The sequence below is a fragment of the Pseudoalteromonas sp. NEC-BIFX-2020_015 genome (assembly GCF_012952265.1).
Lineage (GTDB): Bacteria > Pseudomonadota > Gammaproteobacteria > Enterobacterales > Alteromonadaceae > Pseudoalteromonas > Pseudoalteromonas neustonica.
Genome location: NZ_JABCJL010000011.1, coordinates 1 through 57,671, shown reverse-complemented (window position 1 = coordinate 57,671; position 57,671 = coordinate 1). Strand labels below are relative to the sequence as shown.

50 protein-coding genes (1 of these 50 running past the window's edge) are annotated in these 57,671 nt (G+C 39.3%); 33 read left to right on the top strand and 17 right to left on the bottom strand.

Annotated features, from left to right (window positions below):
- Positions 1-676: the beginning of a signal peptide peptidase SppA gene (gene sppA / locus HH219_RS10205; protein WP_169327391.1), read on the bottom strand. Its footprint begins 1,190 nt before the window's first position; the window shows 676 of its 1,866 coding nt (coding positions 1-676); its start codon is at positions 674-676; its stop codon lies beyond the left edge, outside the window.
- A gap of 218 nt (positions 677-894) precedes the next feature.
- On the opposite strand from sppA, the gene HH219_RS10200 reads away from it, so the two are divergent.
- The 3 genes from HH219_RS10200 to nhaD all read left to right on the top strand — a co-directional run bounded on the left by HH219_RS10200 (position 895) and on the right by nhaD (position 5,922).
- Entirely contained in the window at positions 895-2,856 is a 1,962-nt protein-coding gene (locus HH219_RS10200) for an NADPH-dependent 2,4-dienoyl-CoA reductase (RefSeq protein WP_169327390.1), read from the top strand.
- Between the two features lie 291 nt (positions 2,857-3,147).
- A complete protein-coding gene (locus HH219_RS10195) occupies positions 3,148-3,828 on the top strand; it encodes a DoxX family protein (protein WP_169327389.1) in 681 nt (226 codons plus the stop codon).
- Positions 3,829-4,515: 687 nt separating this feature from the next.
- Positions 4,516-5,922, top strand: a complete 1,407-nt coding sequence (nhaD, locus tag HH219_RS10190) for a sodium:proton antiporter NhaD (protein ID WP_249118495.1) — start codon at positions 4,516-4,518, stop codon at positions 5,920-5,922.
- A 71-nt stretch (positions 5,923-5,993) separates the two neighbouring features.
- Here the strand turns inward: nhaD and HH219_RS10185 are convergent, their stop codons facing one another.
- Complete coding sequence (locus HH219_RS10185) at positions 5,994-7,043, bottom strand: CNNM domain-containing protein (RefSeq protein WP_169327387.1); 1,050 nt, start codon at positions 7,041-7,043, stop codon at positions 5,994-5,996.
- Positions 7,044-8,121: 1,078 nt separating this feature from the next.
- Between HH219_RS10185 and HH219_RS10180 the strand changes: the two genes are divergently transcribed.
- The 4 genes from HH219_RS10180 (at position 8,122) to HH219_RS10165 (ending at position 11,716) form a co-directional block, all read left to right on the top strand.
- Positions 8,122-8,544 carry an MAPEG family protein gene (locus tag HH219_RS10180; protein ID WP_169327386.1) on the top strand — a complete coding sequence of 141 codons (423 nt, stop codon included), beginning with the start codon at positions 8,122-8,124 and terminating at the stop codon, positions 8,542-8,544.
- A gap of 312 nt (positions 8,545-8,856) precedes the next feature.
- A complete protein-coding gene (locus HH219_RS10175) occupies positions 8,857-9,210 on the top strand; it encodes a hypothetical protein (protein WP_054204689.1) in 354 nt (117 codons plus the stop codon).
- Positions 9,211-9,309: 99 nt separating this feature from the next.
- Positions 9,310-9,873 (top strand): DUF922 domain-containing protein, encoded by a 564-nt coding sequence (locus HH219_RS10170; protein ID WP_169327385.1) that lies wholly within the window; start codon positions 9,310-9,312, stop codon positions 9,871-9,873.
- Between the two features lie 229 nt (positions 9,874-10,102).
- Positions 10,103-11,716, top strand: coding sequence for an ABC-F family ATPase (locus HH219_RS10165; RefSeq protein ID WP_169327384.1), 1,614 nt, complete (start codon positions 10,103-10,105; stop codon positions 11,714-11,716).
- A gap of 86 nt (positions 11,717-11,802) precedes the next feature.
- Here HH219_RS10165 and HH219_RS10160 read toward each other — a convergent pair whose 3' ends face one another.
- Together HH219_RS10160 and betT are read right to left on the bottom strand one after the other, a co-directional pair.
- A complete protein-coding gene (locus HH219_RS10160) occupies positions 11,803-12,219 on the bottom strand; it encodes an MgtC/SapB family protein (RefSeq protein WP_054203602.1) in 417 nt (138 codons plus the stop codon).
- A 323-nt stretch (positions 12,220-12,542) separates the two neighbouring features.
- On the bottom strand, positions 12,543-14,525 hold the full coding sequence (betT, locus tag HH219_RS10155; RefSeq protein WP_082355617.1) for a choline BCCT transporter BetT: 1,983 nt from the start codon (positions 14,523-14,525) through the stop codon (positions 12,543-12,545).
- A 163-nt stretch (positions 14,526-14,688) separates the two neighbouring features.
- On the opposite strand from betT, the gene HH219_RS10150 reads away from it, so the two are divergent.
- Positions 14,689-15,078: a hypothetical protein gene (locus HH219_RS10150; protein WP_169327383.1), complete on the top strand. Its 390-nt coding sequence runs from the start codon at positions 14,689-14,691 to the stop codon at positions 15,076-15,078.
- Here HH219_RS10150 and fghA read toward each other — a convergent pair.
- Both fghA and HH219_RS10140 read right to left on the bottom strand, forming a co-directional pair.
- On the bottom strand, positions 15,032-15,874 hold the full coding sequence (fghA, locus tag HH219_RS10145) for an S-formylglutathione hydrolase (protein WP_169327382.1): 843 nt from the start codon (positions 15,872-15,874) through the stop codon (positions 15,032-15,034). The genes HH219_RS10150 and fghA overlap by 47 nt on opposite strands.
- Positions 15,875-15,924: 50 nt before the next feature.
- Entirely contained in the window at positions 15,925-17,046 is a 1,122-nt protein-coding gene (locus tag HH219_RS10140) for an S-(hydroxymethyl)glutathione dehydrogenase/class III alcohol dehydrogenase (RefSeq protein ID WP_054203606.1), read from the bottom strand.
- 106 nt (positions 17,047-17,152) lie between these two features.
- On the opposite strand from HH219_RS10140, the gene HH219_RS10135 reads away from it, so the two are divergent.
- Positions 17,153-18,028 (top strand): LysR family transcriptional regulator, encoded by an 876-nt coding sequence (locus HH219_RS10135; protein ID WP_170173584.1) that lies wholly within the window; start codon positions 17,153-17,155, stop codon positions 18,026-18,028.
- On the opposite strand, the gene HH219_RS10130 is transcribed toward HH219_RS10135, so the two are convergent.
- Positions 18,025-19,716, bottom strand: a complete 1,692-nt coding sequence (locus HH219_RS10130; RefSeq protein ID WP_169327381.1) for a SulP family inorganic anion transporter — start codon at positions 19,714-19,716, stop codon at positions 18,025-18,027. The two genes, HH219_RS10135 and HH219_RS10130, sit on opposite strands and share 4 nt — an antisense overlap.
- Before the next feature lie 146 nt (positions 19,717-19,862).
- Between HH219_RS10130 and HH219_RS10125 the strand changes: the two genes are divergently transcribed.
- From HH219_RS10125 to HH219_RS10100, 6 genes are all read left to right on the top strand, one after another.
- Positions 19,863-21,080 carry a lipoprotein-releasing ABC transporter permease subunit gene (locus HH219_RS10125; protein WP_169327380.1) on the top strand — a complete coding sequence of 406 codons (1,218 nt, stop codon included), beginning with the start codon at positions 19,863-19,865 and terminating at the stop codon, positions 21,078-21,080.
- Complete coding sequence (gene lolD, locus HH219_RS10120; protein ID WP_169327379.1) at positions 21,073-21,771, top strand: lipoprotein-releasing ABC transporter ATP-binding protein LolD; 699 nt, start codon at positions 21,073-21,075, stop codon at positions 21,769-21,771. Before HH219_RS10125 ends, lolD begins: the two co-directional genes overlap by 8 nt.
- The gene (locus HH219_RS10115; RefSeq protein ID WP_169327378.1) at positions 21,761-23,005 is read left to right on the top strand and encodes a lipoprotein-releasing ABC transporter permease subunit; all 1,245 of its coding nucleotides are present in this window, start codon (positions 21,761-21,763) and stop codon (positions 23,003-23,005) included. Before lolD ends, HH219_RS10115 begins: the two co-directional genes overlap by 11 nt.
- 141 nt (positions 23,006-23,146) lie before the next feature.
- The gene (locus tag HH219_RS10110; protein WP_054203611.1) at positions 23,147-23,620 is read left to right on the top strand and encodes a DUF1456 family protein; all 474 of its coding nucleotides are present in this window, start codon (positions 23,147-23,149) and stop codon (positions 23,618-23,620) included.
- A gap of 267 nt (positions 23,621-23,887) precedes the next feature.
- Positions 23,888-26,272: an ATP-binding protein gene (locus HH219_RS10105; RefSeq protein WP_169327377.1), complete on the top strand. Its 2,385-nt coding sequence runs from the start codon at positions 23,888-23,890 to the stop codon at positions 26,270-26,272.
- Positions 26,273-26,589: 317 nt separating this feature from the next.
- Complete coding sequence (locus HH219_RS10100; RefSeq protein WP_169327376.1) at positions 26,590-27,120, top strand: hypothetical protein; 531 nt, start codon at positions 26,590-26,592, stop codon at positions 27,118-27,120.
- Between the two features lie 686 nt (positions 27,121-27,806).
- On the opposite strand, the gene HH219_RS10095 is transcribed toward HH219_RS10100, so the two are convergent.
- Positions 27,807-28,826: a LacI family DNA-binding transcriptional regulator gene (locus HH219_RS10095; protein WP_169327375.1), complete on the bottom strand. Its 1,020-nt coding sequence runs from the start codon at positions 28,824-28,826 to the stop codon at positions 27,807-27,809.
- Between the two features lie 329 nt (positions 28,827-29,155).
- Between HH219_RS10095 and glk the strand changes: the two genes are divergently transcribed.
- The 6 genes from glk to HH219_RS10065 all read left to right on the top strand — a co-directional run bounded on the left by glk (position 29,156) and on the right by HH219_RS10065 (position 36,614).
- Complete coding sequence (gene glk / locus HH219_RS10090; protein WP_169327374.1) at positions 29,156-30,154, top strand: glucokinase; 999 nt, start codon at positions 29,156-29,158, stop codon at positions 30,152-30,154.
- Between the two features lie 35 nt (positions 30,155-30,189).
- On the top strand, positions 30,190-31,203 hold the full coding sequence (locus HH219_RS10085) for a LacI family DNA-binding transcriptional regulator (RefSeq protein WP_054204670.1): 1,014 nt from the start codon (positions 30,190-30,192) through the stop codon (positions 31,201-31,203).
- Between the two features lie 642 nt (positions 31,204-31,845).
- Positions 31,846-33,696, top strand: coding sequence for a phosphogluconate dehydratase (edd, locus tag HH219_RS10080; protein WP_054204669.1), 1,851 nt, complete (start codon positions 31,846-31,848; stop codon positions 33,694-33,696).
- Between the two features lie 32 nt (positions 33,697-33,728).
- On the top strand, positions 33,729-34,349 hold the full coding sequence (locus HH219_RS10075; protein WP_054204668.1) for a bifunctional 4-hydroxy-2-oxoglutarate aldolase/2-dehydro-3-deoxy-phosphogluconate aldolase: 621 nt from the start codon (positions 33,729-33,731) through the stop codon (positions 34,347-34,349).
- Between the two features lie 17 nt (positions 34,350-34,366).
- The gene (gene gap, locus HH219_RS10070; RefSeq protein WP_054204667.1) at positions 34,367-35,371 is read left to right on the top strand and encodes a type I glyceraldehyde-3-phosphate dehydrogenase; all 1,005 of its coding nucleotides are present in this window, start codon (positions 34,367-34,369) and stop codon (positions 35,369-35,371) included.
- Between the two features lie 118 nt (positions 35,372-35,489).
- Positions 35,490-36,614 carry a sterol desaturase family protein gene (locus HH219_RS10065; RefSeq protein WP_169327373.1) on the top strand — a complete coding sequence of 375 codons (1,125 nt, stop codon included), beginning with the start codon at positions 35,490-35,492 and terminating at the stop codon, positions 36,612-36,614.
- A gap of 412 nt (positions 36,615-37,026) precedes the next feature.
- Here the strand turns inward: HH219_RS10065 and HH219_RS10060 are convergent, their stop codons facing one another.
- Complete coding sequence (locus HH219_RS10060) at positions 37,027-38,097, bottom strand: DUF3083 family protein (RefSeq protein WP_169327372.1); 1,071 nt, start codon at positions 38,095-38,097, stop codon at positions 37,027-37,029.
- A 250-nt stretch (positions 38,098-38,347) separates the two neighbouring features.
- On the opposite strand from HH219_RS10060, the gene glnS reads away from it, so the two are divergent.
- Positions 38,348-40,012, top strand: coding sequence for a glutamine--tRNA ligase (gene glnS / locus HH219_RS10055; protein ID WP_169327371.1), 1,665 nt, complete (start codon positions 38,348-38,350; stop codon positions 40,010-40,012).
- A 72-nt stretch (positions 40,013-40,084) separates the two neighbouring features.
- Here glnS and fur read toward each other — a convergent pair whose 3' ends face one another.
- The 5 genes from fur to HH219_RS10030 all read right to left on the bottom strand — a co-directional run bounded on the left by fur (position 40,085) and on the right by HH219_RS10030 (position 42,619).
- A complete protein-coding gene (gene fur, locus HH219_RS10050; RefSeq protein ID WP_054204663.1) occupies positions 40,085-40,525 on the bottom strand; it encodes a ferric iron uptake transcriptional regulator in 441 nt (146 codons plus the stop codon).
- Positions 40,526-40,710: 185 nt separating this feature from the next.
- Positions 40,711-41,238, bottom strand: a complete 528-nt coding sequence (fldA, locus tag HH219_RS10045; RefSeq protein ID WP_054204662.1) for a flavodoxin FldA — start codon at positions 41,236-41,238, stop codon at positions 40,711-40,713.
- Between the two features lie 14 nt (positions 41,239-41,252).
- A complete protein-coding gene (ybfE, locus tag HH219_RS10040) occupies positions 41,253-41,531 on the bottom strand; it encodes a LexA regulated protein (protein WP_054204661.1) in 279 nt (92 codons plus the stop codon).
- A 2-nt stretch (positions 41,532-41,533) separates the two neighbouring features.
- On the bottom strand, positions 41,534-41,755 hold the full coding sequence (locus HH219_RS10035; RefSeq protein WP_054204660.1) for a DUF2788 domain-containing protein: 222 nt from the start codon (positions 41,753-41,755) through the stop codon (positions 41,534-41,536).
- Positions 41,756-41,851: 96 nt separating this feature from the next.
- Positions 41,852-42,619 carry an alpha/beta fold hydrolase gene (locus tag HH219_RS10030; RefSeq protein ID WP_169327370.1) on the bottom strand — a complete coding sequence of 256 codons (768 nt, stop codon included), beginning with the start codon at positions 42,617-42,619 and terminating at the stop codon, positions 41,852-41,854.
- A gap of 129 nt (positions 42,620-42,748) precedes the next feature.
- Between HH219_RS10030 and seqA the strand changes: the two genes are divergently transcribed.
- The 7 genes from seqA (at position 42,749) to HH219_RS09995 (ending at position 50,836) form a co-directional block, all read left to right on the top strand.
- A complete protein-coding gene (seqA, locus tag HH219_RS10025) occupies positions 42,749-43,348 on the top strand; it encodes a replication initiation negative regulator SeqA (protein ID WP_054204658.1) in 600 nt (199 codons plus the stop codon).
- Between the two features lie 11 nt (positions 43,349-43,359).
- Positions 43,360-44,997 carry a phosphoglucomutase (alpha-D-glucose-1,6-bisphosphate-dependent) gene (gene pgm / locus HH219_RS10020; RefSeq protein WP_169327369.1) on the top strand — a complete coding sequence of 546 codons (1,638 nt, stop codon included), beginning with the start codon at positions 43,360-43,362 and terminating at the stop codon, positions 44,995-44,997.
- A 245-nt stretch (positions 44,998-45,242) separates the two neighbouring features.
- Complete coding sequence (gene astE / locus HH219_RS10015) at positions 45,243-46,295, top strand: succinylglutamate desuccinylase (RefSeq protein ID WP_169327368.1); 1,053 nt, start codon at positions 45,243-45,245, stop codon at positions 46,293-46,295.
- A gap of 262 nt (positions 46,296-46,557) precedes the next feature.
- A complete protein-coding gene (locus HH219_RS10010; RefSeq protein ID WP_169327367.1) occupies positions 46,558-47,772 on the top strand; it encodes a thiamine pyrophosphate-dependent dehydrogenase E1 component subunit alpha in 1,215 nt (404 codons plus the stop codon).
- Positions 47,772-48,749, top strand: a complete 978-nt coding sequence (locus tag HH219_RS10005) for an alpha-ketoacid dehydrogenase subunit beta (RefSeq protein ID WP_169327366.1) — start codon at positions 47,772-47,774, stop codon at positions 48,747-48,749. The genes HH219_RS10010 and HH219_RS10005 overlap by 1 nt, the downstream gene beginning before the upstream one ends.
- Before the next feature lie 8 nt (positions 48,750-48,757).
- Positions 48,758-50,341 carry a dihydrolipoyllysine-residue acetyltransferase gene (locus HH219_RS10000; protein WP_169327365.1) on the top strand — a complete coding sequence of 528 codons (1,584 nt, stop codon included), beginning with the start codon at positions 48,758-48,760 and terminating at the stop codon, positions 50,339-50,341.
- Positions 50,342-50,476: 135 nt separating this feature from the next.
- Positions 50,477-50,836 carry a DUF805 domain-containing protein gene (locus tag HH219_RS09995; RefSeq protein ID WP_169327364.1) on the top strand — a complete coding sequence of 120 codons (360 nt, stop codon included), beginning with the start codon at positions 50,477-50,479 and terminating at the stop codon, positions 50,834-50,836.
- A 66-nt stretch (positions 50,837-50,902) separates the two neighbouring features.
- On the opposite strand, the gene HH219_RS09990 is transcribed toward HH219_RS09995, so the two are convergent.
- Together HH219_RS09990 and HH219_RS09985 are read right to left on the bottom strand one after the other, a co-directional pair.
- On the bottom strand, positions 50,903-52,069 hold the full coding sequence (locus HH219_RS09990) for a putative manganese transporter (RefSeq protein WP_054204652.1): 1,167 nt from the start codon (positions 52,067-52,069) through the stop codon (positions 50,903-50,905).
- A 69-nt stretch (positions 52,070-52,138) separates the two neighbouring features.
- Positions 52,139-53,764, bottom strand: a complete 1,626-nt coding sequence (locus HH219_RS09985) for a M28 family metallopeptidase (protein ID WP_054453042.1) — start codon at positions 53,762-53,764, stop codon at positions 52,139-52,141.
- A gap of 108 nt (positions 53,765-53,872) precedes the next feature.
- Between HH219_RS09985 and HH219_RS09980 the strand changes: the two genes are divergently transcribed.
- The 4 genes from HH219_RS09980 (at position 53,873) to HH219_RS09965 (ending at position 57,577) form a co-directional block, all read left to right on the top strand.
- On the top strand, positions 53,873-54,682 hold the full coding sequence (locus tag HH219_RS09980) for a DUF3025 domain-containing protein (RefSeq protein WP_169327363.1): 810 nt from the start codon (positions 53,873-53,875) through the stop codon (positions 54,680-54,682).
- Entirely contained in the window at positions 54,679-55,467 is a 789-nt protein-coding gene (locus HH219_RS09975) for an ATP-binding cassette domain-containing protein (protein ID WP_169327362.1), read from the top strand. The genes HH219_RS09980 and HH219_RS09975 overlap by 4 nt, the downstream gene beginning before the upstream one ends.
- Complete coding sequence (locus tag HH219_RS09970; RefSeq protein WP_054204648.1) at positions 55,460-56,668, top strand: ABC transporter permease; 1,209 nt, start codon at positions 55,460-55,462, stop codon at positions 56,666-56,668. The genes HH219_RS09975 and HH219_RS09970 overlap by 8 nt, the downstream gene beginning before the upstream one ends.
- Before the next feature lie 138 nt (positions 56,669-56,806).
- Positions 56,807-57,577 (top strand): hypothetical protein, encoded by a 771-nt coding sequence (locus HH219_RS09965; RefSeq protein ID WP_169327361.1) that lies wholly within the window; start codon positions 56,807-56,809, stop codon positions 57,575-57,577.
- Here HH219_RS09965 and HH219_RS09960 read toward each other — a convergent pair.
- A partial coding sequence (locus HH219_RS09960; RefSeq protein WP_169327360.1) for an IS3 family transposase occupies positions 57,541-57,671 on the bottom strand: 131 nt, incomplete at its 5' end. The two genes, HH219_RS09965 and HH219_RS09960, sit on opposite strands and share 37 nt — an antisense overlap.

The following is a 57,671-nucleotide window of genomic DNA, read 5'->3' as shown; positions in this document are numbered from 1 at the left end:
ATGCACTTAACCACACGCTGTTGGCTTCTTTGGCTGCATCTGACATATCATTACGGATAAACGGCTCAACAGCTGATTTGAATGTCCCAACACGGAATATATGCTGAGTGATACCGAGTTTCCCCAAGGCCTCTTTAAAATACAGCGGGTACATACCAAAACCTTGAATTTCGACGCCGCCATAAGGGTGCATCGATACTTCATTAGCATGAGCAGCTAAATAGTATTGTGCTTGTGAATAATAATAACCAGTGGCAATGACTTTTTTATCCGCAGCTTTGAAACGCTCTAACGCTTGGGTTATTTGCTTTAATTTATTTAAATGCGCATTTGGCATTTTTTGTAAATCTAACAAAATAACCGAAATACGTTTATCTTCAGTTGCTTGATCAATTACTTCTATTATGTCATCAAGTAAAATTTCAGCTGGCTCATCCTTACTCATTGTGGCGTCATTGATAGCCGCTTCAATTGGATCCACGTAGATTTTTTCTTCTACGATTGGACCATTGAGGTTGAGCCTAAGTACAGATGTATCTGCTACTTTAATTTCATCTCCATCACTGGCAATTGACACAATGAAAAGAATAACAATTAGCACAAATAAAAAATTGAGAACTAAGCGGCGTGAAAAGTTAATTCCTGCCCACAGTCCTTTAAACATCTTTGCAATCAAAATAGATCCTTAATTTGGTACAGCTTATATCTGACTCCATATTAGCCCAGAATAAAAATTTATTTAACTGTTAAATCGTAACTAAGTATTTACGAATGATTTTTTAACCTTGTTTATGCGAAAATGTTACATAATTTATCACTTTTGTTGCTTATTACTTGCCAATCAAGCAAAATTCGCTAATGTATAGAGGTTAGACCAGTTGATTGGGGCAGAGGATGTTAGAACAACAATTACAATTAAAACACACACAATTACGTAACCGCTTGGTAATGGGCTCAATGCATACGGGCCTTGAAGAGGGGTGGCATAACCGAAAACGCCTAAGTGCGTTTTATGAAGCGCGTGCCAAAGGTGGCACGGCAATGTTGATCACAGGTGGGTACAGCCCTAATTTACGTGGTAAATTAACGCCTATATCGTCATCTTTTAACAGCTACTATGATGTGTTTAAGCACCGCGCATACACCGATGTTGTACATCAGCATGGCGGTAAGATTTGCTTACAATTATTACATGCTGGTCGTTATGCATATCATCCATTTAATCAAGCACCGAGCGCAATTAAAGCACCTATTAATCCGTATCAGCCAAAAGCAATGTCGCTCAGTTCGATTAAAAAAACCATAAAAGACTTTGCCCATTCTGCCTATTTAGCACAAAAGGCTGGCTACGATGGCGTTGAAGTGATGGGGTCTGAAGGCTATTTGATCAATGAATTTATGGCTCCGCATACCAATAAACGCACAGATAAATACGGTGGCAATTTAGAAAATCGTATGCGCTTAGCATTAGAGATAGTCAAAGCAGTACGGGCAAAAGTAAATAAAGAATTTTTAATCATTTTTCGTTTATCAGTGATGGATTTGATCCCTAATGGGTCAACACCTGATGAAGTGACGACTCAAGCCAAAGCATTAGAGCAGGCTGGGGTCGATATATTTAATACAGGTATTGGCTGGCATGAAGCGCGAGTGCCAACAATTGCGAGTATGGTGCCGCCAGGTGCTTTTAAAGAAGCGTCAAAACGATTAAAAGAAGTTGTCAGTGTTCCAGTGATTGCTGTTAATCGTATAAACACGCCGGATATTGCGAATGAAATATTAAACGCAGGTGATGCTGACTTAATTTCGATGGCGCGGCCATTACTGGCTGATCCTGAATTTTTTAATAAATACCAAGCACAGCAAAGTAAACACATTAATATTTGCATTGGCTGTAATCAAGGCTGTTTAGACCACGTATTTAAGGGTAAACGAGCGACATGCTTGGTGAATCCGCAAGCGGGATTTGAACTTGATTACCCATTAGAAGCCACATCAAAATCAAAAAATGTTTTAGTTGTTGGCGCAGGGCCCGCTGGTTTATCGGCAAGTTGCTATTTAGCACAAAAAGGCCATACGGTTACGCTGATTGATAAAAAGACAGATATGGGCGGGCAATTTAATTTAGCCATGCGAATTCCAGGTAAAGAGGATTTTAATCATACTCTACGTTATTTCATCAATGAACTTGAGCGCCTAAAAGTCACAATAACGTTAAATACAGCTTTTGCTGATGATATGCTTGAGCAATATGATGAGGTTGTATTTGCAACAGGCGTTCGCCCTCGTGAGGCAAATTTTACCTGTGCAGACAATAAACGTGTATTTTCATACGATGAAGTTATTCGTGGTGAAGTTGAGCTCGGTAACTCTATTGCGATTTTAGGCGCAGGTGGGATAGGTTTTGATATGGTTGCGTTTTTAAGTGAACATAAAGATCAAAACATTGCTGATTTTAAATCACAGTGGGGTATTGAATGTGAGCCAAATCCTCATAAAGATAACCGACAATTATTTATGTTAAAACGAAGTGCAGGGCGCTTTGGTAGCGATCTTGGTAAAACAACAGGTTGGATACACCGACAAGTTGCAAAGCAGCATGGTGTAAAACAAATTGCTGATTGCCAATATCATCATTTTGATGATCGAGGTCTTAAAATTACAGTGGCAGGGCAAGATCAAGTGTTACCTGTCGATACCGTTATTGCGTGTATCGGGCAAGTTTCTAATAATGAATTAATGTCTCAATTACTTGATAACCCAAAGGTACATGTTATCGGCGGAGCAAAATTAGCATCTGCAATTGACGCAAAACGAGCTATTTATGAGGCATTACAAGTAGCACGAGAAATATAACTCAATTATAAGCCGTTAATCTTTCAAGGTTAAAGTTTTACTCTTAGGGGCGATTTAATCGCCCCTAAAGATTGGCACTTAGAAACGTTCAGTATTTATATGTGATTATTAGCTCATTTAAAGCTTAAATATTCGCATTGTTGTAGAATTAAACCCCACATACGCACACCTTATTGCACTTGAATGTTAATTTATATTTTTTCTGGTTGTTGGTTGAAATAAGCAACTGCTCATGGCGGTCTAAGTGATTTATAGACTATAACTAACTTAAACGTTTTGAGAAGGACTGAAATGAAAAATAAAATCATATCTTTATACCACTCTATCTTTACTAAACTTGCCGTTTTAGATGGCGCTCCTGCATTACTTTTTAGGCTTATTCTTGCGCCTGTGATGATCATTGCTGGGTATAACAAACTTGCAATTAGTGGTGATACGTCAGGTTTTTTTGAATTATTTTTAGCTTCACCCGATGTCGTCGCATGGTTTGGTAATCCAGACTGGGGTTTAGGCTTGCCATTTCCAGGTTTGCTCGCATTTTTAGCTGGTTGGAGTGAGTTCTTGGGTGGATGGCTTTTGTTAGTTGGTTTATTAACACGTTTAGTTGCTATTCCACTGATGTTTACCATGGTTGTTGCAGCAACGAGTGTGCATTGGCATAACGGCTGGTTTGCTATTGCGCCAACAAACCCGGAGACAAGTGCGGCACAAGTGCTTGATTGGTTAGCTATTCCCGGTGCTAAAGAAAGCTTAGATAACTCTCTTGAAGTGAAAGATCGTATTGAAAAAATTCGTGGATTAGTCGAAGAGCATGGCTTTCCTGATTATTTATATGAAAAAGGCAAACCATCAATTTTAAATAATGGCATCGAATTTTCTGCGATCTATTTTGCCATGCTATTAAGCTTATTTTTTACGGGTGGTGGGCGTTTTGTAAGCCTTGATTATTGGTTACGAAAAAGAATTGAATAAACTAGATTAGCATAGTCGTGGCTGGTTATAACTAGAATTGAATAGGTTGCGCGTTGTATATCCAAACCAGCTTAAGGTGCAGAATTCAGCGTTTTACAAGGGCTTAATATCAAAATGTTACTTTGAAAAAATGGCTGTCCATTTTAAGAAGTAGTTCATTTTAAGAAGTAACAACGCAGAGAGTAAGTCCCTGTGAAACGCCCAAGAGCTTGGTTTAAAAAAATTTATACTGCGTTATTGATTTTAATAAAGGAATAACCATTCTCTGCAATCAATGCCTTGTCTAAATAGCTTTAATTCCAACGACACTCACCTCGGGTATATATTATACGTAGAATACTCTTCTAAGTTTGCAGAGCCTCATAATTATTGATTTATTAGTGAGTCTATAAAATAGCGCGAGAGGAAATTTTTATGCATTAGAGAGCTATCATTAATGTTTATCCCCACTTGTTCTACCCACCGTTGCGCTCAGTAATATCGCTGTTATTAATGCAAATTTAGACTTGAGTATAATTGCCACGCCATTTTATTGTGATACCTTATTTCAACTTTTTTATAACAATTGATCAATCATAAGAATGATAAATAAAAATATATGAATTGATCAATGCGTATTAAAAAAACAGCTTTTGAAATTAAAACAGGACGTGTTACGTGAATACTTTGTTACGAGGATTTAACCTTTTGAGTGTGGTTTTATTGTTATTTTGCTCCCCTGCGTGGGCGGCAGACGGACAATTAGACCTAACAACATCTAATATTGGGTTACTTTGCATTATTATATTTTGTATTGCTTATGCAGTGGTTATGCTCGAAGAAAAACTACATTTAAGAAAATCTAAACCAGTACTCGTTGCAGCGGGATTAATCTGGATATTGATTGGCGCATACTATGTAAACCATGATATCCCTGGTATTACGGAAGTCGCATTTAGACACAACTTACTTGAGTTTGCTGAGCTAATGCTGTTTTTACTAGTGGCGATGACGTATATCAACGCACTGGAAGAACGAGGTGTGTTCGACGCTTTACGCTCTTGGATGATACGCAAAGGATTTAATTATAAAAATTTATTTTGGATCACCGGATTTCTAGCGTTCTTTATATCACCGATCGCAGATAACCTGACAACGGCGTTACTAATGTGCGCGGTAGTAATGAAAGTGGCTGAAGGTGATAAACCATTTATTAACCTCAGCTGTATAAATATTGTGATTGCAGCCAATGCGGGTGGGGCATTTAGCCCGTTTGGCGATATAACCACGTTAATGGTCTGGCAGGCTGGGTTAGTCCATTTTAATGAATTTTTAGTCTTATTTTTACCCTCGTTAGTGAACTACCTTGTCCCTGCGGCAATAATGAGCTTTTATGTTGCTGATAAACAACCCACCGCAAAGTACGAAGAAGTTGAGCTTAAGCGTGGTGCAGTTAGAATTTTGGTTTTATTTTTATTAACAATAGCTACAGCCGTTGCGTGCCATAGTTTTTTACATTTGCCTCCAGTGCTTGGCATGATGATGGGGTTAGGATATTTACAGTTTTTTGGTTACTTTTTAAGAATGACATTACCTGGTTCTCTTGCTCGCAAAAAAGCGCATGCGGAGCAGCTAGGTGACAAAGACAGGTTAGCCAAACTTGGCAGTGTTGTACCATTTGATGTGTTTAGTAAAGTGTCACGTGCCGAGTGGGATACTTTATTGTTCTTTTACGGGATTGTAATGTGTGTAGGTGGTTTAGGCTTTTTAGGCTACTTAAATCTAATGTCTGAAATGCTCTATGGTAACTGGTCTACAACAACAGCTAATGTGTTTCTTGGTGTGATCTCGGCAGTCATTGATAATATACCTGTGATGTTTGCGGTACTATCTATGGAGCCTGATATGTCACACGGGCAGTGGCTTTTGATCACTCTTACAGCAGGTGTAGGCGGTAGCTTATTATCGATAGGCTCTGCGGCGGGGGTTGCTTTAATGGGGCAAGCGCGCGGTTACTATACATTTTTTGGACACTTAAAGTGGACACCTGTTATCGCTTTAGGTTATGGCGCAAGTATCATGGTACATCTTTGGTTGAATGCATCACTTTTTTAAGTGGTAGTTAAACCACTTATAGGCACTGATTAAAACCAGTGCCTATAAGTCGTCTGCTCGCTTATTTATGTTTATTGTACGTTTGGTTTTTGTGCGGGTAACAATAGTTCAGGAGGCTGCATGCCCTTTAGTAGTCGGCCGTAAATATCAGCGCCAGTTATGATACGGTTTGTAGTTCCCCAAACAAGCAACACATCTTGATCAATAGCACCATCGAATGCTTTATCCACCGATTGACTCATTTTCATTTTTATCACAGCGTCACTTAAACTGGTTTTATCATCAGTAATAATAATAGGGCGGTGACAAAAACGATACGCGTCAAAGCTATCAAACTCAAACAAGGCAGCTCTTAATAAACCATCAGCATCCACGACCAGCAAAGGTTCATCATCTAAATTGGTGATTACCACCCAACGATGACCCGATTTATTAATACTTTTTAAAAAGGGATCTTCTGCTGAATTTGTAATATCAGGAATAATCGGTAAATCCATTTTTGTTTTTAGCGCGATAATTGAATCAGGATCAATTAACTCGCCTTCATCAGCAACGGTTATGGTATCTAGTTTAAAGAAGTTAAGTGCGCCAATCCCTTCGACATGATTGATATCGGTACCTTCGGCTTCAATGTGTTTTCTGATAATACTGCTTAGTTCGCTTTCAGCGAGGTAGGTAATGCCTTCTTTACCTAGCCATAGATCTAATATAATAGCCGTTGGCTTTGCAACGGGATAAAACAATATTTGATAAAAGCGGATTACCGGGGACAATAAACTTCCCATTTTTAGTGCGTTTCTTGAAAAATAAGCTTGGGGAATAATTTCACCAATAATGGTGATTGCAATTGTGGAGAATAAAAAGGCGCTGATACCTGCTAAAGCAGAATCAGATAATAGGGTCAATAAAACATTGATACCCACATTACCCCATAAAATAGTGGTTAAAAGGAAGTTTGAGTCACCTCTCAATGCGAGTATTTTTTTCGCATCTTTATTACCTTTTGTTGACTCTACTTCGAGTTGTAAACGACTCAAAGAGAAAAAAGCTAAATTTAGACCTGAAAATATGGCTGATTGCGAAATGCAAAAAACGATACCAAGCCAAAGAAAAAGATCCATAAAATGAGTTCCTAATGTGTTAGTGGCATGTACCACAAACAATAAAAGTAACACAAACCATCACATTATCAGGCATTTTTATAACTAACGGTGAGGTTTAGGCTGTTTATTAAAATTTTATGGGTACTAGGTAGGGCGTGTTGACCTTTGTGGATTGAAATTTGCTCAATCTAGGGGCGATTTAATCGCGGCGCGAGGTTTGTAACCTAGCGGGCTCGATAACTGCTCCTGCGTTATTCTACTGGCTCACATCCATGTGAGAATAAGTAAAAATCGAGCAAAGCTTCCGCGTCCTGCTCACGCCCCTTATCTACGTCCGTGTATGCAACAAAGAGTTAATCGCCCCTAGGAAAAACCCTTTGGCAGCGCATATTTGGCATTTATACTGCGTTATCGCCTATTTATGGGAGCAACCACACGACATAGGCGCTGCCTTGCCTAAATACCAAATAGACTGCTGCAAAATCAATCACGAAAGGTCAACACGCCCTAGCATGATTGATAAAGGGGCCAGCTATAGTTTTTGCTGATGCTATTACAGAAAGTATAAATGTGGAATATTAATAATTAGCCTAATCACGGCTTAAAAAACTGACTAACGTAATGATTTAAAATATAAAATAATTACTAAATTCTAAAAAGTATAGGCTATATACCCAAACCACCTCAAGATGCAGACTTCAGCGTTTCACAGGTGTTTAATATTAAGGCGTTACTTTGCAATAATGGCAGTCCCTTTTAAGAAGTAACAACGATGAGAGTAAGCGCCTGTGGAACGCCCAACGGGTTGGTTTAAAAGCGATTTATACTGCGTTACTTTAATAAGGGAATGATTTTAACAAGGGAACAACCATTATTTGCAATCAATGCCTTGTCTAAATCGCTTTTAATTCCAACTGAAACTGCATCTTGAGGTGGCTTGGGTATGTATTTAAGGTTAACCATGTAGCTTTTATAAAGTATCAACTCAGATTTACAAAAAATTGCGCCGTAAAAACATAATGCATTTAAAATCATGCAGTTATAATTGGCTTGTGTTTTGCTTTACTTAAAGTACAAAGACTAAAAAGGAATATTGATGACTGAACTTACCTTATCGGCTTATTATGCGCTTTATCTCTATTTGATTATGTTGTTTATCCAATGGGCTATTGCAACGTTTAGTAAAGCAAGCAAGCCAAATGCGATACCAGGGAAAATTGATGATACCCTAAGCCACGAAAGCTTTATTTTTAGAGCGCATCGTACATTTCATAACACGCTTGAAAATAGCCCTTTATTTTTAGGGACGGTGCTTTTTTCTTTTATTATTGGGTATCACAGTGCCATCTTTGCAATGTGTATTTGGGTGTACGTTGTAGCCCGTATTTTACATATGGTATTTTACTATAGCATTGCAACAGAAAAGAACCCCAGCCCACGTAGTTACTTCTTCTTAGCCGCAGTGGGAGCCAATCTTGTTATGTTGGTTATGTTGGGCTTACGTTTAGTTGCATATTAAAGCTTAAGTGAAAGCATAGTTTGATTAAAAGGAGCCCGTTTGGCTTCTTTTACTTTTTGGTTCATTCATGGGAAACACAGAATTAATTATTTTTTACAAGACGCAGGGCCAAGAGTTTATCAATAGCGAGTTTTTATTGTCAGCATCATCACAAGAACAGGCAAGTTATATTATTCAATGACTAAAGCCTGCAAGCAGTGTTATACCCACTTTAGTTAAAACGTAATCATTTTCTTATCGTTATGATAAATTAGTAGTTCTACAATTGGTATTATGAAATTTCTCAGCAATAAATAATAAAGGGGGTTGAATATGTCTATTTTAAACAGGTTATTTAGATGGGAGCGCGGTAGACAGCAATCAGGTTATGACAAAATGTTACTATGTGGTGCGTTGTGGCCAATTAAGTTTGATACCTACTTACTTAAATTTCCACAAGGTAGTGAGATAGCCCCTCATACGGATAAAGTTAAATGTGGTAGGCACTATAGATTAAATATTATTTTAAAAAATGCAGAGCAAGGCGGAGACTTTATTTGTAAAAAACCACTATTTGAAACTAAACGAATCAAGTTTTTTCGACCTGATGTATCGGAGCATCAAGTATCTAAAATAGTAAAAGGGAACAGGTACTTGTTAAGCATAGGCTGGGTGAAAACCCGTTGATAATTTTAAGTTACTTGAATCGCAAAGAATTGAACTATGCCGATAGATTAAAACCTGAGCAATCTCTTTTGCTAAAAAATTTAACAAGGAAATAGTAGTATGAGATTGATAATATTGAGTTTAATCTTTTTATTTACACCTATAGTAATAGCTGAACAGGTAATAGAACAACATACGACTTACTATAAAGTCAAAGTCTCAAGTAAAGAAAAACTGCTAGAGTCGGTTAATCATGCATCGCCAATAAGAGAAAACGGGAAGGTTTTTCATGGTTATACACGTTTTGACATACGGTGGCGCTTTAATTGGGAAAAAACAGCGAAGCGATGCCGGCTAGTGCGTGTAAAAACAATATTACAACTTAAATACACAATGCCAGAACTCGATTCTGATAGCCAGCAAGTAAACACAGTATGGGCACCGTGGTATTCAAAGCTACTTCTGCATGAACAAGGTCACGGTGAGTTAGCTATTACTTTTGCTTCAAAAATAGAGGATGCGCTAAAAAGCATGCGCCCTCAGCGTGATTGTAAGACCTTATCTGATGATGCTAATACTGTAGCGTATAAGATTGTGGAACAATTGAATAAAGCAAGTGCTGCGTATGATGTAAAAACAAACCACGGTGAAACCCAAGGTGCGTGGCTTCATTCGCATTTATAAACTAGGTTTTATGGGCAAACCCACGAGTACTTTCCCTGTAAATTACGAGATAAGCGTAAAGTAACGTAATAAAATGCATACAAACCCAGACAGTGCTCGACAGGTGGGGCTAGCCGTCTGTATAATTCGCGTCCTCTTTATACCGTATAATCGCACCGACTATTGTCAGGGCTGCTTTTTTTGAAATAAAAAATAGCGTGCTCTACAGTACGTGCTTAGGAAATTCATCTTGATCTCTACCGCTAATATCACCATGCAGTTTGGTGCTGAACCATTATTTGAAAACATCTCTGCTAAATTTAGTAACGGCAATCGTTATGGCCTAATTGGCGCAAATGGGTGCGGTAAGTCGACCTTTATGAAAATCCTAAATGGTTCATTAGCTCCAACATCAGGTAATGTGTCAATTGGACCAGGTCTGAAAGTAGGTAACTTGAGCCAAGATCAGTTTGCTTTTGAGCAATACTCAGTGGTTGATACCGTGATCATGGGTGACGTTGCATTGTGGGAAATTAAACAAGAACGTGACCGTATTTATTCATTGCCTGAAATGAGTGAAGCCGATGGTATGAAAGTCGCTGAGCTTGAAAGTATTTTTGCAGAGATGGATGGTTACAGCGCGGAAAGTCGTGCAGGTGACATTTTATTAAAAGCAGGTATAGAAGAAGAGTTTCATTTTGGTCTAATGTCACAAGTCGCCCCTGGCTGGAAATTACGTGTGTTATTAGCGCAGGCTTTATTTGCAAATCCAGATATATTATTACTGGATGAGCCAACCAATAACTTGGACATCCACACAATCAGCTGGTTAGAGCATGAACTTAACCAACGTAAATGTACCATGATTATTATTTCTCATGACCGTTATTTTTTAAATGCAGTATGTACTCATATGGCCGATATTGATTACGGTGAACTGCGTATTTACCCTGGTAACTATGAGAAATTCATTGAAGCATCAACACTTATTCGTGATCAGTTACTCGCTGGTAATGCCAAAAAGCAATCTGAGATTGAAGAGCTACAAGATTTCGTAAATCGTTTTGGTGCCAACGCATCAAAAGCGAAACAAGCGAGTTCACGTGCAAAGCGTATGGATAAAATTAGCTTAGATGAAGTGAAATCATCTAGCCGCATGGCACCTTCACTGTATTTTGATGAAGGTAAAAAGATGCACCGCCAAGCATTGATTTTAGAAGATTTTGGTCATGGTTTTGATGGTGAAGTATTGTTTGAAAATGGTGAGCTAATTTTAGAAGCTGGTTCTAAACTAGCCATCATCGGCGAAAACGGTGTTGGTAAATCAACCTTCATTCGCTGTTTAGTGGGGGAGCTTGAAGCGAATCATGGCGTGGTTAAATGGTCAGAAAACGCATCTGTAGGCTATTGCCCTCAAGATAGCAGTAAAGACTTTGATAATGACTTAACTTTATTTGATTGGATGTCACAATGGCGTACGGCCAAACATAATGACTTAATGGTACGCGGCATGTTAGGACGGTTGTTGTTTACTGCTGATGATTCTAACAAGAAAGCTAAAAACTGTTCGGGCGGTGAGAAAAACCGTTTATTATTTGGCAAACTAATGATGCAAGACGTAAATGTGTTGATAATGGATGAGCCAACCAACCACATGGATATGGAAGCTATTGAAGCGCTAAACAATGCATTAAAAGGCTTCGAAGGCACATTGATTTTTGTAAGCCATGACCGTGAGTTTGTATCGTCATTGGCGACTCGTATTATCGATATTCGTGATAAAGAAGTTGTGAATTTCCACGGTACATTTAATGAATTCATGGCAAGTCAGCAAGAACAAGCGAAGCTCCAAGCTGTAAAGTAAGCTAAGCTCGGGTTACCTAAATTATTGCTAGAAAAACCGACTTAGGTCGGTTTTTTTGTATCTGTAATTAGCAAAATACGGCCAAGCTACTTTAATCTTTTAACATAACGCAGGGTTATAAAGTTAATAATAGCCATCAGCAAGGCAATTTCGTAACGACTAAATGCCACTGCTATACCAATTAACCCCATATTCCATATGCTTGCGGCGGTTGCTGTGCCATAAGTTGAATTTTTATTTTTTAAAATGGCTCCACCGCCAATAAAGCCAATCCCGGTGATTATACCTTCGAGAACTTTAGACTCAGCTTCGGTTGAAGTAAGCACAGACATACCAACTAAAGCGTAACCACAAGATGCGACAGCAACAAGTGGAAAAGTGCGCAGGCCTGCACCATGATTTGAGCGCTCTCGGTCGAACGCCATAGGTAATGCCAGCATGTAGGCGATCCCTAAATGGATTAAGTTATCGATTATTTCATGCCATTGTAAGTTGAGTTCCATCTTTGATCCTATCTAATCTTAGCCCTTGATAGAGTAAGCAAAGAACGAACCAAATATAAAAACATTTATTATTAATTACTTACAATATTTTAATTATTTACTACGGATTTGAGCAAGGTAATATTTACAGACTAGCGAGGGGATATTACTTATTGGGTAGGACTGCTATTGAATATAAAATAAAATCAAAAACCTATAAATGTTACAGGAACAAGCAAGCTTACTCCTGTAACATTTATACCAATCTACATAAATATTTGAACAATTTAACGAATTAAATAGACCCCATATCTACGCTGATTGGTATAAAGCACTATTGGAAGTTAGCGAAGAGTATGTAAAAAGTGCATATGTTTATGATATTGGTCGATAATATCATTGATCACAGCTTCTTTAGACCAGCCCATAACATCGTAATCTTGACCGCCTTCACGTAAATGAACTTCTGCTCGATAGTAATTATTATCACTGTCGTCATCTTCATCTTCATCTTGTGTATAAGATGGTTTTTCATATGATCGGCGTTTAACTTCGTATAAAAAGTCAATTTCCTCGCCAAGCAATACTTTTAAACTAACATGCCCGCGTTCAAGTTGCTCTAAGTCAATTTCAACATCAAGACTATGTGTTTTAAGCTCTTTAGAGACATTTTCCATTGCTGGTAACGCAATTGATTTAACGAAACGGTTTACATTGGCTTTGTTAGGAAAATCAACAATATTATTTAGTCGCTCTTGCCAACTTGCACCTTCGCTGCCTGGTAAAGTGGGGGCTATAGGGGCTATGTTCATTTGTAAACTTTCACGTTTAGCAATGTCTACCCGTAATGCTTTTATCAAGCCATACGTCGCTATTAGCAGTACAACTGCAAAGGGCAGGGCACTGGCTATAGTCATGGTTTGAAGAGCACCTAAACCGCCAACCATGAGCAAGACGGCAGCAACAACACCTTCGCCACCAGCCCAATAAATACGCTGCCACATAGGTGTGTTGTCTTTACCATTTGAACATAACATGTCGACCACCATTGAGCCTGAGTCAGACGATGTAACAAAAAATACAATAACCATACAAGTGGCAATGAATGATAAAATTCCTGACATTGGGAAGTTTTCTAAAAATGCAAAAATAGAAATCGCAACATCTTTTGAAACCGCTTCACCTAAACTGGCAACGCCTTGATTCATGATCAAATCAATGGCTGAGTTTCCAAAGAATGTCATCCACATAAGGGTAAAGCCAGTTGGAATAAAGAGTACACCCATAACAAATTCACGGATTGTACGACCACGGGAAACTCGGGCTATAAACAAGCCAACAAACGGTGCCCAAGACATCCACCAACCCCAATATAAAATAGTCCAGCCGCCCATCCATTCAGTTTTTTCGTAGGCAAATAAGTTAAAAGTATGACTGACTATATCTGAAGCATAAGAGCCCACGTTCTGTACAAAAGCTTGTAACAAATAAACAGTAGGACCAAGTATTAATACAAATAGCAACATGATGACCGCAAGGCCCATGTTTAGCTCTGACAAACGGCGAATACCTTTATCAAGGCCGGTTGTGACAGAGACAATTGCCAAACCGGTGACTGCGGCAATAAGAATGACTTGGGTAACAATGCCTACAGGGACATCAAATAAGTAATTGAGTCCGGAGTTTACCTGTAATACGCCATAGCCTAAGGATGTTGCAACACCAAACACGGTACCTATAACGGCAAAAATATCAACCGCATGGCCGATCGGACCATATATTTTATCGCCAATAAGGGGGTATAGCGCAGAGCGCAGAGTTAATGGCAGGCCATGTCGGTAGCTAAAAAAAGCTAATATTAATGCGACAATCGCATAAATTCCCCATGCATGTAATCCCCAATGGAAGAAGGTGATTTTCATCGCTTCACGTGCAGCTTCAACAGTCGCAGCATCACCTGTAGGTGGATTCATATAGTGCATCACAGGTTCGGCTACGCCAAAAAACATCAGGCCTATCCCCATACCCGCACTAAAGAGCATAGAAAACCAAGTCATGTGGTTGTAGTCAGGTGTTGAATGATCAGGGCCAAGTTTAATGTTACCGTAACGCGACAAGCCTAAAAAAACGACGGTGATCAAAATAATGGCAACGGTAAGTACATAGAACCAACTGGCATTTTGCACAATGACACTTTGTAAGCCGTTAAAAAAGACATCAGCACTTTGTGGGGCTAATGCAGTAAATAGCACGAGCATAATAATCAGCGCGGAGGCTGTGTAAAATACAGGTGGATTGAGTTTGGATTTTTCTTCTGTGGTGGACATTGATATTCCCCGGAATTATTGAGTGTACATAGAAATAAAATTTCGACGAAAGTATAGCATATTCAATTAATTAATTCCTCTTACAGTTTTTAACAGTGTTTTTACTTAATTCGTTTATAGTCATGTCAGATGGAGTTTAAATTTATAGAAGGTTGTTTGTATTATGTTAAGACTTATTTTTAGTGCCTTGGTATTATGCCAATTACTTACAGGCTGTACAGTGGCGGGTGTATTAATTGATGGTACCGCTTACTCTAAAGCTGATGAGAATTATGATGCTGATCTTGCGCAATCGGGGCCGCATACCGAACCCAAAACATTTATTGTTGATGGTGATGTAAACACCCTTTCTTTTTCTGAGTTAGGGTTTCAAATAGACAGTGCTGTAGTGGGGTTTATTAAAGATCAAATTAAACCGCAGACATTGAATGTTTGCAGGCGTATTTCTCGAACAATTAAAGAATGCCAAGACGTTACAATTGAAAAACCCCATGTGAATAAAAAAATCAGCTACGCAAATGACTATGATGAAATGATAAGTGTTCGTCAATAAAGCTGCTTATAAAATAGTAGCTATGATCATAGCCTGCCTGCATATGTAGTGTAAGCGGAAAGTTTATCTGTTTAGCAACGGCTGTTAGGTTTTCTGGCTTAAGTTGATCGATTAAAAAGCTATCGGCATCACCTTGATCAACACGCATGGGTAAAAAGTCATCGCTGCTCGTATTTTTCATAAGTTCACAGCTGTCGTAATTAGCCCACTTCATTTGATCATCACCTAAATACAAGCTAAAAGCTTTATGTCCCCAAGGGCAATTAATTGGGTTTGTAATTGGGCTAAATGCTGACACACTGGTGTAACTTTTTGGATTACGTAGTGCAATGACCATTGCACCATGACCACCCATAGAATGACCACTAATGGCTTTTTTAGTCGTCACGGGGAAGTGCTGCTCAACAAGCGCTGGCAATTCATGAACAATATAATCGTACATGTTGTAGTGCGTGTTATAGGGAGCTTGTGTCGCATTTAGGTAAAAGCCTGCACCTTGGCCAAAATCATAGCTGTCTAGGTCGGGGACATTATCACCGCGAGGGCTAGTATCAGGTGCAACGATTGCTATGCCAAGCTCTGCCGCTTTTTTAAGTGCACCGGCTTTTTGCATAAAGTTTTCGTCAGTACACGTTAAGCCTGATAACCAATACAACACAGGCACTTTATTGGTTTGGCTGGCCCCTGGTGGCAAAAAAATGGCAAAACGCATTTGGCAATGAGTGCTGGTGGAAATATGGCTGTACTGTTTATGCCAGCCACCATTTACTTTTGTAGCGCTTAAATTATCTAACATAACTCTCTCTTTGTTAACGGCTACACTGCAGTGCGATGCAGCCAATTAATTTAGTAATGAATAACAGTTCGAATGCTTTTACCTTCATGCATTAAATCAAACGCTTCATTTATGTCTTCAAGGCCCATGGTATGAGTGATAAAGTCATTTAGCGCAAACTCACCGGCCATGTAACGTTCAACAATGTCGGGTAGTTGTGAACGACCTTTTACGCCACCAAATGCGCTACCACGCCATACGCGGCCTGTGACTAGTTGGAATGGGCGAGTTGAAATTTCTTGACCTGCACCAGCAACACCAATGATCACCGACTCCCCCCAGCCTTTATGGCAGCACTCAAGGGCTGAGCGCATAACATCAACGTTACCAATGCACTCAAATGAGTAATCAACACCGCCGTCGGTCATTTCAACAATTACGTCTTGAATTGGTTTGTCATAATCTTTTGGATTGATTAAATCTGTAGCACCTAACTTGGTGGCAAGATCAAATTTACTGGTGTTGATGTCGACACCGATGATACGAGAAGCACCAGCCATTTTTGCACCAATAATGGCAGATAGACCAATCCCACCTAAACCAAATATCGCAACCGTGTCGCCAGCTTGTACTTTTGCAGTATTTGTAACTGCGCCCATGCCCGTTGTTACACCACAACCGAGTAAGCATATTTCTTCAAGCGATGCTGCTTTATTCACTTTAGCCAAAGAGATTTCAGGCAGTACGGTGTATTCAGAAAACGTAGAGCAACCCATATAATGATAGATTGGCTGACCGTCTTTATAAAAACGTGTGGTGCCATCAGGCATTAAGCCTTTACCTTGGGTTTCACGCACAGCTGAACATAAATTTGTTTTACCTGACGTGCACATTTTACACTCACCACATTCAGCAGTGTATAAAGGAATAACATGATCGCCTACCGATACACTTGTAACTCCTTCGCCAATTGCATAAACCACACCAGCGCCTTCATGGCCTAGAATCGCTGGGAAAATCCCTTCAGGATCAGCACCAGATAAAGTAAATGCATCAGTATGGCATACACCTGTTGCGGTAATTTTTACCATTACTTCGCCTTTTTTAGGCATCATCACATCCACTTCTTCAACTGACAGTGGTTGATTCGGGCCCCAAGCGATAGCTGCTTTAGATTTTATAAATTCAGACATAGTGACTCTCTTATATACAGTGCTTAAAAACAATGACGCTATTTTATTTGTTTCTCAAACAATGTTAATCTTCATTTTAATAAAACACTTTTACAGTATGGTAATAATGAGTCGTTGGTTAGGTATAGATGAGTTTATCGCAGTGGGTGAAGAGGGAAGTTTTACTCGTGCTAGCGTAGTATTAGGGGTTTCCGTTGCACATATTAGTCGACAAGTAACGCAATTAGAGCAACGCTTAAATACGCAATTGTTAACGCGTACGACGCGCAAAGTGGTACTGACCAAAGAAGGCGAAGCATTTTTACATCAAACTAAGCATTTACAACACGCAATGGATGATGCAACAGCGCTATTGGCAGAGCAACAAAGTACGCCAAAAGGTAAAATTAAACTCACAGCGCCTGTAATGTATGGCGAAACATTTGTAATGCCGGCGGTGCATACGTTTATGCAGCAGTATCCAGATTTAGAAGTGGTGATGTCACTGAGTAATGAGCAAGAAAATTTACTTGAAGGTGGGTTTGATTTAGCTATTCGCCTTGGTCATTTAAAAGACTCTAGTTTAAAAGCACGGCGCTTAAGTGCGCGTCATTTTGTGATCTGTTGTTCAAAAGCGTATTTAGAACGCTTCGGAGAGCCTCATACATTAGCGGAATTACAACAACATCAATGCTTAGTGGGTAATAGCAGTTATTGGCGAGTATGTGAACAAGGGCGTGATAAGCATATTAAAATAGCAGGGCGGTTACAGTGTAATAGTGGCTGGGCATTGGCGGACGCAGCAAAAAAAGGCCTTGGTATTGTTCAATTACCTAATTATTACATTGAAAAGGATTTAGCTGAGGGGAATTTAGTGCCTATCCTAACGAATAACCAACCAAAGCCTGAAGGTGTATGGGGCGTATACCCTCCACGGCAGTTTGTTGCGACTAATGTGAAAGCGCTGCTCGATCATTTAGTAGCAGCGCTTAGCTTAGTTTAATTTATAACAGTAGAGATATCCTGCTCAACACTTTGCATACTCACAAGTGCCTTATTGAGGGCTTCGCTTCGACTGATACAAAAAGCATTTGTAGGCAGCTTATCTTTTATTTGTAGTCGTTTTAGTTGTTCACTGGTATCACGATTTGGTGAGTAAATGAAAACGTCACAATTGGCATCTAACGCATCTTGAATTGCATTTTCAATGGCTAAAGACACTGTAACATCAAGCATCTGTACATCAGACAAATCAAGCACCATGGCTTCATATTCACTAATGTGACGATGTTGGCGTGCAATTGCTTTTGATACGCTAAATATCATCGGGCCTGATAAGTAGAAAAACAGCAGTTTTCCTTGAGCTCGTTCTAGAAGTTCACGCTCTTCAACGGCAAGAGGTACATCATCGTCATCGGCGTCACTAATCGCTTTTACATGTTTGGCTTGTTCTCGGCTAAGTCGTTCGATCACAATAATATTTGAAATAAATACGCCAAGACCTACCGCCACAATTAAATCGACAAATACGGTGAGCAGCATCACACCATACATAATAGCCATTTGTAAAATACTCAGTTTGTGGGCGCGTTGAATGAAGCTCCAATCAAGAATATTAAAGCCGACATACACTGCAATACCAGCAAGTACGGCCATAGGGATCGGTTCGGTTAAACTGCCAGCCACAAACACGACAGCCATTAAGATCACAGCCCGAAGGATCCCAGCCAGAGGGGATCGCGCGCCAACTTGCACATTGACTACGGTGCCCATTGTTGCACCTGCACCAGGAAGTGCGCCAAAAAAACCAGCAACCATATTAGCAATACCTTGGCCACGCAGCTCTTTGTCTGAGTCATGTTCGGTACGGGTTAAACTATCGCCAATGACGGCGGTTAATAGGGTATCGATACAACCAAGAGTACCTAATACAAGCGCATCAATAACCATTTCAGTAAAAAGATCGGCGGTAAAAGTTGGAAATACAATACTGGGTAAGCCACTTGGAATGACACCAATACGGCGAATGTCGTCGGTAGAGAAGACTAAGATAGAGACTATAGTTACCACAACAAGGGCAACAAGTTGGGCAGGCACATACTGTCGAAATTTTTGCGGTAGGTAAAATAAAATACCGAGTGTACATAACCCTAAAAATAATTCGGAGAAATGCAAATCCATAACTAAATCAGGCAGTGCGCCCAAATTACCCAGTACGCCGCCACCTGGGGAGGAGTGACCAAGTAATGGCGCTAACTGTAAGATAATAAGTATTACCCCAATACCAGACATAAAACCTGAAATAACGCTATAGGGCATCAGCGTAATATATTTGCCAAGCTTTAAAGTGCCGAGCATTATTTGAAAAGCGCCTGCCATCATCACAACGGTAAAGCCCATCGCGAGGCCTTGCTCAGGATAACTGGCGAGCATAGTGGTTAAAACGGCGGTCATTATTACGGTCATTGGACCGGTCGGTTCAGATATTAATGAAGTAGAACCACCAAAAAGGGCGGCAAATAAACCAACGAGGATTGCGCCCCACATACCAGCTTCAGCACCAGCACCCGAGGCAACACCAAAGGCCAGCGCTAGAGGCAATGAAATAATAGCAGTAGTCACACCACCAAATAAATCACCTTTTAAATTTACGTGTTTAAATCGCTTTAAAGACAAAACGGGGTTCCTCATCTTGTAATTTGGCGTATTTTAACTTAAAAACGCATTATCAAGTATCAGATTTTTAATTATTTTTTACACTTTTGACGATACCCAAATAAATACAGTTTATGCTAGTATGACGGCATAATTGGCATTAGATGCGATCATAAATAATTATGTTTCAACCTGTTAGCCTGTTTATCGGGCTGAGATATAGTCGTTCCTCTAAGGGGAATGCTTTTATCTCTTTTATTTCATTTTTCTCAATTGCTGGTATTGCAATTGGTTTAATGGCGCTTTTTACCGTCAGCTCAGTGATGAATGGCTTTGAAGATAACCTAAAGAGCAATATGTTGGGATTGATCCCTCATGTAGAAATCTCATCAAGTGGGCACACTCAAACTAATATGATCCAGCTACAAAAAGACGTTGTTGTGTCTGATTTTGTTAAGCAGGCGAGCTTGTATCGTCATGGCGAAGCTATTTTACAAACAAACCGTGATTTGCACGGTGTGCTGTTACAAGGCTTGTACGATGAAAATGCATCGCTTTATAAAATCAGTGATAAAGTCATTCAGGGTAATTGGCAAGTCGTGATGGCGACGCGTTATAATATTGCTATTAGCCGTTATTTAACGCGCAAACTAGGCATTGGCTTAGGTGATAAAGTGCGTGTAATTATGCCAAATGCATCAACCTACACGCCATTAGGGCGTGTGCCAAGCCAACGTTTATTTACCGTTGCAGCGATTTATGAAACTGGTTCTGAAATCGATATGGGCCTTGCATTTACAAGTGGAGAATCATTGCAACGGGTATTAAAACTCCCTGACAGCAGCGCTCCTAACTTAAGCATATCGCTAAACGACCCCTTTGAATTGGATGCATTTATTGCATCGTCAAATGCGCTTTTAAGTCAATATAAGGTGACAGACTGGCGACAATCGCAGGGCACCTTATTTGCGGCCGTGGCTATGGAAAAGCGCGTTATGTCGATGCTATTGGCGCTAATAGTATTAGTGGCTGTATTTAATATTGTTTCGGCTTTAACTATGATGGTCAGTGAAAAACAAAGTGAAGTTGCAATATTACAGACTTTAGGACTGACGCCTTCTCAAGTACAGCAAGTTTTTATGATCCAAGGTCTTTACAACGGTTTAATTGGCACAGGGATTGGCGCTGCATTCGGGTTACTATTAAGTGCATATATTAATGAAACATTAGCTTTGATAGGTTTGAATTTATTAACAGGCATTGCTTTACCCGTAAAATTTGACGTAATGAATTTATCCCTCATTGCCATTGGTAGTATTACCATGAGCTTTTTAGCCACTTTATACCCGGCGCGTAAAGCTGCCAATGTTAGTCCTGCAGAGGTATTGCGATATGAATGATTTAGTTATTCAATGTGAGAAGTTAAGTAAAATATATCAAGATGGTGCGAGTGAAGTTACAGTATTGAAAGGAGTGGATTTATCTCTTCAGCAGGGTGAAATGCTCGCTATTGTCGGCAGCTCAGGGTCTGGAAAAAGTACGCTTTTGCATATACTGGGTACTTTAGATGCACAAACTAGTGGAGTGGCTAAAATTAAAGGTCAACAAGTCGCTAAACTTTCACGTGCTGAACAGGCTAGGTTTCGTAATGAGCATTTAGGTTTTATCTATCAATTTCATCATTTATTGATGGAGTTTAATGCCGTTGAAAATGTAGCGATGCCATTATTGATTAAAGGCCTTAGCGCGAAAAAGGCAAATTTAAAGGCATTGGCTATGTTAGATAAAGTCGGTTTATCGCATCGTAGTAGCCATAAACCGTCGATGTTGTCTGGCGGCGAACGTCAACGTGTAGCCATTGCTCGCGCGCTTGTAACAGAGCCCGCATTAGTATTAGCGGATGAACCAACGGGCAACTTGGACAAACAAAATGCGATTAAAATTTACGATTTGATCAAAGAACTTAATAGCAGTTTGAATACCAGTTTTGTAGTAGTGACACACGATTTAGAATTGGCTGATAAATTGGGTAAAATTGCTTATCTTGATGATGGGAAATTAGCAATCAAAGAGGCAAGTCATGTTGCTTAGTGCTTATTTGAGCAAGCGTTTTAGAGCAAGCTCAGGCGGTAAAGACGAAAAGAACGGGTTTGTTAGTTTTATTGCTAAAGCATCAACAGTCGGTATTTTACTTGGTGTTGCAGTTTTAATTATTGCGCTTTCAGTGATTAACGGATTTGAACAACAATTAGTGCATCGTCTTTTGAGTGTTGTTCCGCAAGTTGAATATGTTGCACCGAATCGTCCTATCGATAATTGGCCTGATAAAGTACAAAAGCTTACTCAGCAGCGAGATGTGGTTGGGGCCGCGCCTTTTATTAGCGTTAACGGTATGGCGCAGTACAAAAGCGAACTAAAAGCGGTTGAAGTGCGTGGCATAGATCCTACATTAGAGAGCAAAGTGTCGGCGGTTAATCAATACACGAAAGGTAAATTAGTTAGCCAGTTAGGTTTTGATGAGGTTATTTTAGGTCAACAAATCGTTAAACAGCTCGGTGTAACGCAGGGGGAGTTAATAACGTTATTGATCCCGCAAGTTAACCAAACGAGTAACGACATTTTAGCACCGAAAAGAGTTACTTTGACGCTGGCTGGGATAATTGAAATGGGCGGCCCAATCGATAGCTCCGCTGCATTTATTCACCTTGAAAAAGCACAAAGGGTGTTAGGTTATGACTCACAGCAAGTCACTGGGTTGCGCTTAGCTGTAGCGGATGTTTATTATGCACATCAAATTGCGTTGCGAGTTGGCCAAACAATAGATGATTATGTGTATATTTCTAGCTGGTTTAGAACGCAGGGTAGTTTATATCAAGATATACAAATGGTTAGAACCATCGTTTATATTGTGGTGTTTTTAATTATCGCTGTCGCGAGTTTTAATATTGTCTCATCGTTAGTCATGGAAGTGCGAGAAAAACAAGCTAATATTGCTATATTAAAGACCATGGGTGCGAAAGACAGTACGATACTAGCGACCTTTATCCTTCAAGGTTTAAGCCAAGCGTTTATTGGGGTTATTTTAGGCTCTTTTATTGGTGTGATTGTCGCGTTAAATATTAGCGAGTTGTTTACTTTACTTAGTCAATTTGCTGGCAGTAACCCATTAGAAGGGGTCTATTTTATTGAATTTTTACCCAGTAAGTTAGTATGGCAAGATATTGTTGTAACGGTTATTGTTACATTTGTACTTGCGGTATTAGCAACGATCTATCCTGCTTGGCAAGCTACCCGTGTAGACCCTGCGAAGGTACTAGGAAACTAGATCGAATACTTTAAATGGCCACATACTTTATAAAATAATAATCAATAGTGGGATAAAGCTATCTCTGTTAGACTGTGTGGCTATTTAATAAACCAGCAAAAAATTGCTTGGTTACCAATACCTTTACTCTTGGAATTTACTTTGACTAATAATGATATCTTACGCCGCATTCGCTATACCTTTGATTTATCTGATACTAAAATGATTGAGATTTTTGCCGCGGCAGATTGTCAAGTAACGAAGGAACAAGTTGTTGCGTGGTTATGTAAAGAAGGGGATGAAGGCTATATTGAGATTACTGATACTGAGTTTGCGACTTACTTAAATGGCCTTATTAATACTAAACGTGGTAAACGTGAAGGTGAGCAGCCAGTGCCTGAGAATAAGCTCAATAACAATATGATCTTAATGAAATTACGCATAGCGTTAAACATGAAAGCTGAAGACGTTATTGATGCACTCGCCGTTACTGATTTTATTCTAAGCAAGCATGAGCTAAGTGCTTTTTCTCGTAAAGCAGATAACAAACACTTCCGTGTGTGTAACGATCAAATATTACGTAACTTCTTAACAGGCGTGCAGCAAAAAATCCGCCCAGAATCTACTGGTAACTAATCAGTATTTTTAACAAGTAACCTGAATCTAGGTTACTTGTATACTCAAATTACCTTAATATGCAGGATCGGTTTTGTAACACGATGTTGGCTTAATGTAATTTAACCTGAATCTCACACCGTTTTTTACATTAATTTTTGTGATAAATCTTAGCTTTTACTCTGCCTATAAATCATAAAAAGCTAATAATGCTTTTTACCTGTAAATATTCGTATATTTCTCTTTGCTCGTCTAGACTTACAACTTCATTCATCGTTAACCCATCATATGCAACTAAAGACTCGTTTGATCACCGTATTATTAATCAGCTCGTTATTGCCGCTATTAGTGGTTTTTGTTTTAGTGAGTATACAAGGCACTGAGCAAGCAGAACGTTTAAGTATCGTTGCAGCCCAAGCAAAAGTAAGTAACGCCGCAGGGATATTTGATCGATATTTTATCGAAAGAAAAGCTGAAATATCAATGTTAGCAAAAGATTCACGAATAAAGTCTATGCAATTTGTCAACATGCGCGATTATTTGATCAGTGAAAAAAAACAAGGTAGTGGCTCCTATGAAAAATTCATTGTAGGTGAAATTGATGGCAGTTTTTACAACACTGAAGGGGGTAATAGTTTTCAAAATCTAAAACGTACTTTTGATGATTCAATCGCGAACTCCAAACCCCGTTCAATTAAAAAAAGAGACTACTGGTTGACGACCGTTGGTGAAAATACAGCTAATGATCCTGTTATTTTTGTATCAGAACCCATGATCTCCTATACAACGGGAGTAAGACAAATTGTAATAAGCTCATCAATTTTAAATGACGAGAAACAAGTTGTTGGCTTGATCGGTGGCAGTATTGGTTGGAACGAAATCGAGCGTTTGATACAAGCAGTTCAAACACAGGTTATGAATTCTTTTGATGATGGCGTACGTTTTATGCTTGTATCAAATAGCGGTATTTATATGTACCACTGGGAAGCTGATAAAATAATTCAACTTTTGAAAAAAAATGAGCGCTGGGTCTTAAATAATATTGGTGAAAAGGTCAGTGTTAAGTTAAGGGTTACACAAGAGCCAAACGAAGAGATGAACCATATCGGGGTTCGTATGGTGGCTGGACACTCAGGGTTTGCAGAAATATTTAATAGTAAAACTGAAGAAAAAGAGCATATTTTCTTTTCGCCAATATCTTCGGCAGGTTATAGCATTGCTGTAGTGATCCCAAATAAACTTATATTTTCCAGAATAAAAGAGTTACAAAAAACTCTCTGGATAATTTTTTCTATTGTTTTGGTGGCAGCCTTATTTATAGCCATTCGCTTATCTGTTCGTCTGTATGCGCCAATTCATAACTTAACTCAGGCTTCACATGCTTTATCTTTAGGTGACTATAGCGTGAAGATCGCCTCATCAGGTAAAGATGAACTCGGTGAACTATCACGTGTTTTTATTAGCATGCGTGATGAGCTTTCAATGAGAGAAGGACAACTTGAAAAACGCGTAGAAGAACGTACAAAAGCATTTGAAATTGCAACGGAAAAAGCCAGTGATGCGTTAACAGCCAAAAGTCGCTTTTTAGCCAATATGAGTCATGAAATCAGAACGCCTCTCAATGGTGTTTTAGGTACTTTGCAGTTATTACAAACAGCTCCTGGACTGAAAGAAGATGAGGTGCTGTTAGTAAATACAGGGGTAACTTCAGCAACACATTTATTGTCGCTAATTAATGACATACTGGATATTTCTAAATTAGAGCAAGGAAAATTAAAAGCCGATAATTCAGTGTTTACATTACAACAGTTACAAGATGAAGTTTTCGCAATAGTTCAGCCCTTAGCTATAAAAAAGTCAATTATTATACAATGGCATAGCGATAACCACACACTTAGTGTTTACTCAGATAAAACACGCTTGAAACAGATATTGGTAAATTTAATCGGTAATAGTATTAAATTCTCACAATTAGGAAATGTGAATGTGACGATTAATACACAAAAAGAAGGTGCTGATTTAACATTGCAGTGTGTAGTGAAAGATAGTGGGATCGGGATTAAAGACGATCAACTCGCTGATATTTTTGAGCCATTTAGTCAAGCTGATAATAGTACAACACGTGTTTATGGTGGTTCAGGGTTGGGTTTAAGTTTATGTAAAGAGCTTGTAGAAATGCTTGGCGGTAAAATTATTATTCATTCAGAATTTGGTAAGGGAACTGAGGTCATTTTTAGTATTTTGACCGTTGAAAAAAATGAAAACAAAATTGAGAACACAGATCCAATGCTGGATTTTTCAAATGTGTCAGCCACAGTACTCGTTGTAGAAGATAATATGGTCAATCAATTGGTGATCAAAGCAATGCTTCTAAAGTTAAATCTAGATGTAGTAATAGCAAATGATGGCTTAATCGCTTTAGATATTCTACAGCAGCAAGATTTTGATATTGTTTTGATGGATATGCATATGCCTAATCTTGATGGAGTAAGTGCAACAAAAATTATACGTGAAAATAAAAAATGGAAAAATCTTCCTATCATTGCGATAACGGCGAATGTAATGCAAGAAGATGTCAACGCATGTTTTCAAGCTGGAATGGATGATTACTTAAGTAAACCAATTGAGTTTAATTTACTCGCTTCATTATTATCACGCTGGTTGAAAACTTAGTTTTTAGTTCAGTTCTCGCCAGTCATTACATTGGTTTGATCACCATAGAAGCTTCTGAACCTTATTTCTCGTAACGAAGGTAAAGAGTGCGAGTCACAAGCATAGCGATTAGGTCGATAAAATTTCACGAGACTCACTCAAATAAGATATTGATTGTATCAAAATAGGAACTCAGCTATGGTTTGTGTATAACCGAATTAATCTAAATGGGTAATCCATAAATTTATTCAGCATGGATGAGTAAATGTTTAAAGTCAGTTAAGAGACTAATACTTGTAGATACTTAACTTTCAAAAACAATGCATAAAGGACAATAAATGATTAAGTATATTTTAATAATAGCAGCTGCATTTGGTGCTTATAAATTTTTCTTCTCTTCTGAAGGGCTAATTAAATCAAATATGAGTGAGATCCACTCAAGTGAGTATAAGTTTAAGATTACATTTCCTGACGAGCCAAGAGAAAAATCTGAAATCATTGATCTCCCTAATTACGGAAAATTCAAAACAGTGAGTTATTTTGTGCGTAAGCCTGAACTTGTTTGCGGTATTGTAATATCTGATTACTTAGATGCAGATGAAGTGACAGGGGATATTTATGACCAAATAGATGTTGCCAAAAGAAATCTGCTCAACAGATATGGCAGTAGCATCAATAGTGAAGAGTTTATCTCTGTTGGGGGGGTAAGTGGCTATCAATTCGATGTGACGACAAAAGATAGTAAGTTGTTGAGAATGCAAATTTTTAAGTATATGAGTAATTCATACAACCTTAGTTGTCAGTACGAAAACTCGGATGATCATAAGGGGCAAATGAATGAGTTTATGGACTCATTTGAACTAATTTAATTTATCTTACTGACATAAATTATTTAAAAATATAGCCGCTTAACAGAGTAAAGTATAAATATACTAACAATGATTTTTGGTGTTTTTAGCTTGATTATCATACATTACTTAATGCAGCGATTACGGAGGTCGCTTTTAGAGTATTAGCTGCTTTTGTCTTTAAGCTTAACAGGATTAAAAGTTTAGCTGTTTCAGCGGTAGGTTTCATCGGGCATGGTATATTTATACCCAATCCACCTCAATATGCAGGGACGGCGTGACAGGAGCTTAATATCAAGCGTTATTTTGTAACAATGGCAGTCCTGTGGAACATCTGATTTAAAGAGCAACCTTTTTCTAGAGCGAAATGTTAAATTCGAATAGGGTGTATCTGCTTTTCAAATTGCTCGTTGATTTTAGTGATCTAGTTGAATCCGATAATCATTTACAGTTTACCTAGATAATTTATCGCAGGAGTTCGAGGGTGACACTAACAGTTTAGATCGCACCTTATTATAGAGCGCACCTTATTATAAAGTGGGTTTATAACTGTGAGTAAAACACTCGGTGGTAATTTCATTGTTGGCAAAGGGTGAGGTCAGTTACACCCCAAGTAACACAAATAGCTACTCGAAGATTTAGAACCCGCGAACGTATCTATATGCTGTATTGTACAATTTAGAGTGCTCTGCGGATTCGTTTAATACTTAAAAGCTTGAGCCGCGTATAATCAATGACGGTGGGAGTAGGGTGTTTTCAACCACTTCGCCACGAATTAACTTTAATAAATTACCAACTAACATTTTCCCCGCAAGCGTTGTATCTTGTTGTACCGTTGTTAGTGGTGGGTTTACATAACTTGCAACCGCTATATTATCAAAACCGACAACATGAACATCTTCAGGTACCTTTATACCAGCTTCCTTTAACGCTCTAATCGCACCTATGGCGATTAAGTCACTTGCGGCAAACAGAGAATTAAAGTGGATGTTGTTAGCGATTAGTGAGCGTGTGGCGTGATAACCTGACTCTTCGGTTGATATGGCGTTTGCCATTTTACGCTCGCTTAGTGATATACCATGGCGATTAAATTCATCTTTAAATCCTTGATAGCGAGCAAAGAATTCAGGGCTATGCTCTGATGCATCACCGATAAATGCACAGTCCTTTCGGCTTGCTTTGAGTAAATGGGTGGCTGCAAGTTCTCCTCCACCATAGTTATCACAGCTCACAGTCAGATCGGAACGGTTATCAACACTTGCTCCCCAACACACGAATTTAGTATTTTGCTCAATTAAGCTACTAAATTTTGCTTGGTAGTCAATGTAATCTCCATACCCTAATAATATGATGCCATCAGCACGATGGCTATCTTCATAGTCTGCCTGCCAATCAGCGCTGGTGGATTGAAACGACACAAGTAAGTCGTAACCTTCAGTTGCGCATGCGCGGGTAATACTGCCTAGCATGGCTAAAAAGAACGGATTGATTTGAGATCCATCGGCAGTTGGGTCTTCAAACAATAATAATGCGAGGGTACTACTTTGCTGAGTGCGTAAGTTGCTGGCGTTTTTATCTACTTTGTAATTGAGCTGTTTTGCAATGTCATGAACTCGGCGACGAGTCTCTTCGTTTACTAATGGACTATTGCGAAGTGCGCGAGACACTGTCGATTGTGAAACCCCCGCATAATGGGCAATATCAAACGATGTAGCTTTACCTTTCATACACACAACCTAATTGCTATAAGTAAATAAACTGCAAATAACTCGTGCCATTCTCGTTTATTTGTTGATTTTTTCAAGCTATTTATCAGTTATCTAAAATTTTTATTGATTCAAGCCTGACACCGGTGTCATAATGTTGGCGTTTTATCATTTTGTTGTCAAAACGTATTGGCTGCCCATTTATTGGGCAGCATTTTTTAATACAAGGATAAACACTTTGAGGTGATAGCTCAAAGTATATCTCATAGCAATGGCTAGGCCATTGAAATAACAACAATAAGCATGATTATCGTTAAGTCTATAAACTGCTTAGACAAAGGAAAAACACGATGGACTCCAAGCCTAGTTCAAAATTCGATCCTATCTTAGTGGCCGATATTGGTGGCACTAATGCTCGTTTTGCTCTAATAACAGCTTTTAACCTACAAAAAAAACAATTTGTTGTTGAGTATAATATTACCTTTGCGAGTGCGGACTTTGGCTCTTTAGAAGATGCATTAACGCATTACCTATCTCAAGTTAGCCATATTAAACCAATTCGCGCTTGTTTAGCTGTCGCAGGTCCAATCAAAACAGGCCAAGTACACTTAACTAATTTAGGTTGGCACTTTAGTGTTGAGCAAGTTAAAACAGCATTTGAATTTACACAACTTGAAGTGATCAACGACTTTGCCGCTTTTGCTTATGCAGCTCCTTATTTAGATCCTCAAAAAAATATTGCAGTTAAACCAGGGCAAGCAGATACTGATGCGAATATTGCAGTAATGGGGCCTGGTACGGGCTTTGGCGCAGCATGTTTAGTTCGCTCAGGGCAAGGTAGTGCAGTACTTAGTTGTGAAGCTGGGCATATTACGCTTGCATCAGTGAATGACTTAGATACTCAATTGATCATTGAGTTACGCAAGCAGTTAGCGCATGTATCGATAGAGACAGTGTTTTCAGGCCCTGGTATTAGTCATTTATATCAAGCAATGGCGGCTGTAAAAGGCGTGGATGCCAAAAACTTAACCGCAGCTCAAATTAGTGAACTTGCAACTACTGGAGAGTGTGCAGTGTGCGAGGCAACACTGGATCAGTTTTGCGATTGGGTTGGAAGTGTAGCAGGTGACTTGGCATTAACATTTGGCGCGCTTGGTGGTGTGTTTATCGGTGGTGGTATTTTGCCTCGTATGCAAGCCCGTTTATTAGCTAGTCGTTTTGTTGAGCGTTTTGCAGCTAAAGGCATCATGTCACAGTATGTGAGTCAAATACCGGTGACATTAGTCACTCAAGATAATATTCCACTTATTGGTGCCGCAGCCTGTTTGCACACTAATGGGCAATCATAATACATCGCAAATAGGGATGTTATTGGGAAGTCTGGATGAAGAAAGTTACAATAAATAGTGTTGCAAGTTATGCTGGTGTATCTAAAAAAACGGTATCTCGTGTTTTAAATAATGAGCCAAATGTAAGTGATGCAACCCGTGAAAAAGTTCTTAAAGTGTTTAAAGAGCTAGATTACACACCAAATCCAATTGCCCGTGGCTTGGCACAAAATCGCAGTTTTATAATTGGTTGTATTTACGATAACCCAAGTAAAAGCTATATCACGCGAGTACAAACCGGTGCATTAGCTGCATGTAAAGAGAACAACTATAATTTACTGATCCACCCATGTGATTTACGTGGTGATGCATTGATAAATAATATAGAGCAGTTACTGCAGTCATCGCGACTTGATGGTTTAGTGTTAACCCCGCCGTTTTCAGATTTTCAAGTGTTAGTTGATTTTCTTAAAAGTAAAAATATCCCGTATGCACGGGTAGCATCAGCGGTGCTTGATGATGATTCAATTTCTGTACGCAGCAACGATGAGCAAGGTGCGTTTGAGATCACTGAACATTTAATTAAACTCGGGCATAAGGCAATCGCGTTTATTAAAGGTCACCCAGATCACAGTGCGACAGAGCAACGTTTTAAAGGATACTTAAGGGCGCTTAGCACGCATGATATTACGTTTAATGAACGTTTGGTTGAAGAAGGTAACTTTAGTTATCACTCAGGCGTTGACAGTGCTCGTAGCATTTTAGATTCAACCCCAAGACCAACAGCTGTCTTTGCTTCTAATGATTACATGGCCGCAGCGGTACTCAAATTAGCAACGCAACGTCAATTAAAAGTGCCAGATGACATTTCGATTGCAGGGTTTGATAACGCCCCCATTGCGCGGCATATATGGCCAGGATTGACCACAATAGCGCAGCCTGTGGAAGAAATGACCAAGCAAGCAGTGACTAAATTAATTGAGCATATTGGTGAACCACAAGAGAATGCATACCAGATCACTCTAGAAGCACGTTTGATCACCCGAGAATCTACAGCACACGTTAAATAACCACTTTTCACAGTTGCCCGAGCATGAGTGACGCTTGATCGGGCGCTTTTTTATTTAGTTCACAAAAAGTACTTTATTGAAAGTGGCTAAATAGATCTTTTGTTAACACCCCCCTCATTGCTGCTCTGTAGTATACCCAAGCCGCCTCAAGATGCAGACTTCAGCGTTTCACAGGTGTTTAATATCAAGGCGTTACTTTGCAACAATGGTCATCCCTTTTAATAAGTAACAACGCTGAGAGTAAGCGCCTGTGAAACGCCCAACGGGTTGGTTTAAAAGCGATTTATACAGCGTTATTGATTTTAACAAGGGAACAACCATTATTTGCAATCAATGCCTTGCCTAAATCGCTTTTAACTCCAACTGAAACTGCATCTTGAGGTGGCTTGGATATGTATTTTTCACGGTCATTATTTGGTCATGTTAAATAATTAAACTAAATTTAAGGGATAAGGTTGACACCGGTGTCATAGTCATGCGTTAATACAGTGACACCGGTGTCAGGTTGATTGTGAGAGACAACCTGACAACGTTATACCTTTGAACGGGTAAATCAAAGATGCTCAGTGCAAGTACATTCGTGGAGTATGTCCTTGCCACTGAGCCTTTATCCTCTAACCATAGAGATGGGTCGAATTTTTTATGTTGCATCCTCGTATTCAAGAAGTCACCGAACGCGTTATTGAACGCAGTAAAGCTACTCGCCAAGCCTATATAGCACGTATAAACCATGCAAAAAAACAAACAAGAGTCCGTTCTGGTTTAGGTTGTGGCAATATAGCCCATGTAATTGCTGCATGTAGTAGCGATGATAAAGCGCGCTTAAAAGCTGATGAACAGCCAAATTTAGCAATTATCAATTCATACAATGATATGTTGTCTGCGCATGTTCCATATAAAGATTATCCAGATTTAATTAAAAGCATTGCAACAAAGTACGATGCAACGGCACAAGTTGCCGGTGGTGTACCTGCTATGTGTGATGGTGTAACTCAAGGTCGTGATGGCATGGAGTTATCGCTTTTTTCACGTGATGTAATAGCGATGTCTACCGCGATTTCATTATCTCACGATGTATTTGATGGCGTATTTTGCCTAGGTGTATGTGACAAAATTGTCCCCGGTTTATTGATTGGCGCTTTATCGTTTGGCCATTTACCAGTGTACTTTATGCCTGCAGGGCCGATGCAGTCAGGTATTCCAAATAAAGAAAAAGCACGAATTCGGCAAAAATTTGCACAAGGTCTAGTTAGCCGTGAAGAACTATTAGAAGCCGAAAGCGCGTCATACCACAGTGCGGGGACTTGTACGTTCTACGGTACTGCTAACAGTAATCAAATGTTAATGGAGATTATGGGCCTGCACCTTCCAGGTAGCTCATTTATCAACCCATACACTGAGCTGCGCGATGGTTTAACCGGTAATGCAGTAGAAACCATGCTCAAACAATTAATTCAAAGCAAAGATGCTAATTGTTTAGCAGATGTAGTGACTGAAAAGACCATTATTAATGGTCTAGTTGGCTTGCTTTCAACGGGCGGCTCTACCAATCACGCGATCCACTTAGTAGCTATTGCAAAAGCAGCGGGTGTTGAATTGACATGGAAAGACATGTCTGATTTATCTGAAGTTGTACCATTGTTAACGCGTATTTATCCAAACGGTTCTGCTGATGTAAATCATTTCCAAGCAGCGGGCGGCATGGGTTTCCTTATGAGAGAACTTGTTAGCGCAGGGTTTTTACACAATGATGTGAAAACGATTGTTGGTGAAGGACTTGAAGCGTATACGCAAGAGCCGCGTTTAGACACTGATCACAACTTAATCATGAGTAGTGCAACAGGTCCAAGTAAAGTGAAGTGGATACCGTGTCCAGAAAACTCACTAGATGAAGACGTATTGCGCCCAGTTAATAATCCTTTTAGCAAGCAAGGTGGCTTACAGCTACTTACTGGCAACTTAGGTAAAGCGGTGATTAAAGTATCTGCAGTAGCTGTAGAGCATCAAGTTGTAACCGCGCCGGCAAAAGTATTTGCATCACAAAGTGCCTTACAAGAAGCGTACTCACGCGGTGAGTTAAACCAAGATTTTATTGCTGTTCTAAAAGAGCAAGGCCCGAAAGCGAAAGGCATGCCAGAGCTGCACAAGTTAACGCCGGTAATGGCAACCTTGCAAGATGAAGGTTACAAAGTAGCGATTGTTACAGATGGCCGAATGTCAGGTGCTTCAGGTAAAGTTCCTGCTGCAATTCACTTGGCGCCAGAGGCTGTTGAAGGAGGCATTATTGCTAAGATTCACGAAGGCGATTTAATCACTCTCGATGCACCAGCGGGTATATTAAAAGTACATGTAAGCGATGAAGAATTAGAAAAACGAGAACTACAACTAAGTGAAGCAAGCTTAACATTTGGTACAGGTCGTGAATTGTTCACCGGATTTAGAAACATTGTAAGTAGCGCAGACTTAGGCGCTAGCGCCTTTGGAATAGAATAATAATTCGCCAGACTGGGTATGAGGATCAAACAATGAGTATAGAAAAAATATTAGCATCGGCACCCGTAGTGCCAGTAGTGGTAATCGAAAAATTAGAAGATGCGGCACCACTAGCTCGCGCACTTTATAACGGTGGCTTAAAAGCTCTTGAAATTACTTTACGTACGCCTATTGCTGCTGAAGCTGTAAAGCTTATGAAAGCCGAAGTACCAGAGGCTTATGTTGGTACAGGCACCGTGGTTGACAAAGCAAGCTTTGATGCATCAGTTGCCGCAGGCGCTGACTTTATGGTGAGCCCTGGTGTAAATGATGAGTTACTTGCACTTGCGAAAGAATCAGACATTCCATTTTTACCGGGCGCCGCAACGCCAAGTGAAGTAATGAAATTAGCAAGCCATGGTTTTAAGTTTTTAAAGTTCTTCCCAGCAGAAGCTGCGGGCGGTACTGCCATGCTCAAATCAATTGGCGGTCCATTGCCACACGTTACATTTTGTCCAACTGGCGGAATTAGCCTTACAACAGCACCTAAGTATTTAGCGCTAAGCAATGTAATTTGTGTGGGTGGTACGTGGATGCTAGATAAAAAACTAATTGAAAATAAAGACTGGCAAGCCATTGAAGCGCTTGCTCGCCAAGCAAGTGAAATTAAATAATTAAAGGGGAATTTTAAATGATTAATGTAGCAATTAATGGCTATGGCCGTATCGGTCGCAATGTTTTACGTGCACTGTATGAGTCTGCACAAAATAACGAAATTAAAATTGTCGCAATTAACGATTTGGCACCCGCTAATGTTAATGCACATTTAACGCAATATGATTCAGTGCATGGCCAATTCTCTCATAAAGTTACGCTTGCAGATAACACAATGCTGATTGGTGATGACGTTATCACTTTAACGCAAGAGCGTGACCCAGCTAACTTACCGTGGAAAGCACTAAACGTTGATATCGTTTTAGAATGCACGGGTTTTTTCACTAAGCGTGAAGATGCAGCAAAGCATATTACAGCCGGTGCGAAAAAAGTAATTGTTTCAGCGCCTGGTACTAACTTAGACGCAACGGTAGTTCACGGTGTAAATAGCGACGTAATTAACGCTGATAGCAACATCATTTCAAATGCATCGTGTACGACTAACTGTTTAGCGCCAATTGCAAAAGCAATTAACGATACAGTAGGTATCGAGCAAGGTAGCATGACGACAATTCATGCTTATACAAATGATCAAAACTTATCTGACGTGTACCACCCTGATTTATACCGTGCTCGTAGTGCAACACAATCTATGATCCCGACTAAAACAGGTGCAGCAGCAGCCGTTGGTTTAGTATTACCAGAACTTGCTGGTAAACTTGACGGTATGTCAGTACGTGTACCAACAATCAACGTATCAGTCGTTGATTTTACGTTTATTACTAAGCGCGATACAACAACTGAAGAAATCAACGAAATAATGAAAGCCGCTTCTGTTGGTTCAATGAAAGATATTTTACAATACAACGAGCTACCGCTTGTTTCTATCGATTTTAACCATAACCCAGCGTCGTCTATCTTTGATGCAACGCAAACTAAAGCTAATGGCAAATTAGTTAAAGTTATGGCTTGGTATGATAACGAATGGGGTTTCTCAAACCGCATGTTAGACCAAGTTAAAGCGCTAGGTCAGTACTTGTAATAAGTACTCTTTAATAGTTTAGCTTTATCCAACAAAGCCGCGAATATCGCGGCTTTTTTGTATCTGGCATTAGGGAAATAATATGGTATTCTTGCGTTAGTTATAAAAGGAATTACTGATGATCAATACTCTAAAAGCCCATCTTTTTCGTACTAATCACCTGCAAATTGGTGAAGGTAATATTAGTGGTTACATCGCGTGTTTTTTAGCGATGCTTTCATGCTTAGGTGTGCTGGCTTTTCATTTCCCTGAATATTTAACAACGCCAGAATTGCGACAAAACTACAGTGTAGAATTCTTACGGCAATTAATGTTTGGCGCACTTTTATTAGCTGGGAGTTTGGGGCTACTCAACTTTATCCGCAATAAAAATAAACGCTTAGGTGCAACTGCATGGTTATTTGTTATTTTGGCAATTGCATTTGGTGGCCCTAATGTAGAAGTCACTAATTTTTCTGATAACACGCCCTATATTGGACTCGATTGGTTTATTTTAGATCTACTTGGTTCTACTTTGATTTTCATTCTTATTGAAAAATTATTTCCGCATCGTAAAGAACAAAAAATATTACGTAGTGAATGGCGGGGCGACTTAAATCACTTTTTTGTAAATCACCTTATTATTGGTTTTGTATTATTGGTTACTAATCACTTTGTCCATTATGGCTTTGGCTGGGCTGTTTCGACTACATTACAAAATTATATCGATCAATTACCGTTTATATTGCAAGTGGTACTAATTATATTAGTTGCTGATCTAATGCAGTATTTTGTGCATCGTGCTTATCACGAAGTGCCTTTTTTATGGCGTTTTCATGGTATTCATCACAGTGCAAAAGAAATGGATTGGCTAGCCGGTTCTCGTCAGCATATATTAGAGATATTAGTAACGCGCAGTTTAGTACTGACGCCTATTTTTGTATTAGGCTTTTCACAACAGGTGATCAGTCTTTATGTGATTATAGTTGGCTTTCAGGCTGTATTTAATCATGCGAATGTACAGGTTAAATTTGGCTGGTTGAAATATTTAGTTGTTACCCCACAGTTTCATCATTGGCATCATGCTTCAGATAAAGCTGCGATTGACCGCAATTATGCTGCCCACTTTTCATTTTTAGATTATGTGTTTGGTACAGCTGTTAAGGGGCAAAATGAATGGCCAAAGGCTTATGGAGTAGTTGGCGATTATGTACCTAATGGCATGTTAAAGCAGCAGCTATTTCCATTTAAAAAACAAAAATAGTCGTACCCCTTTGATGCCCTTAAACCAACAAATAAATACCCAAGCCACCTCAAGATGCAGAATTCAGCGTTCCACAGGGGCTTAATATCAAGGCGTTACTTTGCAATAATGGTCGTTCCTTTTAAGAAGTAACAACGTAGAAAGTAAGCCCCTGTGAAACGCCCAACGGGTTGGTTTAAAAACGATTTATACTGCGTTATTGATTTTAACAAGGGAGCAACCATTATTTGCAATCAATGCCTTGTCTAAATCGCTTTTAACTCCAACTGAAACTCGCATTTTGAGGTGGCTTGGGTATAGTAAAGCTTAAAATTAGAAGTGGTTCATATAATTCAATAGCTAAAACCATATTAAAAAAGTGCGGGGATCACGCACTTTTTGTATTTAGTTTTATGTAGAGTGATTATTACAATTATTCAAAGTAACTAATGTGTTGGAAAAAACGTACGGTAATATCTTGGCGTTCTTTATTTATTGCTAAGGGTTCTATCATTGCTCGAATAACACTTTCGACATGATTCATAAAACGACCATGGCCAATACCTTGCTCATCATTTTCGCTTGCAACAATCACAAAATGCATGGTCTCAACTAACTTGTCTGATTGCCAGTAGTGGCTGTATTGTTCAATATCGTCACCTGTTGCAAAGCTGAGTTTTTGCAGTTCTGAGTTACCGTCATTAGTATCAATTTTACTGTTTCTAACGATTGGAGTGGTTCCATTGGCAATCATTGATGCAAGGTTTAAATTTTTAGCCGTACATTCTTTAATAAATGCATCATAAAACTGTTGATAAAATTCATTTAGCGTTGGCTTATTTAATAAGTGCTGAAATTGAGTTTTTATAGTGCGGGTAATGGGTATCGCAAATGTTGCGTAGGTCATTTCGTTATGTTTGCTTGGCAGCGAGCAGTGACGGCTTTGATAGCGCTGGTGCAAGCCTCGTAGTTTATAACCGTAGCTTTCTTTAGAACCTTTTGCTTTGGCAAATAAATCGTATGTTAAATGCTGGTGGTCGCGCACTTTGATTTGGGCTTCTCCTTCAAGCAATGTATTTTGCAGTGTATTTAATACTTTTTTTACTTTGGTGTGAAATATAGCTGCATTTGATCGCAGCTCATCACCGGTTGCTAAAAATAGAAACCTAATCTTTTTGCTCGGTATTTCGCTATTGTTAAAGCATTTATGGGCTTCGTGATAGCGGGGGTTGTAAAAAAATAAAATTTGTTTTTTTGTTTGTAAATAGTAAGCCTCTTCATGAAACCTGACGACGGGTAGTTTATCATTAGCAATCAAGTGTACATTGTGTAATTCATATTCATCACACAAGGCAAATAGTTGGCGGGTTAAACGTTCATAGCACTGTTCGGTATATGTAAAGCGCGCATAAAAATTATCACTTGGTTTAAATTCAGCAAGAATATATTGGTTAGCTCTTGCTGTCGTTGGAATATAGACGCGGTTTTGTGAAAGTGAAGCCATTAATTTTCCCTAATAAAGTATGCTTTAATTACGCTACAGTAGCGCAATTGAATGACTATTTTATTGCGCTGGAACAAAAAAAATCGTATTGAGGGATATAATTATGCACAGGGTGCCTTTAGAACCTTGTATTTCTTATTAACGCCACAATATGTAGTAAACACGCCTACTTATTGCTGTATGTTAAGGTTTGTTTTTGTAATAATGCAGTAGTTTTGTCACCACGCAATATTCAGAGGATTATACTCCTATGGCGGAAATAGAGAATCGCCCAAGTAATTTTATTAGAACCCGAATTAATGACGATTTAGCATCAGGAAAACACGCATCTACGCATACACGTTTTCCACCGGAGCCAAATGGTTTTTTACACATTGGTCATGCTAAGTCAATTTGTTTAAATTTTGGTATAGCGCAAGATTACAGCGGTAAATGTAACTTACGTTTTGATGATACTAATCCAGAAAAAGAAGACATTAACTACGTACATTCTATTCAAGAAGACGTAAAGTGGTTAGGGTTTACCTGGGATGGTGAAATTAATTACTCATCAAATTACTTTGACGCATTGTACGGGTATGCGGTTGAGTTGATTGAGAAAGGCTTAGCGTATGTTTGCTTTTTATCACCAGAGCAAGCACGCGAATATCGCGGGACGTTAAAGGAGGCAGGTAAAAATAGCCCAACACGCGATACATCACCACAAGAGAATCTTGCGTTATTTGAAAAAATGCGTGCAGGTGAATTTAAAGAAGGTGAGTGTGTACTGCGTGCCAAAATTGACATGGCCAGCTCGTTCATGGTTTTGCGTGATCCGATTATTTATCGTGTTCGTTTTGCACATCATCACCAAACAGCGGATAAGTGGTGTATTTATCCAATGTACGACTTTACGCATTGTATTTCTGATGCGTTAGAAGGTATTACACATTCGTTATGTACGCTTGAGTTCCAAGATAATCGTCGTTTGTATGACTGGGTTTTAGACAATATTAGCCTTGAATGTCATCCACAACAGATTGAATTCTCTCGATTAAACCTTGAATACACGATTATGTCTAAGCGTAAGCTTAATGACTTAGTCGTCAATGGCCATGTTGAAGGTTGGGATGACCCTCGTATGCCAACAATTGCAGGTCTTCGTCGACGTGGTTATACGGCGGGTTCAATCCGAGAGTTTTGTACGCGTATAGGTGTAACTAAACAAGAAAACATGGTTGAAATGGGCATGTTAGAGGCCTGTATCCGTGAAGATCTTAATGAAAATGCACCACGTGCAATGGCTGTACTTGATCCAATTAAAGTTGTTATTGAAAATTACGCATCGGATACGGTTGAAACATTATCTGTTGCAAACCATCCTAATAATGAAGAGATGGGACGTCGCGATGTGCCGTTCACACGTGAAATATATATTGAGCGTGAAGATTTCCGTGAAGAAGCGAACAACAAGTTTAAGCGCTTAGTGCTTAATAAAGAAGTCCGTTTACGCGGTGCATATGTGATTAAAGCAGAACGTGTTGAAAAAAATGAAAATGGTGAAGTTACAACTATTTTCTGTAGTTATGACCCTGAAACACTTGGTAAAAACCCAAGTGATGGCCGTAAGGTTAAAGGTGTTATTCATTGGGTATCAGCAAGTGAAGCATTAACGGCTGAAGTACGTTTGTATGATCGTTTATTTAATGTACCAAACCCTGCAGCGGCAGAGGATTTTGCTACAACATTAAATCCTGATTCACTTATTGTATTGCCTAATGCAAAATTAGAACCATCGCTTGCAAATGCAGAACCTGCACAAGGGTTCCAGTTTGAGCGAACAGGTTATTTTAGTCGAGATACAAAATCAAAGAGCATCGTTTTTAACCAAACCGTTGGCCTTCGTGATTCGTGGACTAAAACAGAGCAGAAGTAATTCTGCTCGCGATTTAGCATCAGAAATAAAAAAACCTGCCAATGAGCAGGTTTTTTTATTTAACCGATAAAATTATTGGTTATCAGAGAACGCTTTACAGGCTGCAGTGTCTGTACACTCACCGTAAAGGTAAAGAGAATGGTTAGTAAGCTTGATACCATTTTCTTCTGATATTTCAAGCTGACGACGTTCAATCATCTCATCTTCAAACTCAATTACTTTACCGCATTTTAAACAAACAAGGTGGTCGTGGTGTGTGCTACCCGAAAGTTCAAATACTGACTTTCCGCCTTCAAAATGGTGGCGTGAAACAATACCAGCGTCATCAAATTGGTTAAGTACGCGGTATACAGTCGCTAAACCAATTTCTTCACCTAAGTCCAAAAGAATTTTGTAAACATCTTCAGCGCTGATGTGTTGGTTATCTGGAGATTGTAAAATCTCTAAAATTTTAATACGCGGTAAAGTAACTTTTAAACCGGCTTTTTTTAATTCCAAGTTGTGATCAGTCATTAAATCTGTCTCAATTTTATTTGGTTATACTAGACATCTTATAAAGATGTGCACGACACATTAGCAATAAATAGGATAACGCGCTATGCGATGAAGTGCAAAGAACAATTCAAAGAAACGTTCCTAAAAGCTTAAACGCTAACCAAAATATAGAACTTTAATAGGTCAGCGTCTAGTGGTTGCTATTAGTCAGCAAGTTCGCTTAAACACATCTCTTCAAAAATTTGTGCAGACCACGCTTTAACGCGTTGTTCTGTTAGTTCAGGTTGACGATCTTCATCAATACCTAAGCCAACAAAGTGCTTGTCGTCAGCCATGCCTTTAGATGCTTCAAAGTCGTAGCCCTCAGTTGGCCAATGCCCAACAACAATTGCGCCACGCTCAGACACAATATCATTGATCATACCCATGGCATCGAGGAAGTATTCTGCATAATCTTCTTGGTCTCCACAACCAAAAATAGCAACTAGCTTGCCATCAAAATCAACTTCTTCTAGCTCAGGAAAAAAATCATCCCAGTCACATTGCGCTTCACCGTAATACCAAGTCGGGATGCCAAATAAGATTAAGTCAAATTCTGCGATCTCTTCTTTTGAGCTTTTAGCAATGTCGTGCACAGCAACTAATTTTTTACCCAATTCTTTTTGGATCATTTTAGCTACGTGTTCTGTGTTACCTGTATCACTTCCGAAAAAAATACCTACACTTGCCATGGATTTAAAACCTTTTATCTATCAATAGCCAATCTTTCTTGTAAAATTGTTTCAATCAGCGCACTACGGCTAATATTTTGTGCATCGGCCATATCACTTAATGCTTGATACAGCTGTGACGAAACTTTAAATTCTACACGCTTTAAACCGCGTGCTTTGTCTCTTTTTATTTGATTACGTTTATTAACCTTTAACTGCATTTCCCTTGGAAGGGGATTCGTTTTAGGCCTACCTGGACGTTTCTCGTATTCAAATAAATCGAGCGTTGTTCTATCAGTCTCTGACTTTGCCATGCTTAACCAACACCCGCACCTTGCCAAAAAACTTGAATAAGTCCTTTTGCAATAAACCCTGAACAACCTAAAAAGAGTACAAGCCACACTACATAACGACCAAACTTAGGTACATTACCTTTTTTTAGTACATCTTGAATAGCCATACCGATAAAAAAGAACACACCGGCTAAGCCAAAATACAACCCTAGGGTATCAAATTCGTTAATTAACTGACTGACCATCAACGTATAACCTTTAAATTAAACGGCGCGTACTATAGCATAAAAAAAACCAATAATTTAGTAGCTGCAGCCAAAATTACGTGATTAAATTTTAACTTAATTAACCATTAAAAAATCAGTAATTGATTTATTAACCGCATGTGGTTTTTGTGCATGCAACCAATGCCCCGCGCCATGAATGATTTTTGCTTTAGCATTTTTAAATCGTGCTGTTATGGCAGCTCGGTATTGCGGCAATATATAGTCAGAGTCATTACCTTTAATAAATAAAGTATCGCATAAACAAGAATCATTATCTTCTAAATCTGTTAGAATATTACTATATTTTTGACTCAATGTTGGTAAATTAAAGCGCCACAGGTATTGACCCGATTCATTTTTAGCTAAACTTTTCAGTAAAAATTGCCTAACACCCAGCTCAGGGATAAACGCTTGCATGATTTGGTCGGCGTGTTTTCTGTCGGTGATTTGATGTGTTGCTACAGTGTTTAACGCAGTGAAAATATCATCATGGCGGCTTTGGTAAGCCACGGGGGCAATATCAAGCACAACGAGTTTATTGACCACGCAGGGGGTACTTAATGCTATTTGCATTGCTACTTTACCGCCCATAGAGTGGCCAACGAGGTGAGTTGTATTAATATTTAAATGGGTCATCAATCGTAAAACATCGTTTGCCATGCTAGGGTAATCCATGACTTCACTATGGGGTGATCGTCCGTGATTGCGCAAGTCAATATTCGTTACTGTGAAGTTATCACTTAGTGCATTGGCTATCACATTTAAGTTTTCGAGCGAACCAAATAGCCCATGAATCAAAACGACATCAGGCCCGTGTCCAGATTGTTTATAATTTAATAGCATGACATTCTCCAATAAAAGAGCGCGTAGTTTGCCTAGTGAAATAACAAATTGCAAAACATAGAGAATTAAATCAGGTTTGGGTATAATGCATTGGAATGAAAAAATGTGACCCGTAACGACAGGAAGAACATGAAAAAAATTGACATAGACGACGAGTTATATCAATACATTGCGAGCAATACGCAGAGCATTGGTGAAAGCGCATCCACTATTTTACGTCGTTTATTAAACCTCAACGGTGAAACAGTCTCAACGGCGAATAGTGAGCCGGAACTATCAGTTGCTCCCACAAAACAATCAACTAACAACGAATCACAAGCAGATAAAAGTGATCTACAAGCGCTTAAAAAAACACAAAGCAGTGCGACTGTCACACAAATGACTCAGCAAAACGCTAATGTTTTTAATATTCTAAATAAAGAAGAGTTAGCGATGCAAAAAGGTGTTGTTGGACGTTTTCTATTTATTTTGTCTGCTTTGCATCGAACGCATAAGGCTAATTTTTCAGCCGTTCTGGATGTACAAGGGCGTGATCGCGTTTATTTTGCAACCAGTAAAGAAGCGCTCGTTAACAGTGGAAGTAGTATGAATCCAAAAAATATCACTGACAGTGAATATTGGGTAATGACTAATTCAAATACAACACGTAAAAAAATGATGTTACACGAAGTGGCACTTGGCTTAGGTTACAGTGCTGAACAAGCCGAAAAAATTCGAGACTACCTATAAAAGGACATGTAATGGCGATTCATTCCGGTGCCGGGAAACCTGCAACACAATCTGATTTAGTGAACGTACCAAAATTAGTATCAGCTTATTATTTAAATGAGCCTGATTTAGAACAAAACCCTGAGCATTGTGTTGCTTTTGGTACATCTGGACACCGTGGCTGTTCATATGATGTGAAGTTTAATGAATCTCATATTCTCGCCATTACACAAGCGATTTGTGATTATCGCAAACAGAACAATATTTTTGGTCCACTTTTCTTAGGTAAAGATACACACGCTTTAAGTGAAGCAGCTTATAACTCAGCTATTGAAGTATTAGTTGCTAATGAAGTGCAAGTTATTACACAAGAGAATGACGATTTTACACCAACGCCAGTTATCAGCCATGCAGTTGTGTGTCATAACAAATTACACCCTAATGAATTAGCAGATGGGATTGTTGTTACGCCTTCGCATAACCCACCAGAAGATGGCGGCTTTAAATACAACCCACCCAATGGCGGTCCTGCGGATACCGATGTAACCAAATGGATTGAAGACAGAGCTAATCAACTTTTATTAGAAGATTTAGTTGAAGTAGAGCTTTTTCCGTTTGCTAAGGCTGCACGTTCTGGTTTTATTAAATATCAAGATTTAATGACGGCTTATATCGATGATTTAATCAATGTGGTTGATGTAGAAGCGATATCAAAAGCGAAAATTAAAATAGGTATTGATCCACTTGGCGGTTCGGGTATTAATTTTTGGCCCGTGATTGCTGAGAAATTCAATTTAGACCTAACGGTTGTAAATGACAACGTTGATCCACGTTTTGCGTTTATGCCACTTGATAAAGATGGCAAAATTCGTATGGATTGTTCATCGCCTTACGCAATGGCAAACCTAATCGCACTCAAAGATGACTTTGATCTTAGCATTGGTAATGACCCTGATTATGACCGTCACGGTATTGTAACCCCTGATGGTTTAATGAACCCGAATCACTTTTTAGCTGTAGCGATCGACTATTTATTAAATCATCGTAAGTGGTCTAAAGAAGTTCAAATTGGTAAAACACTTGTATCAAGCGCTATGATTGACCGTGTCGTTGCTCGTAATAACCGTCAGGTGCAAGAAGTACCCGTTGGTTTTAAATGGTTTGTAGAAGGCCTAAGTACTGGTACTTTAGCATTCGGTGGTGAAGAAAGTGCAGGGGCGTCGTTCCTACGTTTTGATGGTTCAGTATGGAATACCGATAAAGACGGTTTTATTATGGGCTTATTAGCGGCTGAAATTTTAGCTGTGACAGGCAAAACACCCTCTACACGTTACAAAGAACTTGAGCAAGAGTTTGGGGCTCCTTTGTATAAACGTATTGATGCACCTGCAAGTACAGCGCAAAAAGATCGACTTAAAGCGCTCAGTGCAAAAGACGTCACCGCAGATACACTTGCAGGTGAGCCTATTTTACAAAAACTAACCCATGCCCCAGGTAACAATGCCGCAATTGGTGGTTTAAAAGTGGTGACAGAAAATGGTTGGTTTGCTGCTCGACCGTCAGGCACGGAAGATATTTATAAAATCTACCTTGAATCATTCAAGGGTGAAGAGCATTTAGCATTACTTGAAAAGGAAGCTAAAAAGTTGGTTGATTCAGTGATTAGCTAACTGATATACGTAAACCGTCTCAAGATGCAGAGCTTGGCGTTTTCACAGGCGTTTATTATCAATACGTTACTTTGCAATAATGGCTGTCCCTTTTAATAAGTAACAACAATGAAAGGAACGTCTGCGAAACGTCCAACTGAACCTCATATATTGAGGTGGCTTGGGTATAATACATTATTAAAACGGCTGATTTAATCAGCCGTTTTTGTTTCTCATTCACACAATAAAATAAAGGCTTTAGAAGTATGTCAGCCAATTTAAGTTACTTAAATGAATTAAAACAAAATGGTGATTTTTTAACGCTCAGTCGTAACAATGAATGGCACTTAGATGCCAGTGCTTTTACGTTGGATAACGGTACAGCAGTAACGGTGCATGATACGGGGGTTATAGAGTTCCAACCAAAAGGCATCACTACGAAAGATGTGGTACTTTCGAGTGCAATCCATGGCAACGAAACCGCGCCAATTGAAATCTGCGATGAATTAATTAAGCGGATCATTAGCGGCGATTTGCAATTAGCACAACGCGCTTTGTTTATTTTTGGTAACCCGCAATCAATCAATATTGGCAAACGCTTTATAGATGAAAACCTTAACCGTTTATTTAATGGTCACCATACAGTTGAAGGTGTACCAATGAATAATGAGCGCGTCAGAGCTGCGAAACTTGAACAATACGTCAGTGATTTTTATTATCGTGGCTCGCAAGTAAGTCAGCGATGCCATTATGACTTACACACGGCAATACGTGGCTCAAAAAACGATAAGTTTGCAGTCTATCCTTTTTTACATGGCAAACCATGGAAGAAAGCGCAATTACAATTTTTGCTTAGCTGCGGTGTAAATACAGTCCTTATGATGAAATCAGCCGCGACGACCTTTAGCTATTATTCATCTTTTGTACATGGCGCGGATTCGTTTACAGTTGAACTTGGGCAGGTCAAGCCTTTTGGCGAAAATGATATGAGTCGCTTTGAAAAAACAAAGCAAACACTCACTGCATTAATTAGCCAAAAAGAAGTGATTTATAAAGAATTTGATGCAAGTGATTTTGAACTGTTTTCAGTTCATCGTTCAATTAATCGGACCGAACACGTATTTTCGTTTCCATTTTCCGATGACGCCGAGAATTTTACTGGTTTTGCTAAAGGTGAATTACTCGCAACCGATGGTCAGACCTGTTATTACGCTGAAGTCGATGGTGAGGCAATTATATTTCCAAATGCTGATGTAGCCCTTGGTCAGCGTGCATTGTTAACCGTAATACCATTAAAAAACACAGATAATATTATTTAATAAATAGTATTAACCAACCAAAATAAAGAGTTAACTATATGATTTTAAATGTTTAATTTGAATGTATAGTTAACTTTCCAGCCCAACTCTCGCCAATTAACTTTGTTTCGTCTATGATTAGTTGAATAACGCTTTACGTTAACGTAAGGTGTCGGCAGCTTTAATTTAAATACAGTGCAGTTTCTGCAAAGTTTATCCTGTAGGTCACATCCAATAATAACAAGTGACTTGCACTGTTTTCGACAACAAAAGAAGGTAGGTTATGAGTAATCCAAATAACGTATCGGTGAATATTAGTCATGATCTTGCATTTATTGATGGTCATGCGCTGAATATTCCGACCGTAAGCATCTTAAATGAGGACGGCGATATTCACACAGGGGCTACCGCACCTGATATTGATGAAAGTACGGCGCTGCGATTATATGAAACGATGCGTTTTATTCGTGCATTAGATGAACGAATGCAAGCAGCTCAACGTCAAGGCCGCGTTAGTTTTTATATGCAATGTTTAGGTGAAGAAGCAGCCGTCACTGCATCGGCGGCGGCACTGGACCAAGACGATATGATCATGGCGCAATACCGTGAACAAGCGGCATTGCATTATCGTGGTTTTACACTTGACCAGTTTATGAATCAAATGTTTTCAAATGAATTGGATTTAGGTAAAGGACGTCAAATGCCTATCCATTATGGTTCAAACGCCCTCAATTATATGACTATCTCATCACCGTTGGGTACCCAAATACCGCAAGCAACGGGTTATGCATACGGACAAAAAATCAAACATATCGATGCAAAAACGGGTGAGTTAAATAGCACAATTGATAATGTCACTATCTGCTATTTTGGTGAAGGTGCTGCATCCGAAGGTGATTTTCATGCCGGCTTAAATATGGCTGCAGTACATAAATCTCCTGTGATATTTTTTGCTCGAAATAACGGCTATGCGATTTCGACGCCTGCGGATGAACAATTTAAAGGTGATGGTATTGCATCTCGCGGTGTAGGTTACGGTATTAAGACCATTCGTGTTGATGGCGCTGATGCTTTAGCTGTTTATGCGGCAACCAAAAAAGCACGCGAAATTGCCACTAAAACAGGTGAGCCTGTATTGATAGAATCAATTGCTTATCGCTTAGGTGCGCACTCTACATCAGATGATCCTAGTGGTTATCGCTCTAAAGATGAAGAAGCAAACTTTCAATCTTGCCCAATTGAGCGCTTTCGTAAATGGCTCATTAAGAAAAATTGGCTTAATGATGAGGAAGACACCAAAGCCAAAGAGCAAATACGAGAAGATATTCTTGCGGCATTAAAGCGTGCAGAAGTGGTTGCTAAACCCGCTTTAGAAGAGCTTGTCTCAGATGTATATGATACGCCAATTCCTTCGTTACAACGCCAGTATGAACAATTGAAAGCGCATATTAAGCAACACCCAGATGCCTACCCAGTCACTGCAGGGAGAATTAAATAATGCCTAAAATGAATATGTTACATGCAATTAATTCAGCCCTTGATATTACAATGGCCGAACATCCTCAAGCATGTATTTTTGGTGAAGATGTAGGGTATTTTGGCGGTGTGTTTCGTGCGACCTCGGGATTACAAGAAAAATATGGTTCACACCGAGTCTTCAACACACCACTAACAGAGCAGGGGATCATGGGGTTTGCCAATGGTCTCGCTGCATTTGGTGCACCAGCACTGGCCGAAATTCAGTTTGCAGATTATATCTTTCCTGCGTTTGACCAAATTGTAAATGAATCCGCAAAGTTTCGTTATCGCAGTGGTAATGAATTCGACGTTGGTAACTTAACGATTCGTACTCCTTACGGCGGTGGTATTGCGGGAGGGTTATATCATTCACAATCACCAGAGGCGTATTTTGCACACACGCCAGGCCTTAAAATAGTGGTTCCTCGTAACCCTTATCAAGCCAAAGGGTTGCTACGAGCATCGATTAAAGATGATAACCCGGTTATTTTCTTTGAGCCTAAGCGTTTATATCGGGCGTCAACGGGTGAGGTGCCAGAAGAAGATTACAGCATTGAACTGGGTAAAGCAGAAGTAGTCACGCAAGGTACTGATGTAACACTGCTTGCTTGGGGTGCACAGATGGAAATCATCGAAGATGCAGCTAAACGAGCAAGTGAACAAGGGATCAGCTGTGAGGTGATTGATTTACGTAGTATTTTGCCGTGGGATATGAAAACGATTGCTGAGTCTGTAACTAAAACAGGCCGCTTAGTGGTCAGCCATGAAGCGCCAATCACGAATGGCTTTGGTGCTGAAATAGCGGCAACAATTCAGCAAGAATGTTTCTTACATTTAGAATCACCCATCTTACGTGTGTGCGGCTTAGATACACCGTATCCATTAGCGCTTGAAAAAGAGTATGTGCCGGATGCGTTGAAAGTACTTGCTGCAATCAAGCAATCGGTCGAATTTTAGGAGTTATCATGGCAAAAGATTTTATTTTACCGGATATCGGTGAAGGCATAGTTGAATGTGAAGTGGTTGAATGGCTTGTTGCTGAAGGTGACACTGTGGCTGAAGATCAACCAATCTGTGATGTGATGACTGATAAAGCATTAGTTCAAATTCCAGCGGTTCATGATGGTGTGATCAGCAAACTATATTACGCCAAAGGCGATATTGCACTTGTGCATGCGCCACTTTTTGCGATGGATGTGGCGGGTGATATTCCTTTACCGGTGGTTGAATCAGCCGTTAATGTTGAAGCCGACACACCTGCCGTTACAAGCGATGAACAACTTGAAGACTTTATTCTACCCGATATTGGTGAAGGTATTGTTGAATGTGAAATTGTTGAATGGCTGGTAAGTGAAGGCGATCAGATAGAAGAAGATCAGGCTGTGTGTGATGTAATGACAGATAAAGCATTAGTCCAAATTCCGGCTAAATACACAGGTACCGTTGTTAAATTATTTTATGCCAAAGGTGATGTGGCACAAGTGCACAGCCCGTTATTTCAAATGTCGATTGCAGGTACGCAAGCAAACGTTGTTGATATAAATGACGCTTTAGTAAAAGCACAAACAAAAGCCGTTGAACAAAAGCCGATTGAATCAGAAAATAAAGCAGTTTCTGCACCAGTAATTAATAAAAAAGCGGTGGCTTCTCCTGCAGTGCGTCGTAAAGCTCGTGAACTTGATGTTGACTTAACAACAGTGCCAGGCAGCGGTAAAAATGGCCGTATTTATAAAGAAGATATAGCGCAATTTATCAAAAGTGAAGTACCAAATAGTATTGATACGTCACCGTTACAACCCGCAGCTGATATAAGTACGAATAAAAACCCCGTCAATGGCACTGGTGGTTCTCGCGTTGAACCAATTAAAGGCATTAAAGCGGCAATGGCGAAGCAGATGGTTGCCTCTGTTACAACTATCCCGCACTTTACTTTTTGCGATGAAATTGACTTAACAAATTTAATCGCACTGCGCAGCGATCTCAAAGAGCAGTATAAGCAGCAAGGCGTTAAGCTGACTATGATGCCGTTTTTCATTAAAGCTTTATCATTGGCAATGAAAGAGTTTTCGGTTTTAAACTCTAAAGTAAATGATGATTGCACTGAACTCACCTATTTTGACGATCACAATATTGGTATGGCTGTGGACTCAAAAATTGGTTTACTGGTACCAAATATTAAACAATGCCAAAGTAAAAGTATTGTTGAGGTTGCTAATGAGGTGTCTCGCTTAACAGATTCAGCCCGAGAAGGGCGTGTTAGTCCGGATGATCTCAAAGGTGGCACGATTAGCATTTCTAATATTGGTGCGCTTGGGGGCACAATTGCTACACCGATTATTAATAAACCAGAAGTCGCCATTGTTGCATTAGGTAAATTACAGCACTTACCACGTTTTGATGGACAAGGGCAGGTGATATCCGCAGCAATCATGCAAGTAAGCTGGTCTGGCGATCATAGAGTAATTGATGGCGGGACAATCGCACGATTTAATAACCTATGGAAATCATATTTAGAAAGCCCAGCTAAAATGATGATGGCAATGAGTTAAGTTTAAACGTTACCTATTTTAAAACCAGCTTAATGCTGGTTTTTTGTTTTAATGTTGTTGCTTTTTATTTATTATATAGCTGTCTCTAAAAAGCGACACCCGTAAGGGAATTTAAAAATACACTAAGGAATTATTATGGAATACTTTATGGAAGCGATGCGTCGTTACGCTGATTTTGACGGCCGAATTCGTCGCAAGGCATATTGGATGTTTGCACTTTTTTATCTTATATTTTATATCGTGTGTGCAGTTATCGACGGTGTACTAGGTACTATGTGGATTACCACAATCTTCAGTTTAGCAATGATTGTACCTTGTATTAGTGCAGGGGCAAGGCGCCTGCACGATACGAACCGCTCAGGTTGGTGGCAACTAATCTCGTTTATACCACTTATAGGCGCGATTGTGTTAATCGTATTTTGCGTACAAGATTCGCAAGATGGCGAGAATGATTTCGGTGCTAACCCAAAAGAAGCTGATCTGCAAAGCGCTTAAAAGTACTTAAAAATAATTAAGTTAAATCTCAAGCTCAGCTATCGCTGAGCTTTTTTATAGTCACAATTAAACCCCATAAAAATATAGACCATACCCAACAAACATCGCTGGTATTGCTGAATAAGCTGTTGCAACTAATGCCGCACGCGGTGCCATCGCTATTGCAGGGAATAGGGCATCACCGTCATTAGAGATTGCATTAGCCGCTAACGCACTAAAAGGAATAATACCTTGTATATAAAGTGTCGTTACCACGATTTGTGGCCCACAGCCTGGTAAAAAGCCAATTGCTACAGCTATTAAAGGAGCTAAGTAAGCATAGTGGGTAAACCATGCTTTAAGATCAACCCCTGCAAAGGTCACTAAAAGTTCAAATAGCATAAATGATGCGACAACCCAAGCTGTTACAAAGTGGGTATCTTGAAGCACTTTATATAATTTAGACGGCGGGTTGATTGTTTCCTCCTCAGACGTGATCTCTTGATAGCTTTGCCCTTTTGAAGATAATGCCCAAGTAGTAACAGCAAGTAGCGCCATTACAGCACCAAATACAGTGATTGAATCTGCAAGGGTGTTATTAATAGCGTTAAAGTCTGTATTTAACGCTATTAATACAGCAATGATCACGCTGGGTATAAGAATTATTTGCCATACCGACTTACTGAAAATAATTGCTCTACTAGGACTGTTTAAGCAGTCATCGCAAAAGTCATTTTTTTCTGGACGAAGATAATCTTTGTCATGAAAAGCATTCACTAAAGACCCACTAATAACGCCAACGCTAAGGCCGATAGCCATAATAAGTAGACCTTCGATGGGTTTTGTTGCTAAGAGTAAAAACGCAGCGTCACCCATGGTTGCGGTGAGCACTGCCACAACAGAGCCAAAGCTGGCTTGCCCTTTAGTGAATTGCGTTACAACAATAATGGCCCCACCGCAGCCGGGTAAGGCTCCTAAAAATGATGCAAAGCTTACCTCGAGTAAAGGAGATTTTTGGCTCAAATAGCCCAACTCTAACTGTGGAAGCCGATCAATGGCGTAATAGTAAATAAATAATGTGGCGGCAACAAATACACTAACCTGAAAAAAAGCATCGCTCATTGAGGCTAATGTAATATCTCTAATAGGGGGATAAGCTAAGCAACATAATAATAAAAACGGCAATAATAAACGTTTGTTATTAACAAAAAGTGTCGCGGGCAGAGCGATTTTTGGTAGTGTGTGAGAGAACATAAGTGCAACCTAAAAACTGTATAGGTTGCACTTTAGATTTAAATCAAATGAAAATCAATATCATTTACATTATTTTCTTTGAAATTCTGAATTTTCATTCCATGTTGGCCATTCGCTTTGCTGTGAAATATCAAAACCTACTTGATAAAATAACTGTAAGTCTTGCACTGCGCCAGATAAATTCCACTCATCACGGTATCTGTCGCAAGGTTGATGGTAGCAACCTCTTAGTACTAAGCTCATACGCTTGCGATAATTAGCCGTTTCTTCATCAAATGCTTCGCTTCCGCCACCGGCATACATTGCAGGTACACCCATATTAGCAAAAGCAAAATGATCAGAGCGATAGTAACCACCTGATGACGGTTTAGGATCACCAGATACGGTTCTATTTTGTGCTTTAGCCGCTGTAGCAAGCAACGTGTCCATTTGCGACTTACCAATACCAACCACGCTGATATCTTTTACTTTACCAAGTAAATTTAGGCTATCCATGTTGATATTTGCAACTGTTTTATCTGCAGGGATAACTGGGTTTGCTGCATAGTATTTTGAACCAAGTAAACCTTGCTCTTCAGCTGTAACTGCTAAAAAGGTCATAGAGCGCTTAGGGTTAACAGGTAAAGTTGCAAATGCTTCTGCTACTTCAATCATACCACCAGTACCCGTGGCATTATCGTGAGCACCGTTATATATTTGATCGCCTTTACGGTTTTTATCAGTCCCTAAGTGATCCCAATGCGCTGAATAAATAATATGTTCATCCGCCAGTTCACTGCCAGGTAACGTCGCAATAAAGTTATACGAAATAGATTTTTTAATCGTGTTTTTAATCGCAACCGAAGCGGTTAAATCACCCATATCTACGTTGTAAGCACCTTTAGCTGCATTGCTTTTGACAGTGTTAAAGTCTAGACCCGCTTTATTAAATAGCTCTTTAGCAACATCTGTTGTCACCCAGCCTTCTACAGCAACTCTGTCCATATTGTTGTTTTCTTTTTGAAAACCAAACTGCTCGCCACTCCAAGAGTTTTCAACAACAGACCACGGGTATGAAGCTGGCGCTGTTTCATGGATAATGATTGCACCAGCAGCCCCTTGGCGACTCGCTTCTTCGTATTTGTAAGTCCAACGGCCATAGTAGGTCATTGCATCGCCAGTAAAAAGAGCAGGATCTTTAGTCGCAAAGCCCGGATCGTTTACTAGCATAACCACGGTCTTGCCTTTAACATCAATGCCCGCGTAATCATTCCAGTTGTATTCAGGCGCATTTACACCATAACCTACAAACACAAGTTCGGAATCTTTAATAGCTTGGCTTTGACTAATGCGGCTGCTGCCCATTACCATGTCTTTTTTATATTGATAGTCTTTACCGCCAATACTTAAAACCATGTTTGAGTCAGCTTCAAGAGAGACTAAAGGCACTTCCTGTAAAAAGCTATTACCGTTACCCGGCTTATAACCCAACTTTGTAAATTGTTCAGTGAGGTATGCAAGCGTTAGCTCTTCACCTTTTGATGATGGAGCGCGTCCACCAAACTCATCAGATGCTAATACTTTAATATGCTCGGCTAATTGCACATCATTAATCGAGTTATAGCCTTTAGTAACATCATCAGAGGTAAGACTTGTTGTTGCACATCCTGCAAGTACAGCAGTTGCTAGAAGTGTAAGAGAAAAATAACGTTTCATAGTCGCTCTTTTTTTGTTTTAAGTGAGTCTAGTATAAGAACTTCTGTTAAAGAGAACCAGTTTTTGCGGTAAACTCACCTCATAATAACTGTAAAGCTAAAGGTACTCATGAAACGATTTACCCCTTATGAACAATGGCATAGTGCAAGTCTTGAAAGTGGAGCATTTAATCATCTAAATACATTATTTGCTGTAAGTAATTTACCTGACTGGCCTCAATGTACGTGGTTTACATCGTTTCTTGATGCTAAAAATGCCAATCAACAAGCAATTACCTTTGTTGATGATGCATGTTTTAGTGAAGAAGAACGTTATTACGAACAAATAATCTTCGATACAGGGCAAGTACCTACACGACAACAAAACTGGCATGATTTATTTGGCGGACTAATATGGTGCTTATTTCCTAAAACTAAGTCACTGATCAACCAGCGTCATATTGAAGAAATAACTCAACACGGTACAAAGCAGCGAACTAAGCATCGCAACGCGTTAACTCTATTTGATGAGTGTGGCGTTGTACTCGCTGTAAGTGATGATTCGTGGCCTAAATTACTCAAAAATCATCAATGGACTACGGCATTTTTTGAGCGACGCGAGCTATGGGGAAAAACAATTTTCCCCTATATTTTTGGGCACGCTAATTATGAAATGCTCACAAAACCCTATATTGGCTTAACGGGTAAAGCGTTATTTGTAAAAGTACCAGCTGACATATTTTGTAAAGATTTAGCACAGCAGTATCAGTTTATAGATCAAATGCTTTATGAGATGATTAGTGTTGACAACTGTTTAAGGGACAACAGCCTGCTATCGCCATTGCCTCTGTTAGGGGTGCCTGGTTGGTATGATAATAATAACTTAGAATTTTATAGTAATACGGATTACTTTAGACCTAAACGAAGGACACGAATATGATAGAAGTAACTGGGCTTAAAAAGAAATTTAAGCTGACGAAAGATCATAAAAAAAATAAATTAGAAAAAGTAGATCCGCGTGAAGATAAAGATTATTTTCATTCAGTTCGTGATGTCAGTTTTCAGTGCGCTAAAGGTGAAGTGCTTGGTTTACTGGGCCCCAATGGTGCGGGAAAAACAACTACATTACGCATGATTTCAACAGCATTAAAACCAGATGAAGGCACCATTTATATCGCTGGCGAAAATATTGTTAAAAAGCCTTTATTTGGGCGTAAATCGATTGGGTTCTTATCGGGTAGTACAGGTTTATATGGACGCTTAACGGTAAAAGAGAATATAGAATACTTTGCAAAACTACATGGTATGAATAAAGTCGCGATTAAAACACGCTGCGATGAATTATTCGACCTCCTTGATATGCATAGCTTTATTGATAAACGCGCAGAAAACCTATCAACAGGTATGAAACAAAAAGCAAATATTGCCCGTGCTGTCGTTCATCAGCCAGCGGTTGTGGTGCTCGATGAGCCGACAACGGGGTTAGATATTATGACCACACAAACAGTGATCGAATTTATCAAAGGGCTCAAAGCACAAGGCACACCGGTTATATTCTCAACCCATCATTTAGATGAAGTTGCGTTACTGTGCGATCGAGTTGCAGTGATCAACGAAGGGATCAGCTGCTTTGATGGCACTGTTGAAGAATTTAAACAGGCAGGTAACAGTGAAGAGCTAAACCAAGCGTTTATGAACATATTAACGGAGAAGCATAATGTTTGAAGTATATAAAAAGGAATTGAAAGAGCTCCTTCGCGACAAAAAAACCCTTATGTTTGTTGTGGCACTGCCAGTACTTATTTTCCCAATAATTTTTGCAGTTATGGCTTTTATTAGTTCGCAAGCCGCACTTGAAGCGGACCAAAAAGTTAATACATACGTAATTATTAATGGCGAATATGCACAAGAATTTACCGACAAAGTGTTTTACCACAAAAGCTTTGAACTCTATAAAGGCAGTAAAGCCTTTAATACAATAGAAGATCTTAAAGCAGGTGTTACAGCCGGCGATATAGATATGGGAATTTACTTGCCAAGTAATGCTGTAAAAACGCTCGATGGCGGTGAGCAAAGCAAATGGCAAGTTGTATTTAACGATGCAAAATCAATAAATTTTTTATTTAAACGGGTTAAAGAACTTGCTCAAGAATACAGCGACGTACTGCAAGCTGATAAGCTAAAAAGTTTTGGGATAGAAGAGTCTACGCACAAATCTATTCTTAACCCAATTGAAGTTGTTAAAGTAGATACAGCCGATAAGCGCGAAAACTTAGGAGAAAAAATTGGTGGCTTTTTACCTTACCTACTTATTCCATTAGTATTAATGGGGGCTACTTATCCAGCAATAGATTTAGGTGCCGGTGAAAAAGAACGCGGCACACTTGAAACATTGTTGCTTACACCCATAACACGCACAGAGCTGGTACTCGGTAAATTTATCACATTACTGACTACATCTATTGCATCAACCACAATTACCGTCGTCAGTATGGGCGGGTGGGTTGCAGTTGCATTGGCGTTCGCCGACTTAGAATTTATTAAAACGGCTTTTAGTACGTTAGCAGTAACCGATTTACTGATGATTTTTGTGTTATTACTTCCACTGGCTGCCATATTCTCTTCTTTAGCGTTAGCTATCTCAATTTATGCGCGTACGTTTAAAGAAGCCCAAAACTACATGGCTCCATTAAGCATGGGTGTATTTTTCCCTATCATTATTTCAATAATGCCGAATATGGAATTGACCGCTAAAACCGCGTTTATCCCAGTAACAAACGTTGCGCTAGCCATTAAAGATATAATTAAAGGCACAGTTGATTACACATTTGTAGGGCTAATATTTTTAGCAACCGCACTTATTGCAGGTGCGTTACTGGCATTTTGTGTTAAATGGTTTAACCGAGAAGATGTACTATTTAGGTAGTGTGTTACTCATTATAAAAAGCATCACTTAAGTGATGCTTTTTTGTTTCTTAAGCCATTTCTTTGAAGCTATTGTATTAAGTCATTAAATCGTTTAAGTTCATAAGCTGAGCTATGGATTAACCACAAGGATGGATTCTTGAAAATACCCCTATTCTACCTCTCGCTATTTAGCGTTAGCTGTGCTTTTTGCACGCTAACCTATACAACAACTTCACATGCAAAAAGCATTCAGCCAACCACCCATATTGGTACGTGGCAAAATAAAGATGAAGACGGTGATGGTGTGCCTGATGAGCAAGATGACTATCCGTTTGAAGCGAGTAAAACTCAATACCCTGTTTATTTTGAAAAAGAACCTAACGATAACCCATCTGTTGCAACTCCAGTAGAGCTTGGTAAAGGTTTTAAAGTTAAGGGCGTTATTTCATCAAGAACAGACAAAGGCGATTTATATGGTTTTAACGTTGATGATGGAACTATGGTCACTGCTGTATTCGAAAGTGCAGCTAAACGATTTGACCCGCAAGTTTATGTATCAAACTCAGAAGGCAGAGTAATTAGTAAGTATGTTATTAGCGAATATAAGAAATTTGGAAAGCATATTGTTAACTTTCATATGTTTGAGGCAGGTCGTTATCAACTAAGTGTAATGGATAATAATTACGGTGGTGGCCCTGATTTAACCTACAGTATGGTTTTATTTCATGACGAAGATGTAGATGCTTTTGATGATGAGAAGGAACGTGCATTTGGCAGTAACCTTATTAAAAATGACCAAGATCAAGATGGTATTTTAGATGGTTTAGAGCACGTTTTATTAAATAGTAGTACTGAATCGCCCCGAGTTCATCGGAGACCAGTTTGTTTAAGTCAGGCCACTTTACCTGACTCGTTTAAATTGTCATAGTAGTTTGCTTCATATTGAGCTGGTGAAACATACCCAATTGAAGAGTATAACCGTTGATTGTTAAACCAACTTACCCATTCTAAGGTTGCATATT

What these genes read in the sequence shown, in the direction of transcription:
- HH219_RS10200 (WP_169327390.1), top strand. Translation starts at nt 895, where the DNA reads ATGTTAGAACAACAATTACAATTAAAACACACACAATTACGTAACCGC.
- HH219_RS10195 (WP_169327389.1), top strand. Translation starts at nt 3,148, where the DNA reads ATGAAAAATAAAATCATATCTTTATACCACTCTATCTTTACTAAACTT.
- HH219_RS10185 (WP_169327387.1), bottom strand. Translation starts at nt 7,043, where the DNA reads ATGGATCTTTTTCTTTGGCTTGGTATCGTTTTTTGCATTTCGCAATCA.
- HH219_RS10180 (WP_169327386.1), top strand. Translation starts at nt 8,122, where the DNA reads ATGACTGAACTTACCTTATCGGCTTATTATGCGCTTTATCTCTATTTG.
- HH219_RS10175 (WP_054204689.1), top strand. Translation starts at nt 8,857, where the DNA reads ATGTCTATTTTAAACAGGTTATTTAGATGGGAGCGCGGTAGACAGCAA.
- HH219_RS10170 (WP_169327385.1), top strand. Translation starts at nt 9,310, where the DNA reads ATGAGATTGATAATATTGAGTTTAATCTTTTTATTTACACCTATAGTA.
- HH219_RS10160 (WP_054203602.1), bottom strand. Translation starts at nt 12,219, where the DNA reads ATGGAACTCAACTTACAATGGCATGAAATAATCGATAACTTAATCCAT.
- betT (WP_082355617.1), bottom strand. Translation starts at nt 14,525, where the DNA reads ATGTCCACCACAGAAGAAAAATCCAAACTCAATCCACCTGTATTTTAC.
- HH219_RS10150 (WP_169327383.1), top strand. Translation starts at nt 14,689, where the DNA reads ATGTTAAGACTTATTTTTAGTGCCTTGGTATTATGCCAATTACTTACA.
- fghA (WP_169327382.1), bottom strand. Translation starts at nt 15,874, where the DNA reads ATGTTAGATAATTTAAGCGCTACAAAAGTAAATGGTGGCTGGCATAAA.
- HH219_RS10140 (WP_054203606.1), bottom strand. Translation starts at nt 17,046, where the DNA reads ATGTCTGAATTTATAAAATCTAAAGCAGCTATCGCTTGGGGCCCGAAT.
- HH219_RS10135 (WP_170173584.1), top strand. Translation starts at nt 17,153, where the DNA reads ATGAGTCGTTGGTTAGGTATAGATGAGTTTATCGCAGTGGGTGAAGAG.
- HH219_RS10130 (WP_169327381.1), bottom strand. Translation starts at nt 19,716, where the DNA reads ATGAGGAACCCCGTTTTGTCTTTAAAGCGATTTAAACACGTAAATTTA.
- HH219_RS10125 (WP_169327380.1), top strand. Translation starts at nt 19,863, where the DNA reads ATGTTTCAACCTGTTAGCCTGTTTATCGGGCTGAGATATAGTCGTTCC.
- lolD (WP_169327379.1), top strand. Translation starts at nt 21,073, where the DNA reads ATGAATGATTTAGTTATTCAATGTGAGAAGTTAAGTAAAATATATCAA.
- HH219_RS10115 (WP_169327378.1), top strand. Translation starts at nt 21,761, where the DNA reads ATGTTGCTTAGTGCTTATTTGAGCAAGCGTTTTAGAGCAAGCTCAGGC.
- HH219_RS10105 (WP_169327377.1), top strand. Translation starts at nt 23,888, where the DNA reads ATGCAACTAAAGACTCGTTTGATCACCGTATTATTAATCAGCTCGTTA.
- HH219_RS10100 (WP_169327376.1), top strand. Translation starts at nt 26,590, where the DNA reads ATGATTAAGTATATTTTAATAATAGCAGCTGCATTTGGTGCTTATAAA.
- HH219_RS10095 (WP_169327375.1), bottom strand. Translation starts at nt 28,826, where the DNA reads ATGAAAGGTAAAGCTACATCGTTTGATATTGCCCATTATGCGGGGGTT.
- glk (WP_169327374.1), top strand. Translation starts at nt 29,156, where the DNA reads ATGGACTCCAAGCCTAGTTCAAAATTCGATCCTATCTTAGTGGCCGAT.
- HH219_RS10085 (WP_054204670.1), top strand. Translation starts at nt 30,190, where the DNA reads ATGAAGAAAGTTACAATAAATAGTGTTGCAAGTTATGCTGGTGTATCT.
- edd (WP_054204669.1), top strand. Translation starts at nt 31,846, where the DNA reads ATGTTGCATCCTCGTATTCAAGAAGTCACCGAACGCGTTATTGAACGC.
- HH219_RS10075 (WP_054204668.1), top strand. Translation starts at nt 33,729, where the DNA reads ATGAGTATAGAAAAAATATTAGCATCGGCACCCGTAGTGCCAGTAGTG.
- gap (WP_054204667.1), top strand. Translation starts at nt 34,367, where the DNA reads ATGATTAATGTAGCAATTAATGGCTATGGCCGTATCGGTCGCAATGTT.
- HH219_RS10065 (WP_169327373.1), top strand. Translation starts at nt 35,490, where the DNA reads ATGATCAATACTCTAAAAGCCCATCTTTTTCGTACTAATCACCTGCAA.
- HH219_RS10060 (WP_169327372.1), bottom strand. Translation starts at nt 38,097, where the DNA reads ATGGCTTCACTTTCACAAAACCGCGTCTATATTCCAACGACAGCAAGA.
- glnS (WP_169327371.1), top strand. Translation starts at nt 38,348, where the DNA reads ATGGCGGAAATAGAGAATCGCCCAAGTAATTTTATTAGAACCCGAATT.
- fur (WP_054204663.1), bottom strand. Translation starts at nt 40,525, where the DNA reads ATGACTGATCACAACTTGGAATTAAAAAAAGCCGGTTTAAAAGTTACT.
- fldA (WP_054204662.1), bottom strand. Translation starts at nt 41,238, where the DNA reads ATGGCAAGTGTAGGTATTTTTTTCGGAAGTGATACAGGTAACACAGAA.
- ybfE (WP_054204661.1), bottom strand. Translation starts at nt 41,531, where the DNA reads ATGGCAAAGTCAGAGACTGATAGAACAACGCTCGATTTATTTGAATAC.
- HH219_RS10035 (WP_054204660.1), bottom strand. Translation starts at nt 41,755, where the DNA reads ATGGTCAGTCAGTTAATTAACGAATTTGATACCCTAGGGTTGTATTTT.
- HH219_RS10030 (WP_169327370.1), bottom strand. Translation starts at nt 42,619, where the DNA reads ATGCTATTAAATTATAAACAATCTGGACACGGGCCTGATGTCGTTTTG.
- seqA (WP_054204658.1), top strand. Translation starts at nt 42,749, where the DNA reads ATGAAAAAAATTGACATAGACGACGAGTTATATCAATACATTGCGAGC.
- pgm (WP_169327369.1), top strand. Translation starts at nt 43,360, where the DNA reads ATGGCGATTCATTCCGGTGCCGGGAAACCTGCAACACAATCTGATTTA.
- astE (WP_169327368.1), top strand. Translation starts at nt 45,243, where the DNA reads ATGTCAGCCAATTTAAGTTACTTAAATGAATTAAAACAAAATGGTGAT.
- HH219_RS10010 (WP_169327367.1), top strand. Translation starts at nt 46,558, where the DNA reads ATGAGTAATCCAAATAACGTATCGGTGAATATTAGTCATGATCTTGCA.
- HH219_RS10005 (WP_169327366.1), top strand. Translation starts at nt 47,772, where the DNA reads ATGCCTAAAATGAATATGTTACATGCAATTAATTCAGCCCTTGATATT.
- HH219_RS10000 (WP_169327365.1), top strand. Translation starts at nt 48,758, where the DNA reads ATGGCAAAAGATTTTATTTTACCGGATATCGGTGAAGGCATAGTTGAA.
- HH219_RS09995 (WP_169327364.1), top strand. Translation starts at nt 50,477, where the DNA reads ATGGAATACTTTATGGAAGCGATGCGTCGTTACGCTGATTTTGACGGC.
- HH219_RS09990 (WP_054204652.1), bottom strand. Translation starts at nt 52,069, where the DNA reads ATGTTCTCTCACACACTACCAAAAATCGCTCTGCCCGCGACACTTTTT.
- HH219_RS09985 (WP_054453042.1), bottom strand. Translation starts at nt 53,764, where the DNA reads ATGAAACGTTATTTTTCTCTTACACTTCTAGCAACTGCTGTACTTGCA.
- HH219_RS09980 (WP_169327363.1), top strand. Translation starts at nt 53,873, where the DNA reads ATGAAACGATTTACCCCTTATGAACAATGGCATAGTGCAAGTCTTGAA.
- HH219_RS09975 (WP_169327362.1), top strand. Translation starts at nt 54,679, where the DNA reads ATGATAGAAGTAACTGGGCTTAAAAAGAAATTTAAGCTGACGAAAGAT.
- HH219_RS09970 (WP_054204648.1), top strand. Translation starts at nt 55,460, where the DNA reads ATGTTTGAAGTATATAAAAAGGAATTGAAAGAGCTCCTTCGCGACAAA.